Annotated in this window: 52 protein-coding genes (2 of these 52 running past the window's edge); 20 read left to right on the forward strand and 32 right to left on the reverse strand. The window is 73.2% G+C overall.

Annotated elements, in window-relative coordinates; all coding sequences use genetic code 11:
- Positions 1 to 1,816, forward strand: the 3' portion of a protein-coding gene (locus HN013_RS03165) for a RecQ family ATP-dependent DNA helicase (protein ID WP_171162666.1). The gene continues 350 nt to the left of window position 1, outside the view; the window shows 1,816 of its 2,166 coding nt (coding positions 351–2,166); its start codon lies beyond the left edge, outside the window; its stop codon occupies positions 1,814 to 1,816.
- Between the two features lie 216 nt (positions 1,817 to 2,032).
- A complete protein-coding gene (locus HN013_RS03170; protein WP_171162668.1) occupies positions 2,033 to 2,611 on the forward strand; it encodes a hypothetical protein in 579 nt (192 codons plus the stop codon).
- A gap of 72 nt (positions 2,612 to 2,683) precedes the next feature.
- On the opposite strand, the gene HN013_RS03175 is transcribed toward HN013_RS03170, so the two are convergent.
- The 5 genes from HN013_RS03175 to abc-f all read right to left on the reverse strand — a co-directional run bounded on the left by HN013_RS03175 (position 2,684) and on the right by abc-f (position 7,356).
- Positions 2,684 to 3,268 carry a hypothetical protein gene (locus HN013_RS03175; RefSeq protein WP_171162670.1) on the reverse strand — a complete coding sequence of 195 codons (585 nt, stop codon included), beginning with the start codon at positions 3,266 to 3,268 and terminating at the stop codon, positions 2,684 to 2,686.
- A gap of 57 nt (positions 3,269 to 3,325) precedes the next feature.
- Complete coding sequence (locus HN013_RS03180) at positions 3,326 to 4,054, reverse strand: ribonuclease HII (protein ID WP_171162672.1); 729 nt, start codon at positions 4,052 to 4,054, stop codon at positions 3,326 to 3,328.
- Between the two features lie 77 nt (positions 4,055 to 4,131).
- Entirely contained in the window at positions 4,132 to 5,028 is an 897-nt protein-coding gene (locus tag HN013_RS03185) for an ADP-ribosylglycohydrolase family protein (protein WP_171162674.1), read from the reverse strand.
- An 11-nt stretch (positions 5,029 to 5,039) separates the two neighbouring features.
- Positions 5,040 to 5,699, reverse strand: a complete 660-nt coding sequence (locus tag HN013_RS03190) for a histidine phosphatase family protein (RefSeq protein WP_171162676.1) — start codon at positions 5,697 to 5,699, stop codon at positions 5,040 to 5,042.
- Positions 5,700 to 5,733: 34 nt separating this feature from the next.
- Entirely contained in the window at positions 5,734 to 7,356 is a 1,623-nt protein-coding gene (gene abc-f, locus HN013_RS03195; protein WP_171162678.1) for a ribosomal protection-like ABC-F family protein, read from the reverse strand.
- A 94-nt stretch (positions 7,357 to 7,450) separates the two neighbouring features.
- Between abc-f and HN013_RS03200 the strand changes: the two genes are divergently transcribed.
- Entirely contained in the window at positions 7,451 to 8,125 is a 675-nt protein-coding gene (locus HN013_RS03200) for a TetR/AcrR family transcriptional regulator C-terminal ligand-binding domain-containing protein (protein ID WP_398978173.1), read from the forward strand.
- Positions 8,126 to 8,140: 15 nt separating this feature from the next.
- On the opposite strand, the gene HN013_RS03205 is transcribed toward HN013_RS03200, so the two are convergent.
- The 3 genes from HN013_RS03205 to nrdR all read right to left on the reverse strand — a co-directional run bounded on the left by HN013_RS03205 (position 8,141) and on the right by nrdR (position 12,949).
- Positions 8,141 to 8,746: a YdbC family protein gene (locus HN013_RS03205; RefSeq protein ID WP_171162682.1), complete on the reverse strand. Its 606-nt coding sequence runs from the start codon at positions 8,744 to 8,746 to the stop codon at positions 8,141 to 8,143.
- Between the two features lie 655 nt (positions 8,747 to 9,401).
- Positions 9,402 to 12,278 carry a vitamin B12-dependent ribonucleotide reductase gene (locus HN013_RS03210; protein ID WP_171162684.1) on the reverse strand — a complete coding sequence of 959 codons (2,877 nt, stop codon included), beginning with the start codon at positions 12,276 to 12,278 and terminating at the stop codon, positions 9,402 to 9,404.
- Positions 12,279 to 12,394: 116 nt separating this feature from the next.
- On the reverse strand, positions 12,395 to 12,949 hold the full coding sequence (nrdR, locus tag HN013_RS03215) for a transcriptional regulator NrdR (RefSeq protein WP_171162686.1): 555 nt from the start codon (positions 12,947 to 12,949) through the stop codon (positions 12,395 to 12,397).
- Between the two features lie 773 nt (positions 12,950 to 13,722).
- Between nrdR and lexA the strand changes: the two genes are divergently transcribed.
- Positions 13,723 to 14,508 (forward strand): transcriptional repressor LexA, encoded by a 786-nt coding sequence (lexA, locus tag HN013_RS03220; RefSeq protein WP_171162688.1) that lies wholly within the window; start codon positions 13,723 to 13,725, stop codon positions 14,506 to 14,508.
- A 228-nt stretch (positions 14,509 to 14,736) separates the two neighbouring features.
- On the opposite strand, the gene HN013_RS03225 is transcribed toward lexA, so the two are convergent.
- From HN013_RS03225 to HN013_RS03235, 3 genes are all read right to left on the reverse strand, one after another.
- Positions 14,737 to 16,749, reverse strand: a complete 2,013-nt coding sequence (locus HN013_RS03225; protein ID WP_171162689.1) for an ATP-dependent DNA helicase — start codon at positions 16,747 to 16,749, stop codon at positions 14,737 to 14,739.
- A gap of 94 nt (positions 16,750 to 16,843) precedes the next feature.
- Positions 16,844 to 18,766: an IucA/IucC family siderophore biosynthesis protein gene (locus tag HN013_RS03230; RefSeq protein WP_171162691.1), complete on the reverse strand. Its 1,923-nt coding sequence runs from the start codon at positions 18,764 to 18,766 to the stop codon at positions 16,844 to 16,846.
- A gap of 22 nt (positions 18,767 to 18,788) precedes the next feature.
- Complete coding sequence (locus tag HN013_RS03235) at positions 18,789 to 19,898, reverse strand: aminotransferase class III-fold pyridoxal phosphate-dependent enzyme (protein WP_171162693.1); 1,110 nt, start codon at positions 19,896 to 19,898, stop codon at positions 18,789 to 18,791.
- A gap of 258 nt (positions 19,899 to 20,156) precedes the next feature.
- Here HN013_RS03235 and HN013_RS03240 point away from each other — a divergent pair, with 258 nt between their 5' ends.
- Positions 20,157 to 21,374: a serine protease gene (locus tag HN013_RS03240; protein WP_171162695.1), complete on the forward strand. Its 1,218-nt coding sequence runs from the start codon at positions 20,157 to 20,159 to the stop codon at positions 21,372 to 21,374.
- A gap of 78 nt (positions 21,375 to 21,452) precedes the next feature.
- On the opposite strand, the gene hflX is transcribed toward HN013_RS03240, so the two are convergent.
- The 6 genes from hflX to miaA form a co-directional block, all read right to left on the reverse strand.
- Positions 21,453 to 22,940: a GTPase HflX gene (hflX, locus tag HN013_RS03245; protein ID WP_171162697.1), complete on the reverse strand. Its 1,488-nt coding sequence runs from the start codon at positions 22,938 to 22,940 to the stop codon at positions 21,453 to 21,455.
- 143 nt (positions 22,941 to 23,083) lie between these two features.
- Positions 23,084 to 24,556, reverse strand: coding sequence for a M1 family metallopeptidase (locus HN013_RS03250; RefSeq protein ID WP_171162699.1), 1,473 nt, complete (start codon positions 24,554 to 24,556; stop codon positions 23,084 to 23,086).
- 96 nt (positions 24,557 to 24,652) lie between these two features.
- The gene (locus HN013_RS03255; RefSeq protein ID WP_171162701.1) at positions 24,653 to 26,788 is read right to left on the reverse strand and encodes a bifunctional (p)ppGpp synthetase/guanosine-3',5'-bis(diphosphate) 3'-pyrophosphohydrolase; all 2,136 of its coding nucleotides are present in this window, start codon (positions 26,786 to 26,788) and stop codon (positions 24,653 to 24,655) included.
- 170 nt (positions 26,789 to 26,958) lie between these two features.
- Positions 26,959 to 27,843, reverse strand: coding sequence for a diaminopimelate epimerase (dapF, locus tag HN013_RS03260; protein WP_171162703.1), 885 nt, complete (start codon positions 27,841 to 27,843; stop codon positions 26,959 to 26,961).
- A 42-nt stretch (positions 27,844 to 27,885) separates the two neighbouring features.
- Positions 27,886 to 28,365: a hypothetical protein gene (locus tag HN013_RS03265; protein ID WP_171162804.1), complete on the reverse strand. Its 480-nt coding sequence runs from the start codon at positions 28,363 to 28,365 to the stop codon at positions 27,886 to 27,888.
- Between the two features lie 106 nt (positions 28,366 to 28,471).
- A complete protein-coding gene (gene miaA, locus HN013_RS03270) occupies positions 28,472 to 29,410 on the reverse strand; it encodes a tRNA (adenosine(37)-N6)-dimethylallyltransferase MiaA (RefSeq protein WP_171162705.1) in 939 nt (312 codons plus the stop codon).
- Between the two features lie 182 nt (positions 29,411 to 29,592).
- On the opposite strand from miaA, the gene HN013_RS03275 reads away from it, so the two are divergent.
- Positions 29,593 to 29,856 carry a hypothetical protein gene (locus HN013_RS03275; RefSeq protein WP_171162707.1) on the forward strand — a complete coding sequence of 88 codons (264 nt, stop codon included), beginning with the start codon at positions 29,593 to 29,595 and terminating at the stop codon, positions 29,854 to 29,856.
- A gap of 40 nt (positions 29,857 to 29,896) precedes the next feature.
- Positions 29,897 to 30,172 (forward strand): antitoxin, encoded by a 276-nt coding sequence (locus tag HN013_RS03280; protein WP_171162806.1) that lies wholly within the window; start codon positions 29,897 to 29,899, stop codon positions 30,170 to 30,172.
- Positions 30,173 to 30,260: 88 nt separating this feature from the next.
- Here the strand turns inward: HN013_RS03280 and HN013_RS03285 are convergent, their stop codons facing one another.
- Both HN013_RS03285 and miaB read right to left on the reverse strand, forming a co-directional pair.
- Complete coding sequence (locus HN013_RS03285) at positions 30,261 to 30,971, reverse strand: class III extradiol dioxygenase subunit B-like domain-containing protein (RefSeq protein WP_171162709.1); 711 nt, start codon at positions 30,969 to 30,971, stop codon at positions 30,261 to 30,263.
- 86 nt (positions 30,972 to 31,057) lie between these two features.
- Entirely contained in the window at positions 31,058 to 32,581 is a 1,524-nt protein-coding gene (gene miaB / locus HN013_RS03290; RefSeq protein WP_171162711.1) for a tRNA (N6-isopentenyl adenosine(37)-C2)-methylthiotransferase MiaB, read from the reverse strand.
- A gap of 140 nt (positions 32,582 to 32,721) precedes the next feature.
- Between miaB and HN013_RS03295 the strand changes: the two genes are divergently transcribed.
- A complete protein-coding gene (locus HN013_RS03295; protein WP_171162713.1) occupies positions 32,722 to 33,717 on the forward strand; it encodes a TAXI family TRAP transporter solute-binding subunit in 996 nt (331 codons plus the stop codon).
- A gap of 39 nt (positions 33,718 to 33,756) precedes the next feature.
- On the opposite strand, the gene HN013_RS03300 is transcribed toward HN013_RS03295, so the two are convergent.
- A complete protein-coding gene (locus tag HN013_RS03300; RefSeq protein WP_171162715.1) occupies positions 33,757 to 35,157 on the reverse strand; it encodes an ATP-binding protein in 1,401 nt (466 codons plus the stop codon).
- Positions 35,158 to 35,172: 15 nt separating this feature from the next.
- Positions 35,173 to 35,877, reverse strand: a complete 705-nt coding sequence (locus tag HN013_RS03305) for a response regulator transcription factor (protein ID WP_171162717.1) — start codon at positions 35,875 to 35,877, stop codon at positions 35,173 to 35,175.
- A 262-nt stretch (positions 35,878 to 36,139) separates the two neighbouring features.
- On the opposite strand from HN013_RS03305, the gene HN013_RS03310 reads away from it, so the two are divergent.
- From HN013_RS03310 to HN013_RS03340, 8 genes are all read left to right on the forward strand, one after another.
- On the forward strand, positions 36,140 to 36,925 hold the full coding sequence (locus HN013_RS03310) for an amino acid ABC transporter ATP-binding protein (RefSeq protein WP_171162720.1): 786 nt from the start codon (positions 36,140 to 36,142) through the stop codon (positions 36,923 to 36,925).
- A gap of 69 nt (positions 36,926 to 36,994) precedes the next feature.
- A complete protein-coding gene (locus HN013_RS03315) occupies positions 36,995 to 37,912 on the forward strand; it encodes a glutamate ABC transporter substrate-binding protein (RefSeq protein WP_171162722.1) in 918 nt (305 codons plus the stop codon).
- Between the two features lie 87 nt (positions 37,913 to 37,999).
- Entirely contained in the window at positions 38,000 to 38,650 is a 651-nt protein-coding gene (locus HN013_RS03320) for an amino acid ABC transporter permease (protein WP_171162724.1), read from the forward strand.
- Positions 38,647 to 39,522 (forward strand): amino acid ABC transporter permease, encoded by an 876-nt coding sequence (locus tag HN013_RS03325; protein WP_171162725.1) that lies wholly within the window; start codon positions 38,647 to 38,649, stop codon positions 39,520 to 39,522. The genes HN013_RS03320 and HN013_RS03325 overlap by 4 nt, the downstream gene beginning before the upstream one ends.
- 165 nt (positions 39,523 to 39,687) lie before the next feature.
- Positions 39,688 to 41,481, forward strand: coding sequence for an FAD-dependent oxidoreductase (locus tag HN013_RS03330; RefSeq protein ID WP_171162727.1), 1,794 nt, complete (start codon positions 39,688 to 39,690; stop codon positions 41,479 to 41,481).
- 47 nt (positions 41,482 to 41,528) lie between these two features.
- Positions 41,529 to 41,600 carry a putative leader peptide gene (locus HN013_RS34080; RefSeq protein WP_398978223.1) on the forward strand — a complete coding sequence of 24 codons (72 nt, stop codon included), beginning with the start codon at positions 41,529 to 41,531 and terminating at the stop codon, positions 41,598 to 41,600.
- A gap of 72 nt (positions 41,601 to 41,672) precedes the next feature.
- On the forward strand, positions 41,673 to 42,209 hold the full coding sequence (locus HN013_RS03335; protein WP_171162729.1) for a cysteine dioxygenase: 537 nt from the start codon (positions 41,673 to 41,675) through the stop codon (positions 42,207 to 42,209).
- Entirely contained in the window at positions 42,206 to 42,607 is a 402-nt protein-coding gene (locus HN013_RS03340; RefSeq protein WP_171162731.1) for a rhodanese-like domain-containing protein, read from the forward strand. Before HN013_RS03335 ends, HN013_RS03340 begins: the two co-directional genes overlap by 4 nt.
- Positions 42,608 to 42,776: 169 nt before the next feature.
- On the opposite strand, the gene recX is transcribed toward HN013_RS03340, so the two are convergent.
- Positions 42,777 to 43,424 (reverse strand): recombination regulator RecX, encoded by a 648-nt coding sequence (gene recX, locus HN013_RS03345; RefSeq protein ID WP_171162732.1) that lies wholly within the window; start codon positions 43,422 to 43,424, stop codon positions 42,777 to 42,779.
- Between the two features lie 6 nt (positions 43,425 to 43,430).
- Positions 43,431 to 44,555: a recombinase RecA gene (gene recA / locus HN013_RS03350; RefSeq protein ID WP_171162734.1), complete on the reverse strand. Its 1,125-nt coding sequence runs from the start codon at positions 44,553 to 44,555 to the stop codon at positions 43,431 to 43,433.
- Positions 44,556 to 44,866: 311 nt separating this feature from the next.
- On the opposite strand from recA, the gene HN013_RS03355 reads away from it, so the two are divergent.
- The gene (locus HN013_RS03355) at positions 44,867 to 45,391 is read left to right on the forward strand and encodes a GNAT family N-acetyltransferase (protein ID WP_171162736.1); all 525 of its coding nucleotides are present in this window, start codon (positions 44,867 to 44,869) and stop codon (positions 45,389 to 45,391) included.
- 24 nt (positions 45,392 to 45,415) lie between these two features.
- On the opposite strand, the gene HN013_RS03360 is transcribed toward HN013_RS03355, so the two are convergent.
- Entirely contained in the window at positions 45,416 to 45,610 is a 195-nt protein-coding gene (locus tag HN013_RS03360; RefSeq protein WP_171162738.1) for a DUF3046 domain-containing protein, read from the reverse strand.
- Between the two features lie 17 nt (positions 45,611 to 45,627).
- Complete coding sequence (locus tag HN013_RS03365) at positions 45,628 to 45,936, reverse strand: hypothetical protein (protein WP_171162740.1); 309 nt, start codon at positions 45,934 to 45,936, stop codon at positions 45,628 to 45,630.
- Between the two features lie 138 nt (positions 45,937 to 46,074).
- Here HN013_RS03365 and HN013_RS03370 point away from each other — a divergent pair, with 138 nt between their 5' ends.
- Entirely contained in the window at positions 46,075 to 47,028 is a 954-nt protein-coding gene (locus HN013_RS03370; protein WP_171162742.1) for a hypothetical protein, read from the forward strand.
- 46 nt (positions 47,029 to 47,074) lie between these two features.
- A complete protein-coding gene (locus HN013_RS03375; protein ID WP_171162744.1) occupies positions 47,075 to 51,814 on the forward strand; it encodes an ATP-dependent helicase in 4,740 nt (1,579 codons plus the stop codon).
- A 40-nt stretch (positions 51,815 to 51,854) separates the two neighbouring features.
- Here the strand turns inward: HN013_RS03375 and HN013_RS03380 are convergent, their stop codons facing one another.
- On the reverse strand, positions 51,855 to 52,112 hold the full coding sequence (locus HN013_RS03380; RefSeq protein ID WP_171162746.1) for a hypothetical protein: 258 nt from the start codon (positions 52,110 to 52,112) through the stop codon (positions 51,855 to 51,857).
- 67 nt (positions 52,113 to 52,179) lie between these two features.
- Complete coding sequence (locus HN013_RS03385) at positions 52,180 to 52,401, reverse strand: hypothetical protein (protein ID WP_171162747.1); 222 nt, start codon at positions 52,399 to 52,401, stop codon at positions 52,180 to 52,182.
- 491 nt (positions 52,402 to 52,892) lie between these two features.
- Between HN013_RS03385 and HN013_RS33565 the strand changes: the two genes are divergently transcribed.
- A complete protein-coding gene (locus HN013_RS33565; RefSeq protein WP_283247505.1) occupies positions 52,893 to 53,294 on the forward strand; it encodes a transglycosylase family protein in 402 nt (133 codons plus the stop codon).
- Positions 53,295 to 53,414: 120 nt separating this feature from the next.
- On the opposite strand, the gene HN013_RS03395 is transcribed toward HN013_RS33565, so the two are convergent.
- The 5 genes from HN013_RS03395 to rimO all read right to left on the reverse strand — a co-directional run.
- Positions 53,415 to 53,885, reverse strand: coding sequence for a Dps family protein (locus HN013_RS03395; RefSeq protein ID WP_171162748.1), 471 nt, complete (start codon positions 53,883 to 53,885; stop codon positions 53,415 to 53,417).
- Positions 53,886 to 54,086: 201 nt separating this feature from the next.
- Positions 54,087 to 54,470: a helix-turn-helix domain-containing protein gene (locus HN013_RS03400; protein ID WP_004955592.1), complete on the reverse strand. Its 384-nt coding sequence runs from the start codon at positions 54,468 to 54,470 to the stop codon at positions 54,087 to 54,089.
- A 94-nt stretch (positions 54,471 to 54,564) separates the two neighbouring features.
- The gene (locus HN013_RS03405) at positions 54,565 to 55,104 is read right to left on the reverse strand and encodes a CinA family protein (protein WP_171162749.1); all 540 of its coding nucleotides are present in this window, start codon (positions 55,102 to 55,104) and stop codon (positions 54,565 to 54,567) included.
- Positions 55,101 to 55,727, reverse strand: a complete 627-nt coding sequence (gene pgsA, locus HN013_RS03410; RefSeq protein WP_171162750.1) for a CDP-diacylglycerol--glycerol-3-phosphate 3-phosphatidyltransferase — start codon at positions 55,725 to 55,727, stop codon at positions 55,101 to 55,103. The genes HN013_RS03405 and pgsA overlap by 4 nt, the downstream gene beginning before the upstream one ends.
- On the reverse strand, positions 55,724 to 55,861 hold the end of the coding sequence (rimO, locus tag HN013_RS03415) for a 30S ribosomal protein S12 methylthiotransferase RimO (RefSeq protein WP_171162751.1). The gene runs 1,362 nt beyond the window's last position; the window shows 138 of its 1,500 coding nt (coding positions 1,363–1,500); its start codon lies off the right edge, out of view; its stop codon occupies positions 55,724 to 55,726. Before rimO ends, pgsA begins: the two co-directional genes overlap by 4 nt.

The raw sequence follows: 55,861 nt of genomic DNA on the forward strand, positions 1-55,861 counted from the left end.
CGCCGGTGAGGTCGACGTGCTCCTCGTGAGCCCCGAGCGGCTCAACAACCCGGATTTCCGGGACCAGGTGCTGCCCAAGCTGGCCGCAGCCACCGGTCTCCTGGTCGTCGACGAGGCCCACTGCATCTCCGACTGGGGCCACGACTTCCGGCCCGACTACCGCCGGCTGCGCACCATGCTGGCCGACCTGCCGCCCGGGGTGCCGGTGCTCGCGACCACCGCGACGGCCAACGCCCGTGTCACCGCCGACGTCGCCGAGCAGCTCGGGACGGGCGAGGGGGCCGAGCGGGCGCTGGTGCTGCGCGGGCCGCTCGACCGGGAGAGCCTGAGCCTCGGCGTCCTGCGCCTCCCGGACGCCGCCCACCGGCTGGCCTGGCTCGCCGACCACCTGGCCGAGCTGCCGGGCTCGGGCATCGTCTACACGCTGACCGTCGCCGCGGCGGAGGAGGTGACCACGTTCCTGCGCCGGCGCGGGCACACTGTCACCGCGTACACCGGCAAGACGGAGAACGCCGACCGGCAGCAGGCGGAGGAGGACCTGCTCGCCAACCGGGTCAAGGCCCTGGTCGCGACGTCCGCGCTCGGCATGGGCTTCGACAAGCCGGACCTCGGCTTCGTGGTCCACCTCGGTTCGCCCTCCTCCCCCATCGCCTACTACCAGCAGGTGGGCCGCGCCGGGCGCGGCGTCGAGCACGCGGAGGTGCTGCTGCTCCCCGGCCGGGAGGACGAGGCGATCTGGCAGTACTTCGCGTCGCTGGCGTTCCCGCCCGAGGAGCAGGTCCGCCGCACGCTGGACGTGCTGGCGGCCTCGGACCGGCCGTTGTCCCTGCCCGCCCTGGAGCCGCTGGTGGAGCTGCGCCGGTCGCGGCTGGAGACCATGCTCAAGGTCCTGGACGTGGATGGCGCCGTGCGGCGCGTGCGCGGCGGCTGGACGGCGACCGGCCGGCCCTGGTCCTACGACGCGGAGCGCTACGCCTGGGTGGCCCGGCAGCGGGCGGCGGAGCAGGAGGCCATGCGCGCGTACGCGACGACGACGGAGTGCCGGATGGAGTTCCTGCGCCGTCAGCTGGACGACGAACAGGCGGCTCCCTGCGGGCGGTGCGACAACTGCGCGGGTCCCCGGTTCACCGCGGAGGTCTCGGGTCAGGCGCTCGACGCGTCCCGGGGCGAGCTGGGGCGTCCGGGCGTGGAGGTGGAACCGCGCAGGATGTGGCCCACGGGTATGCCCGCGGTCGGTGTGGACCTCAAGGGCCGTATCCCCGCGGGCGAACAGGCCGCTCCCGGCCGGGCCCTGGGGCGGCTCTCCGACATCGGCTGGGGCAACCGGCTCCGTCCGCTGCTGGCGGCGCAGAGCCCGGACGGCACGGTTCCGGACGATGTGGCGGCGGCCGTGGTGACGGTGCTCGCGGACTGGGCCCGGGGGCCCGGCGGCTGGGCGTCGGGAGCTCCCGACGCTCCGGGCCGGCCGGTGGGCGTCGTCGTCGTGGACTCCCGCACCAGGCCGAAGCTGATCCGCTCGCTCGGTGAACACATCGCGGCGGTCGGGCGGATGCCCCTGCTGGGCTCCGTCGCCTACCGCGAGGACGCGGAGGGCCTGCGGGTGCCGCGCACCAACAGCGCGCAGCGGCTGCGGGCCCTGGACGGGGCGCTGACCGTGCCGCCGGCCCTCGCGGAGCGGCTGGCCGGGGCGCGCGGTCCGGTCCTGCTGGTGGACGACCTGGCGGACACCGGCTGGACCCTCGCGGTCGCGGCCCGGCTGCTGCGACGGGCGGGCGCGGACCAGGTGTTCCCCTTGGTGCTGGCCGTGCAGGGCTGACGCGGCGGACGTACGGGGAGGGTCGGCGGGATCCGGAATCGCACCACCCGATACCGGTCACTGGCGCCAATTGATCGTTGCCGTGTGGCGGGTGGGGCCGCGAGAATTGGACCGGCTCCCCGCTTCCGCCCGTTCGCGGCCCGCCGGGCTGCCGTCCGCTGTTCCTCGTTGCTGACGTTCTGTGGGTTCCACGGGCACGCAGGCGAAGGGAGAGTCATGGCCTACGGCTCGGTCCCGTCCCCGTCCCCGCGCGCCTCCTCCCGGCCGGGCCGCGTGCTGGAGCCCGCCGCGTGGGCGGCGGCGGGAATTCCCCTGCTGCGCAACCCCCGTGAGGTCGTCACCGGTCTGCACGCCCGGCACCTGCCGACCCCGCGCACGGCCGTGGTCGCCGTCCTCGGGCCCGACGAACGGCTGGCGGCCAGCGCTTCCTTCACCCGCCGGGCGGTCACCTCCGACGGCTGGGAGCTGCGCAACGCCCTCCTGGCACAGCTGCGCCGGGTGATCCCGCACGACCTGCGCAGACGTTCACCGGTGCGCACGGCGGTGCTGCTCTACTGCCGTGAGGGGGACGGTCGTTGGACCGAGATGGACGGTGCCTGGATGTGGGCGCTGCGCGACGCCTGTGTTCTCCACGGGCTGCGGTGCGGCGCGTACATCACCCTGACCGGGGCGGGCTGGCGGATCCTCGGCGAGGGCAGGAGCGGACGACGCCCCCGCTCCTCGGCGTGCCACCCCGGACCGACGCACGCTGGCCTTCCGGCGCCGACGGCGCTCCGGCACGCCGCGGTCCGGTGACGCGCACGCCACCGGCGCGGTGAGGGTGGCCCGCGGGGCGCCGGAACCGGCGCCACCGCGGGGGGCCACTCCTCAGACGCCCGCCGTCAGAAGGTTGTTGACCCTGGCGCTGTCGCCGCAGACGACCAGCAGGGCACCGGTGCGCGTGAGGGCCGCGGGCAGCGCCCGGGACACCTCGGCGTCGGAACCGCCGTTGACGGCGACGACCACGACGGGGCGGTGCGCGACGCGGTCGGTGCCGGCGTCCGCGTAGAAGACGTCGTCCGCGGCATCGTGCTGCGCCCAGTACGACGCCTCGCCGAACGACAGTTCGTGGGCGGCCCAGGGGTGGGCGTCCCCGGTGGTGAGCACCAGGATGTCGCCGGGGGCGCGGCCGGTGTCGAGCAGCAGGTCGACGGCCTCGTCCGCGGCGTCCAGGGCACCCTCCGCGGCGGCGGGGATCAGCTGGATCTGCGGGGCGACGGGCGGCGCGGACGCCGGCGGCGTGGGCCGGGCCGCCGGAGCCGGCACCGGACGCGCGTCGCGGGGGCCGGGCCGGGGGGCCGGACGGGGGCCAGGAACGGGGCGGGGGGTCGACGCGGCGCGGCCGGCGGCCGGGACAGCGCGGGGACCCGGGACACTCTCGTGAATCTGAGGCTCCTCGGGGATGAGAGGCATAAGTCGATGTCTATCAAACGCCGGTGCGAGTCGCATCGGCGGGTGGCACTTCTACGGTCAGAAGTCGAAGCCGAGCTGGCCGCCGGCTTCCAGGGCAGCCCCTCCGCGGCCCGCGGGGGCTTCGGGGCCTCCGGCCACGAAGCGCGGTCGCTTCAGGTGCTGCCACCGGGGCAGTGCGTCCAAGTAGGCCCACGACAACCGGTGGTGCGGTGTGGGGCCCAGCCGTTCCAGGGCCCCGCGATGCACCGGCGAGGGGTATCCCGCGTTGTCGCGGAATCCGAAGTCCTCGTGTGCCGCGCCCAGTTCGGCCATCATGGCGTCCCGCCTGACCTTGGCGATCACGGACGCCGCCGCGACGGCCACACAGGACTGGTCGCCCTTGATGACCGTGCGGACCCTCCATGGTTCGCCGAGGTAGTCGTGCTTGCCGTCGAGGATGACGGCGTCGGGCCGCACCGGAAGGCCGTCCAGGGCCCGGCGGGCCGCCAGCCGGAGCGCCGCCGTCATCCCCAGTTCGTCGATCTCCTCGGGGGAGGCGTGACCGAGGGCGTAGGCGGTGACCCACGACTCCAGCCGGCCGGCCAGCGCGTGGCGGCGCTTGGGGGTCAGCAGTTTGGAGTCGGTGAGCCCTTCCGGCGGCCGGCGGAGACCGGTGACGGCCGCGCAGGCCGTGACCGGACCGGCCCAGGCGCCCCGGCCGACCTCGTCGACGCCGGCGACGATCTTGGCTCCGGTCGTCGCCCGCAAGGAGCGTTCGACGCTGTGGGTAGGCGGTTCGTAGGGCATGGCGCCAGCAAGGGTACGCCTCGGGAGCCGCGGGCGCCGCCCCGGCCCCCTCTTCGTCCCATCTTCCGTCCGGCCGGTCAGCCGGGAGCGGCCGGCAGCCAGCCGGGCAGGGCCTCGGTGCCGCGCAGCCAGGCGGCGGGCGGGGCGCCGCGGCCGGCCGCCGCGATCACTCCGCCGACGATGGCGCACGTGGTGTCCACGTCGCCGCCCACCGCCGCCGTCGCCCAGAATCCCGCCTCGAAGGCCCCGAGATGCCGGGCCGCCGACCAGAGGGCGAACGGCACGGTGTCATGGGCGCTGGTCCGGCGGCCGCAGCCGAGCACGGCCGCGACCGTCGTCGCGTCGTCGTAGTCGAGCATGTCGCGGGCCCGGCGCAGCCCGGCCTGCACGGCGCTGCGCGGGACCAGGGCGATCACCCCGTCCAGGAGTTCCTCCCGGGTGACCGCCACCCCGTCCGCCTCCGCCGCGAGGGCGGCCGCGGCGGCGACGGCCATGGCTCCCGCCACCGCCTCGCGGTGCTGGTGCGTCGTGTACGCCGAGATCTCCGCCTGGTGCGTGGCCTGCTCCGGGTCGCCCGCGTACCAGGCGCCCAGGGGGGCGATGCGCATGGCCGCGCCGTTGCCCCAGGAGCCCTGCCCCTTGAACACCGCGGCCGCCAGCTCGCGCCAGTCACCGCCCTCCCTGATCAGCCGGAGCATCCGCCCGACGGCCGGGCCGTAGCCCCGGTCGAAGTCGTGGTGCTCCGCGAAGGACCGGGCCAGCGCGTCCTGGTCGACGCGGCCGTGCGTGGCGAGGATCGCCAGCACGGAGCAGGCCATCTCGGTGTCGTCGGTCCACTGCCAGGGGGTGGGCGGCAGTTGGCGGCGCTTGAGGGAGGGGTAGTTGGCGGGGACGAAGAACTGGGAGCCGAGGGCGTCGCCCACGGCAAGCCCGCGCAGGCTGGCGAGGGCCCGGTGGAATCGGTCAGCGGTCATCGCAGCGAACTCTAATCGGTGAAGCCGTACGATTCAGGGGTACACCAGCGCTCGAACGGCCGGTCCAGGTGATACCGCCCGTCGGCCCCCAGGAGAAGCATCCGGCTCTCGGCGTTGCCCGGGTTCGACAGGCACTCGAACTCCGCGACCGACCAGTGCAGCCATCGCATGCAGAACAGCCTCATGGTCAGTCCATGGGTCACCAGCAGGACGTTGGGCGGGTGCTCCGGGTCCTCGAAGCTGCGCCAGAGGCTCTCCAGGAAGCTGCCCACGCGGTCGTAGACATCGGCCCCGGACTCCCCCTGGGCGAACCGGTAGAAGAAGTGGCCGTAGGCGTCGCGGTACGCCTTCTGCCGGCGTACATCGTCCCGGTCCTGCCAGTTCCCCCAGTCCTGCTCGCGCAGGCGCGGCTCCTCCCGGACCCTGACCCGGCCGGGGTCGAGCCCCAGTGCGTGGAAGGTCTGGTGGGCCCGGCGGTAGGGCGAGACATAGGCCGAGATCCACTCCTCGCCGAAGAGCTCCCGCAGCCGCGCCCCCGCCTCCTCGGCCTGCCGGCGGCCCAGGGCCGTCAGGCTCAGGGCGTGGTCGGGCTCGCGCTCGTAGACGGTGTCGTCGACGTTGCCCTCCGACTCGCCGTGCCGGAGGAGGACGATGCGCCGGGGCCGTGCCATGGCGCCACCCTAGTTCGAACCCCGGTCGGCCGCGTCATCCGGTGGTGTCGCCCAGCAGCCGTCCGTCCCGTATCTCGCACTGCCGACCGGTGAAGCGACTGCGCAGCGTCCGGTCGTGGGAGACGACGACCAGCGCCCCCGGCCAGGCGGCGAGCGCCTGTTCCAGCTGCTCGACCAGGCCGAGCGCCAGGTGGTTGGTGGGCTCGTCGAGCAGCAGCAGGTCGGCGGGCCGGGCGAGCAGGCGGGCCAGGGCGAGCCTGCGGCGCTGGCCGTCCGACAGCGATCCCACCGGCACGTGCAGATCCCGTTCGCGGAAGAGGCCGTAGGACAGCAGCGCCTCGCGCTGTTCGTCGGGCGTCCCGGGCAGCCCGCGTCCGAAGGCGGCGAGCAGCCGGTCGGCGGGCCGGTCGACCCGGATCTCCTGGGAGAGGTGGGCGATCCGGCCGCGTCGGGTCACGGCGCCGGCGTCCGGCGCGGTCTCCCCCGCCAGCACCCGCAGCAGCGTGGACTTGCCGGCCCCGTTGGCACCGCTCACCAGCAGCCGGCCACCGGCCTCGATCCGGAGCGAGTCGACCCGGAGCCGGTCGCCGACCCGCACCCCGTCGAGTGTCGCCAGGAGTCCGTCCGCCCCCGCCCGCAGGGGACGGGCGGCGAAGCGCAACGGCTCCGGCGGGCGGGCGACGGGATCCGCCCGGAGTCTGCGCAATCGCTCCTCGGCGTTCCGGACCTTGCCGGCGACCGAGGACTGGACCCGGCCCCCGGCCCGGTCGTACGCCATCTTGTTGCCGTCCTTGATGGCGCGCCCCGGAGCGACGCGCCGGGCCGTGACGGAGGCCGCCTCGGCGAGCGCCTCCATCTCGGCCTGCCGGCGCTCGTACGCCTGCTCCCAGCGGCGGCGGGCCGCCATCCGTTCGGCGAGGAAACCGGCGTATCCGCCGCCGTGGCGGACGACGGTGCGCCGGTCGGCGTCGACCTCGACGACGGCGGTGGCGACGCGTTCGAGGAAGGTGCGGTCGTGCGAGACGACCACGACGGTGCCCCGATGGGCCCTGAGGGTGTCCTCCAGCCATGTGAGGGCCGCGCCGTCGAGGTGGTTGGTCGGTTCGTCGAGCAGCATCACCTCGGGCGCCGCGGCGAGCAGGCAGGCCAGACCGAGGCGGGCCTGCTCACCGCCGGACAGGGTGTCCAGTCTCCGTTCACGGCCGGTCCGGGCGAGTCCGAGAGCGTGCAGGGCCTTGTCGACGCGGGCGTCCGCCTCGTAGCCGCCGCGGGCCTCGAACGTGGTGAGCAGCCGCCCGTACTCGTCCATCGCCTCCGCGTCCCCGGAGCCCAGGACGGGTTCCAGCTCGCGCAGCCTGCATTCGGTCGCGCGCAGTTCGGCCAGCGCCTCGTCGACGGCGTCGGCCACGGTGCCGCCGGGCGGCAGCCGGGGGGTCTGGGGGAGGTGGCCGATTCCTCCGTCGGCGTCGGCCACCACCGTGCCCTCGTCGGGCGGTTCGACACCCGCGAGCAGACGCAGGAGAGTGGATTTCCCCGCTCCGTTCTCGCCCACCAGCCCGATACGCTCCCCCGGCCGCACGGCCAGGGAGACCCCGTCGAGCAGCGGCCGGTCCCCACGGGACACGGACACCTCGCGCAAGGACAGTTGGGTTGACATCCGGACCTCCCCCTTCGACGATCGAACCGTCAAACGCAACCTGCGTCGCGTTACGATGAAGCATGGCACACCTCGACCGCTAACACAACTGGAGTTGCAATTGTCTTCGGATGCCGACCCGCCCCGGACCCCTGGCACCGTCCGGCCCGGCGGCCGCACCGCACGGACCCGCGCCGCCGTCCGGGACGCCGTCCTCGCGGGACTGGTCGACCACGGCTACCCGGGCCTCACCGTCGAATACGTCGCCGAGCACTCGGGCGTCCACAAGACGACGCTCTACCGGCGCTGGGGCGGCGTCGAAGGGCTGGTGGCCGACGCCCTCGACCTGGCCGGCGAGGACACCTGGACCCCGCCCGACACGGGATCCCTGCACGGGGACCTCAAGGCCCTCGCCCATGAGGTCCTCGACACCTTCGGCGATCCGTCGGCAGCGGCGGCCCCGGCCGCGTTCATCGCCGCCGCGTTCCAGTCGGACCGTGCCGCACGGGCCCTCCGGGCCTTCTACGACGAGCGCTTCCGGCGCTGCGCACCCCTCGTCGCCCGGGCCGTCGAACGCGGCGAGGTCCCCGAGGACACCGACCCGGGCACCCTCGCGCGAGCGGTCAGCGCCCCCCTGTTCTTCCGGCTGTTCATCACCCGCGAACCCCTCGACCGGGCCGTCGCGGACCAGGCGGCCGCGCTCGCCCTGGCCGCCGCCCGGGCGGGCGCCTGCACGGCCCTCACCTCCGAAGAAACCGGCCCGACGACCGAAGAAGCGGAGGTGAACTGAGCGAAGCCGCGCCCCTCACACGACCCAGGAGGGCTCCACCCCGACGACGTCCCCGTCGATCGCCTCCACGTCCGCCTCCAGCTGGGCCCGCAGCGCCAGCCGCTCCACGCGTTCCGCGCGGTATTTGCCGTGCTCGGCCTCGGAGTTCCACATCGAAAGGACCAGGAATTCCGGGCCGGGCGCTTCGCCCATCATGCCGCGCACCATCCCGGGCGAACCCGCCATCGCGGGATTCCACACCTTTTCCTGCGTCGTCCGGAAGTGCTCCTCACGGTCCTCCCGGACGCGGCAATGCGCGATCCGCACCACGTCCGCATCCGTGAACTGGGGGCTGAAACCCACCTTGACGTCCAGACAGTGCTCGAACAACCGCACACGGATGTCTCGGTACGTACCGGCCTGAGCGGCCGCCAACCGGTCGTGCGAGCGCGCCATGAAGGAGTCGTAGAACGCCCTGCTCTCCCAGAAGTTGAAGATATGCACCACATCGGGGCGCCCCCTGCTCCACCCGCCTCCCTGCGCCCGGAAGCCCGGCTCCCCCAGCAACCCCGCCCACTTCCGCTGCGCCCGGTCGAAGCCGCGGCGGTCCACCACGGTGCAGCGAATCCACTTGATCAGCACCGGGTCATCGTACGGGGCGGACAGTGGCCCGCATCACGCCGCGGAGGAGCGCGCCGGGACGGCCGGCGCGCCGCCCCGGCACCCGACCACGCCCCACCGCGCGGCTCCGGCCCCCGGGGCAACTCCCCTCCCGTTACTCACCGTTCATCGACGGCGCCACCGGAGCGCATCGCCGAACCCCGCCCGGCCCGCCGCCGTTCTTCGCACCCCCGGATCCGCCTGCTGCACCACGGCCCATAGACGCGCGGGGAACATGAATGCGCCGATATCAAGAGGCCGCCACCCCCCAGCGGACAGGAATGCACTCCGCGTCACGGAGGAGCGCGCGACGCCTTCCGGACGCGCGGCCATACACGCAAGGCACAATTCTCGGAGCGCTTTCCCCGCGGACTCCCGCGCTCCGCAGCGTCTGCCGGCAATTCCGCGCGACCGAATCCAAAAGACCCACGACCGAGCTTCTTCCGTGGCCACGGCCCCGTACCCGCAAGCCCGACGGGAAGCTGTCGGACGGGATTCCACGCCGCCCGGCCACCGACGCGCCGGAGGGCGCCGACCAGTGGTCGACGCCCTCCGGGAACGGCGGCTCAATTCACGCGCGAGCCGCGTCCGACGTGATTCCGCCCGATGTCCGGAACCCGATACCCGCTACCCGATATCAGCTGCAACCGCTGGTCGAGCCGCAGCCCTCGCAGAGGTAGCAGCTGCCCGCGCGGCGCATCTTGGTGCCGCAGGAGAAGCACAGCGGGGCGTCGGCGTTCAGGCCGAGCTGCATCTCCACCAGTTCGGTGGAGTTGTGCGCCTGCTTCGGGGCCGGGACGGCGGCCGCGGGCCGGTCCTGGACCTCGGGCCGCTGCGCCTCGGTGGTCTGCCGGGGGGCGGACTGTGCGAGACCCTCGACGTCCATGTCCTCGTCGGACGGCTCGTAGGAGCCGGTGTCGAGGTGGCGCTGGCGCTCCTCGGCCGAGTGGATGCCGAGCGCCGAGCGGGTCTCGAAGGGCAGGAAGTCGAGCGCCAGGCGGCGGAAGATGTAGTCGACGATCGACTGCGCCATCCGCACGTCCGGGTCGTCCGTCATACCGGCCGGCTCGAAGCGCATGTTGGTGAACTTCGAGACATAGGTCTCCAGCGGCACGCCGTACTGGAGGCCCACGGAGACGGCGATGGAGAAGGCGTCCATCATGCCCGCGAGGGTCGAGCCCTGCTTGGACATCTTGAGGAAGACCTCACCGAGGCCGTCGTCCGGGTAGGAGTTGGCCGTCATGTAGCCCTCGGCGCCGCCCACCGTGAAGGAGGTGGTGATCCCCGGGCGGCCCTTCGGCAGCCGCTTGCGGACCGGACGGTACTCGACGACCTTCTCCGCTGCGGCGGGGGCGGTCTCCTCGGTCTTCGCCTCCTCCTTCTTCTTGGCGGAGAGCGGCTGGCCGACCTTGCAGTTGTCGCGGTAGATCGCGAGGGCCTTCAGACCCGTCTTCCAGCCCTCGAAGTAGACCTCCTCGACCTCCTCGACGGTGGCCGACTCGGGCAGGTTGACCGTCTTGGAGATCGCGCCGGAGAGGAACGGCTGCGCGGCGGCCATCATGCGCACATGGCCCATGGCGGAGATCGCGCGCTCGCCCATGGCGCAGTCGAAGACCTCGTAGTGCTCGGCCTTCAGGCCCGGGGCGTCGATCACGTTGCCGTGCTCGGCGATGTGGGCGACGATCGCCTCGACCTGCTCGGGCTGGTAGCCCAGACGCTTGAGGGCCTTGGGGACCGTGTTGTTCACGATCTGCATCGAGCCACCGCCGACGAGCTTCTTGAACTTGACCAGGGCCAGGTCCGGCTCGACGCCCGTGGTGTCGCAGTCCATCATCAGGCCGATGGTGCCGGTGGGGGCCAGCACGGACGCCTGGGCGTTGCGGAAGCCGTTCTTCTCGCCGAGACGGATCACGTCCTGCCACGCCTCGGTCGCCGCCGCCCAGACGGGGCTGTCCAGGTCGTCCATGCGCTTGGCGACCATGTTGGCGTCGGCGTGCTGCTTCATGACGCGCCGGTGGGCGTCGGCGTTGCGGGCGTAGCCGTCGTACGGGCCGACGACCGCGGCCAGCTCGGCGGAGCGGCGGTAGGACGTGCCGGTCATCAGCGAGGTGATGGCGCCGGCCAGGGCGCGGCCGCCGTCGCTGTCGTAGGCGTGGCCGGTGGCCATCAGCAGGGCGCCGAGGTTGGCGTAGCCGATGCCCAGCTGGCGGAAGGCGCGGGTGGTCTCGCCGATCTTCTCGGTCGGGAAGTCGGCGAAGCAGATGGAGATGTCCATCGCCGTGATGACCAGCTCGACGACCTTGGCGAAGCGCTCGGCGTCGAACGACTGGTTCCCCTGGTCGTCGTCGCGGAGGAACTTCATCAGGTTCAGCGAGGCGAGGTTGCACGAGGAGTTGTCCAGGTGCATGTACTCGCTGCACGGGTTGGACGCGGTGATCCGGCCCGACTCCGGCGAGGTGTGCCAGTGGTTGATGGTGTCGTCGTACTGGATGCCCGGGTCGGCGCAGGCCCAGGCGGCCTCGGCCATCTTGCGGAACAGCGCCTTGGCGTCGACCTCCTCGATGACCTCACCGGTGAGGCGCGAGCGCAGACCGAACTTCGACGCGGTCTCGACGGCCTTCATGAACTCGTCGTTGACGCGGACGGAGTTGTTGGCGTTCTGGTACTGGACGGAGGTGATGTCGTCGCCGCCCAGGTCCATGTCGAACCCGGCGTCGCGCAGGGCGCGGACCTTCTCCTCCTCCTTCACCTTGGTCTCGATGAAGGCCTCGACGTCCGGGTGGTCGACGTCGAGGACGACCATCTTGGCCGCGCGGCGGGTGGCTCCGCCGGACTTGATGGTGCCGGCGGAGGCGTCGGCGCCGCGCATGAACGACACCGGGCCGGAGGCGTTGCCGCCGGAGGAGAGGAGCTCCTTGGAGGAGCGGATGCGGGAGAGGTTGAGGCCGGCGCCCGAGCCGCCCTTGAAAATCATCCCCTCTTCCTTGTACCAGTCGAGGATCGACTCCATGGAGTCGTCGACGGAGAGGATGAAGCAGGCCGAGACCTGCTGCGGCTGGGCGGTGCCGACGTTGAACCAGACCGGCGAGTTGAAGCTGAAGACCTGGTGGAGCAGGGCGTAGGTGAGCTCGTGCTCGAAGATCTCGGCGTCCGCCGGGGAGGCGAAGTACCCGTGCTCCTCACCGGCCTTGCGGTAGGTCCGCACGACGCGGTCGATGAGCTGCTTGAGGCTCGCCTCGCGCTCGGGGGAGCCGACCGCGCCCCGGAAGTACTTGCTCGTGACGATGTTGACCGCGTTCACCGACCAGAAGTCGGGGAACTCCACGCCGCGCTGCTCGAAGTTGATGGAGCCGTCGCGCCAGTTGGTCATGACGACGTCACGACGCTCCCAGACCACCTCGTCATAGGGGTGCACGCCGGGGGTGGTGTGGATGCGTTCGATGCGCAGACCCTTGCCGCCCTTGTTCCCCTTGGAGCGGGAACCTCGTGCCGGGCCGCTCGTCGTCTCTGTCATGCCGCCTCCCTCTACCGGGCAAAAACGCCCTTGTGCGCACATTTCTTCCATGGCGCGATGTGTGTCGTTCGCCCGGGTGCGCGGGAGCGCACCGGGCAGGTCTCGTATGACGCCGCTCAGTCGGCGGCGGTGGCGGGCGCGGGGACGTCGAGGTCCCCGCCGCGGCCGCCGGTGTCCTTCGCGGGGCCGTCCCGGCCCTCCTGGCCGGCGCCGTCGGGGGCGCCGGGGATGCTGCCGCGCAGTTCGGCGACGGCGGCCTCGAAGTCCTCGAGCGAGTCGAACGCCTGGTACACGGACGCGAACCGCAGATAGGCCACGAGGTCGAGGTCCTTGAGCGGGCCGAGTATGGCGAGCCCGACGTCGTGCGTGGTGAGCTCGGCGCTGCCGGTGGCACGCACGGCTTCCTCGACCCGTTGGCCGAGCTTGGCCAGGGCGTCCTCGGTGACGGGGCGGCCCTGGCACGCCTTCCGCACACCGGAGATCACCTTGGTGCGGCTGAAGGGCTCGGTGACCCCGCTCCGCTTGATCACCATCAGGGACGCGGTCTCCACCGTCGTGAACCGGCGGGAGCAGTCGGGGCACTGACGGCGCCTGCGGATCGAGCAACCGTCGTCCGTGGTCCGGCTGTCGACGACCCTGCTGTCGGGGTGCCTGCAGAAGGGGCAGTGCACGGCTCTCCACCTTCTTTCACCCTCGACGAGAATCCCCGGGAGCCCCCGGGACGTGCACGATCCACGGCTCCGGCGGGCCCTTGAACAGGGCCCCCGCGAAGCAGTCCCCAGCATAGGCGATGGCCACGGGTGGGGATGACCGGGATCGGTCGCCGACCACAACTTGTGGGCGGCTGCCGCAATCAAACCACTAGATCTGGTGTCCGGTGGCCAAGCGGGCCCAGCGCGTGTCGCACGGCGGCCCGTCGGTGCGGACGGTCTCCGAGCCGGCGGGAGCGCCGGGGAGAGGCGCCCGGGAGGCCGTCGAACGGCTGCCGCGGGGCCGACGACGAGGGTACGCGAGCGGCGCGACGGCGGACCCACAGGGGCGCGGACGACACCGCGGATGACACACTGGTGCCACCGCGCACCACACGACAGGCGCAGCCCCGGAACCGATCCCCGCCACCCGGCGTTCCCGGCACCCCGGACACGGGCCCGGCGTACGGTCGGCGCCACCGGCCCGCGGATTGCGGCCGGTCCCGCGAATTGCGGGAATTACCGGGAGGGCCGGAAGGCGCCGGAGCGGATCCGGGGGAACGGGCCGCACCCGGGAATTCCCGGAAGCGGGCCCGCCGGAGCCGGTGACGGGCTGAATTGATCTTCGCTCGTACACCCTCACGTCTGATCAAGTCAGCGAATCAGCGATATTTCACTCGAACGTGTGTTTGGCGCAACCTTTCGAAAGCAACTACCGTTGTCCAGCTAGGGAGAACATTTCGAGAGGGGCCGACGTGACCACCACCGCAAACAGCGCCACCATCACCGCCCAGGACCGCTCCCAGAACCGACTCGACCAGACACACCCGATGAACGACACCACCATGAACAGCGAGGGCCAGAAGCCGGCCCGCTCGCTCCCCGGACGGCCACCCGGAATCCGCGCGGACAGCTCCGGCCTCACGGACCGGCAGCGGCGCGTCATCGAGGTCATCCGGGACTCCGTGCAGCGCCGCGGCTACCCACCGTCCATGCGCGAGATCGGCCAGGCGGTGGGGCTCTCCAGCACCTCCTCGGTCGCGCACCAGCTCATGGCGCTGGAGCGCAAGGGTTTCCTCCGGAGGGACCCGCACCGGCCCCGCGCCTACGAGGTGCGCGGCTCGGACCAGCCCAGCTCCCAGCCCACCGACACCACCGGCAAGCCCGCCGCCTCGTACGTCCCGCTGGTCGGCCGGATCGCGGCCGGTGGTCCGATCCTCGCGGAGGAGTCGGTCGAGGACGTCTTCCCGCTCCCCCGGCAGCTGGTGGGCGACGGTGAGCTGTTCGTCCTCAAGGTGGTCGGCGATTCCATGATCGAGGCTGCCATCTGCGACGGAGACTGGGTGACGGTCCGCCGTCAGCCGGTCGCGGAGAACGGTGACATCGTGGCCGCGATGCTTGACGGAGAGGCGACGGTCAAGCGCTTCCGGCGCGAGGACGGGCATGTGTGGCTGCTGCCGCACAACGCCGCCTACCAGCCGATTCCCGGCGACGAGGCGACCATCCTCGGCAAGGTCGTCGCCGTGCTGCGGCGGGTCTGAGCGCACCGAGACCGGGCCCCGGAATCACTGCGCCGGTTCCGGGGCTCTCCCTTGCCCTGACGGGACCGGCGCCATGACGGGGACGGACGGCTCAGGTCACCGGACAGCCCCCGAACCCCGGGGCCGGGGGTGGTTATCCGGCCGTCCCCCCGCCCATTCCCCGCACGGCTCCGCCGAACGAATCCGGCCCGGTTTCCCGGCCCCTGGATTGCGATCGGAAATGCCGCCTCAGCGATTCTCCGCCTTCGCGGCCGCGTCGATGGCGGCCAGCGAGCGGCGCACCTGATTGCGGTCCGTCGTGTACCAGAAATTCGGCAGGGAAGCGCGCAGGAACGACCCGTAGCGCGCCGTCTCCAGCCGCGGGTCGAGCACCGCCACCACTCCCCGGTCGCCCGAGGCCCGCACCAGACGGCCGGCGCCCTGCGCCATCAGCAGGGCGGCATGGGTCGCGGCGACGGCCATGAAGCCGTTGCCGCCCGCCTGCTCCACCGCCCGCTGCCGGGCGCTCATCAGCGGATCGTCGGGGCGCGGGAAGGGCACCCGGTCCATGACGACCAGCTGGCAGCCGGGCCCGGGTACGTCGACGCCCTGCCACAGCGAGAGGGTGCCGAACAGGCAGGTGGCGGCATCACCGGAGAAGGTCTTGATCAGTTCGCCGAGCGTGTCCTCGCCCTGGAGCAGGATCGGCATGTCGAGCCGCCCGCGCAGCTCCTCGGCCGCGGCCTGCGCGGCCCGCATCGACGAGAAGAGCCCGAGCGTCCGTCCGCCCGCGGCCTCGATGAGCTCGGCCAGCTCGTCCAGCATGTCCGCCCGGCCGCCCTCCCGGCCAGGCTGGGAGAGGTGCCGGGCGACGTAGAGGATGCCCTGCTTCGGATAGTCGAAGGGCGACCCGACGTCCACGCCCTTCCACTCCGGCAGGTCCTCCCCCGTCACGCCCTCCGGCGCGAGGCCCAGTGAGGCGCCGACCCCGTTGAAGTCCCCGCCGAGCTTGAGCGTCGCCGAGGTGAGCACCACGGAACGCTCGTTGAAGAGCTTCTCCCGCAGCAGGCCGGAGACCGACATCGGCGCCACCCGCAGCGAGGCGCCGAAGCGGTCGTGCCGCTCGTACCAGACGACGTCGTACTCGGAGCCCTCCACGATGCGCTCGGCGACGCCGTGGACGGTCTCCACCGCGGCGAGCGCCTGCTTGCGGACGGCGTCCTCGTCCTGGACGGACTTGTCCCGGGTGTTCCCGAGCGCCGAGATGACCGTGCGGGCCGCGTCCCGGAGGGACATCAGGACGAATCCGAGGTCTTCGGGGATCTCCTCCAGACGGCCGGGCAGGGCCAGCTCCATCAGCCGCTCGAAGTCCTCGGCCGCCGTCTGGAGGGCGTCGGCCACCTTCTCGTCGACCAGCTTGGCCGCGCGCCGGACGGCGCGGTTGACCTGCCCGGGGGTGAGTTCGCCGGTGGCCACGCCGGTGACCCGGGAGACCAGTTCGTGGGCCTCGTCGACGATCAGCACCTCGTGCTGCGGCAGGACCGGGGCGCCCTCGATGGCGTCGATGGCCAGCAGCGCGTGGTTGGTGACGACGACCTCGGCGAGCTTGGCCCGCTCCCGCGCCGCCTCCGCGAAGCACTCGGCGCCGTAGGCGCACTTCGAGGCGGACAGACACTCCCGCGAGGTGACGGAGACCTGGGACCAGGCACGGTCCGAGACGCCCGGGGTCAGGTCGTCCCGGTCGCCGGTCCCGGTCTCGTCGGACCAGTCGCGCAGGCGGAGCAGGTCCTTGCCGAGCTTGCTGGTGGGGGCCGCCGCCTCGAACGGATCGAAGAGCCCGTCCTCTTCCTCCTGCGGCACGCCCTCGTGCAGCCGGTGCAGACACAGGTAGTTCGACCGGCCCTTGAGCATGGCGAACTCCGGGCGCCTGCGCAGCAGCGGGTGCAGGGCCTCGACCGTCCGCGGCAGGTCCCGCTCGACGAGCTGGCACTGGAGGGCGAGGGTCGCGGTGGCGATCACGACCCGCTCGCCGTGCGCCAGGGCGGGCACGAGGTAGCCGAGGGACTTGCCGGTGCCGGTGCCCGCCTGGACCAGCAGGTGCGAGGTGCCGTCGATGGCTTCGGCGACGGCCTCGGCCATGGCGACCTGACCGGGGCGCTCGGTGCCGCCGACCGCGGTGACGGCCGCGTGCAGGAGGTCGGTGAGGTCCGGCCGGGACACGGACGAGGCGGGGGACGCGGTGGGCGCGGGGGTGGCAGTCATAGCCCTTCCACCCTACGGGGCGGCACCGACACCGCGGGCCCCCTCCGCGACAACCGCCCCGGAGGATGACGTCGCGCCCGGCCGGTGTCCGGGGTCATGGGGCGGGCGCGGCAAGGGGGTTGGCGAGGGTGACGTACGGGGGGCGGGTGCCGTCCCCGGCCAGTTCGCCCAGCAGGTGCGCCGGGCAGCGCAGGGTGGGGGCGTCCAGGAGCCGGCCGGGCAGGGAGGAGCGTGGGGCGTCCGGCCCGGAGGCGGCGTGGGCGAGGAACCGGCGGAAGGCGGCCAGCAGGATCCGCTCGTCGGCGAGCCGCTGGGACCCGAACGCGCCGATCAGACCGAGGACGTTGTCGCATCCGAGGTGGTGGGCGAAGCGCTCGTCGGCCGTTCCGTCCGGGAGGAAGGTCCCGTCGCCGTCCTCGGCGGCGATCCCCGGGAGCCGTCCGGTGAGCGCGTCCCGTGCCGACTCCCGGAATCCGGCGTGCTGGCCGCCGCGGTACCGGCCGCCGACCGGCCAGCCGTCGCGGTCCAGGAGGACGAGGGTGTTCTGCTGGTGCGCGGCCAGCACGACGCCGGCCTCGCCGTCGAGCCAGAGGAGCGGGCGCACGACGGCCTCCAGGTAGCGGAGGAACCATTCGACGCAGATCAGGGCGGTCGGACGGCCCGTGCGCCGGGCGAGCCGGCCGACGGTGTCGGCGAGGCGGGAGGAGACGGCCGGGTGCCCGGCGGGCGCCGTCCGGCCCGGCCAGGGCCGGAGCGAGGTGAGGCCGGCGAGACAGACGGCGTCGTCGCCGGGGCCGAAGGGGTTGTGCCGGAGGACGGCGGCCAGGCCCTGCACCGGACCCCCGTCCGGGGTGTCGACCGCGAGCCAGGCGGGGTCCCGGACCACGTCGAAGCCCAGGCCGCCGGGGCAGGCGGCGCGCCACCGCTCGGCGAGGCCGCCGCGGAGCAGCCGGTGCAGGGCGACGCCGCGGCGCAGCTCCGCCCGGCCGAGCTCCCGGCCGGAGCCGGTGAGGCGCAGCCCGAGGGAGAGCTTCAGCATGACCGGCGCGTCCGGCCGGTGGACGGTGCGGACCGACGACGTCGGGTACCAGGGCTCGCCGTGCGCCCCCAGGTCCAGGACCGTCCCGGTGTCGAGGAGCCGGGCGACCGCGGGCCGGCAGCGGATCTCGCGCGCCTGCCAGGGGTGGAGCGGCAGCGGCACGGTGTCCGGCGGGAGGCGGAGTCCGTCCGGCAGGAACCGGGCGGCCAGGGCGGCGGCGTCGACGGGCCGGCCGCGTTCGGTCCACGCCGAGTCGGCGGCCAGGGCGGACCGGTGGACGGCCAGCCAGTGCAGGGGGAAGCTGCCGCGGCACTCGGGGGCGTAGAGCGGGGACTCGGCGTCGGTGAACCCCTCGCGGCTCAGGGGAGCGGGATGCCAGGGGTGCCCGAGGAACGAGGACTGCTCACCGTGCAGGAAGAGCGCCTCCCCGTCGGGGTCGGCGGGCCGGGCGCGCCGCTCCTCGATGAACGCGGCCGTCCGGCGCACCGAGTCGGCGACGCGTCCGGCCAGGGAGGCGACGCCGGGGGCGCACGGGCGGCCCCCGGCGTGCGCGGCCTCGCGGCCGAGGAGGGCGGCCAGGGTGACGGCGTCCAGGGCGGGCGCGCCGTCCGGGGCGTCCATGAGCGTGGGCGCGCCGAAGCGGTGCCGGCCGGTGGGCGACCAGTACCGGACGGGCACGTGGAGCACGTTCCCGTCGGTGGCGAGCGGCAGTTGCAGGCAGTTGCCCGGCGGGCGGTCGAGGTCGTGCTCCCGTACCCAGCAGCGCAGCAGGGCGTCGACCGCCGCGCTGTCCGCGGCGGCTCCGGGGTCGGGGTGGTCGAGAGGGTCGGGATGGTCGAGGAGGTCGGCCGGGGCGCCCCGGCCGGCGGAAGCCGGGGCGGGGAGGACGGCCCGGAGGGCCCCGCCGGGACCGGCGGGCCGGGGGACGGCCGGTGCGTCGTGGGTGCGGGACGCGAGGGGTGCGTGGGGTGCGTTCATACGAGTGCGGCGGGCCGGGCCGTCAGGCCGGGGCCGCGCCTGCCTCCTTCCGCGTGCTGACGGGCTTCCGTGGAGCGGCGGCGATCCGGGGAACGGTGGCCGGCCACGGGCCGGCGGCGAGCCGGGGACCGCGCCGGGACACCTCGGCGACCGCGTCGGTGAACCGGTCGAGCACCGCTTCCGCCTGCTCGTCGGTGAGGGTGAGGGGCGGCAGGAGGCGCACGAGGCCGGGCCGGCCGCCGTCCCCGCCGACCAGGAGGCCGCGCCGCAGGCACGCCCGGCGGACGGCGTCGGCCACGGCGGCGTCGGCGCATCCGACGCCCAGCAGCAGGCCGCGGCCGTGCACGCCGGTGATCCCGGCACAGTCGCGGACGGCCCGTCGCAGCCGGGCGAGCATCCGCGCGCCCAGGGCTCCGGCCCGTGCGGCCAGGCCGTTCTCCCGGACGTACCGCAGGGTCGCCGCGCCCGCCGCCATGGCCAGCCGGTTGCCGCGGACGCCGCCCGGGGGGACGGCGGTTCCGGGCGCGTCGTCGCCGTGGACGACGAGGGCGAGCGGCAGGCCGCCGCCGACCGCCCCGCCCAGGACCAGCGCGTCCGGGACGACGCCGCTCCGCTCCACGGCCCAGAACGTCCCCGTCCGCCCCAGGCCGGTGCGCGTCTCGTCGGCGATCAGGGGAACGGACCGGGCGGCGGCGCGGTCGCGCGTCCATTCCTCACCGTCGGCGGCTTCGAAGTCCCGCGCTACCTCGAAAAGATCCCCCGCGCCGCCGACGAGGTCACGGGCGGCGGCCAGGGCGGCCGTCCGGGTCGGCGCGCAGAACCGGAAGCGGGCCCGGTGGGCGAGGCGCCCGGGCAAGGTGGCCCGCAGTTCGTCGGCGAAGACCTCGGCGGGCGGGACACCGCGGGCGAGGGCGGAGCGGACGGCTTCCCGCACCACCGGGTGGTGGTGGCCGAGGACCAGCGTCCCCGCGCCGGGGAAGCAGTCGAGGTAGCGGCGGCCGTCGGCGCCGTCGACCGTCAGCCCCCGGGCGCGCACCGGAACGATGGGCAGCGGGCAGGCGTGCGCGCGGGCCGGCGGCGGCCGTCGTGTGCCGTCGCGTGAGAGCACTGCCGATGGCTGGGTCAAGGCCACGACCTGTGTCCTCCTCCTGTTGAACGCCGGACGTCCCCCGTACGTACCAACGACGGCGGGCCGTGGGGAACACGGGCGGCGGACGAGATCGTGCGGTGAGCGCCACACTCCGACCGGCGTGCCACCCCCGACCGGCCCCCGCGGCGTCGGCGTAGGGTGTCCCTGCCCCGTCGCCGGGGCGGTGCATGACAAGTCCGTCCGTGTCCCACGGGGGACCGTGCACCCGCACACGTGTCACCGATCGGGGGAGAACACTCCATGCCATCCCAACGCCCGTCCGTCGCCCGCCGTCGGGGGTCGCGCGTCCTGGCCGCGGCCGCCCTCGCGTCCGTGCTGGCGCTCACCACCGCCTGCGGTCCTTCCGACGACGAGGCCTCAGGCGGCGACAAGCCCAGTGCGTCCGCGAGCAGTTCGGGGAATTCGGGGCTGGAGGGCCTCAAGCTGCCCAAGGGGCTGACCCTTCAGGACCTGGAGAAGTGGAAGGGGGGTGCCTGGAAGAAGTGGGACAAGGACCGGTGGCTGCGGGAGGCCCGGGACTTCATCAACCCCATCATCGAGGGCCACTGGAAGCCCGATTCGATGAAGGACGCCCGATCCAGTGACAAGACCGTCAAGGACACGCCGGGCACTCCCCCGGGCGGCTCGGCCCAGGGCGATCAGGGCGTCACCGACCCCGAGCCGCGGCCGGTCCGGGCGCGCGAGGTGAAGAAGCCGTACCACCGGTTCGCGCCGCCGGTCGGCAAGGTCTTCTTCGACAGCCCCCAGGGGCACATGGTCTGCTCGGCGACGGTCGTCAAGGACCCGGCACACCCGGGCAAGTCCAACCTGGTGTGGACCGCGGGCCACTGCGTGCACGCCGGCCAGAAGGGCGGCTGGTACCGCAACATCGCCTTCGTGCCGTCCTACAACGACCAGGGCCTGCCCGCCTCGCGGGTCAACACCGCGCCGGTGCAGCAGGTCGCGCCGTACGGCATGTGGTGGGCGGACTGGGCGCAGACCTCCACCCAGTGGATCACCCAGGGAGCCTCCAGCGGTGGCGCGGGCGCTCCGTACGATTTCGCCGTCCTGCACGTGAAGCCGGAGAAGAGCTCGGGCAAGTCGCTGGAGGAGACCGTCGGCAGCGCGCTGGCCGTGGACTTCGACAGCCCGCAGGTGAAGTCCATTTCCTCGATGGGCGCCTGGGGCTACCCGGCCGCGCCGCCCTTCGACGGACAGCGGATGTACGACTGCATCGACCGTCCGGGCCGGCTCTCGCTGGACAGCACCCAGCCGACGATGTACCGCATCGGCTGCACGATGACGGGCGGCTCCTCGGGCGGCGGCTGGTTCCGTGCCGGTCCCGGCGGCAAGGCGGTGCTGGTGTCCAACACCTCTGTCGGCCCGTCCGACAGCCGCTGGCTGGCCGGGCCGCACCTGGGCCCGGAGGCCAAGGGCATCTACCAGGCGATCAGCCGGAAGTTCGCGTCCGCCCGCTGACGCGACGCACCGCAGGCTGACGCACCGCACGGAAAAGGGCCCGTCCCCCTCGGGGGCGGGCCCTTTCGCGGTGCCGGGTCAGGCGGCCGGGACGAACGGCCGCAGCTCGGCGGCCAGTTCCTCGTGCACCCGGGCCTTGACCAGGGTGCCCTCGGCGGTGTGCTCCTCGGAGAGGATCTCGCCCTCGGCGTGGATCCGCGCGGTCAGCGACCCCCGCGTGTACGGCACGAGCGCCTCGACCTCGACCGCGGGGCGCGGCAGCCGCTCGTCGATCAGGGCGAGCAGCTCGTCGATGCCCTCGCCGGTGCGCGCGGACACCGCGAGGGAGTTCCGCTCGATGCGCAGCAGCCGCTGGAGGACGAGCGGGTCGGCCGCGTCCGCCTTGTTGATCACGACGATCTCGGGCACGTCGACCGCGCCGACGTCCCGGATCACCTCGCGCACCGCCGCCAGCTGCTCCTCCGGCGCCGGGTGCGAGCCGTCCACCACGTGCAGGATCAGGTCGGAGTCGCCGACCTCCTCCATGGTGGACCGGAACGCCTCGACGAGGTGGTGCGGCAGGTGACGGACGAATCCGACGGTGTCGGCGAGGGTGTAGAGCCGCCCGCTGGGCGTCTCGGCCCGCCGTACGGTCGGGTCGAGGGTGGCGAACAGGGCGTTCTCCACCAGCACGCCCGCGCCGGTGAGGCGGTTGAGCAGCGAGGACTTGCCGGCGTTGGTGTAACCGGCGATGGCGACCGAGGGGACCTTGTTGCGGCGGCGCTCCTGGCGCTTGATGTCGCGCCCGGTCTTCATCTCCGCAATCTCCCGGCGCATCTTCGCCATCTTCTCGCGGATCCGCCGCCGGTCGGTCTCGATCTTGGTCTCACCGGGACCACGCGTCGCCATACCGCCGCCGCTGGAACCGGAACCACCGCCACCCATCTGCCGGGAGAGCGACTGGCCCCAGCCGCGCAGCCGGGGCAGCATGTACTGCATCTGGGCGAGCGAGACCTGGGCCTTGCCCTCACGGGACTTGGCGTGCTGGGCGAAGATGTCGAGGATCAGGGCGGTGCGGTCGACCACCTTGACCTTGACGACGTCCTCCAGGTGGATGAGCTGGCCGGGGCTGAGCTCACCGTCGCAGACGACGGTGTCGGCGCCCGACTCCAGGACGATGTCCCGCAGCTCCTGGGCCTTGCCGGAACCGATGTACGTCGCCGGGTCCGGCTTGTCGCGGCGCTGGACCACGCCGTCGAGGACGAGGGCGCCCGCGGTCTCCGCGAGCGCGGCGAGCTCCGCCAGGGAGTTCTCGGCGTCCTGCACCGTGCCGGACGTCCAGACGCCGACCAGCACCACACGCTCCAGGCGCAGCTGCCGGTACTCGACCTCGGTGACGTCCTCCAGCTCGGTGGACAGACCGGCGACCCGGCGCAGGGCCGCGCGCTCGGAGCGGTCGTACTGGTGCCCGTCCCGCTCCCCGTCGATCTCTTGGCTCCAGGCGACGTCCTCTTCCATCAGGGCGTCGGCCCGAAGGCTCTCCGGAAGGCTCTGCCGGTCCTGGGGAAGGGAAGAAGTGGAGGTCATGTGATCCTTTGCTTCGTCGGACGGTGCTCGCGCACCCTGCGCCCCGGGCGGGGCTCTCATGTCGACAACGCCGGACGGCCTCCGGTGATTCCCGGGGCCGGCGCCCGCCGACCCGTCGATGGTCCCATGCCCCGCGCGGGGCGTCACGCGGGTTTCCTGGTGACCTTCCAGTCCGGATGGCCGGGCATGGGCGGGGTCGTGGGGTCGTGGAGCCAGGCGTGCAGGAACGCCGAGAGGTCCTGGTGGGCGACCTTGGAGGCGAGCGCCGTGAAGTCGGCGGTGGAGACCGTGGCGTCGGCGTACCGCTCGACCCATACGCGCTCCAGCCGGTCGAAGGCGCGCGCGCCGATCTTCTGCCGGAGGGCGTAGAGGACCAGGGCGCTGCCGTCGTAGACGACGGGCCGGAAGATGCTGACCTTCTTCCCGGGGGCCGGCGCCCTGAGGTCCGCGGGCGGCCCTCCGTCGGCGCGCATGAGGTCGGAGAACTCGTATGCCCGGCGCATCCGGTCGACGAGCTTCCGCCCGCCCTTCAGCTCGGCGTACTGCGCCTCGTACCAGGTGGCGTGGCCCTCGTTGAGCCAGACGTCGGTCCAGGCGCGCGGGGTGACGCTGTCGCCGAACCACTGGTGCGCCAGCTCGTGGACCATCACCGACTCGATGTACCAGGCCGGGAAGGAGCGCTTGGTGAACAGGTCGTGCTCGAAGAGGGAGAGCGTCTGGGTCTCCAGCTCGAATCCGGTCGTCGCCTCGGCGATGAGCACGCCGTAGTTCTCGAACGGGTACCGGCCGATCCGCCCCTCCAGCCAGGTCACCTGCTCCGCCGTCCTCGCCGTCCAGGGCGCCAGCCGCTCCCGCTCGCCGGCCGGCACCACGCTGCGCAGCCGGAGGCCGTGCGGGCCGGTGGCCTCGACCAGGACGGAGCGGCCGATGGAGACCTGGGCCAGCTCGGTGGCCATGGGGTGGCGGGTGCGGTACGTCCAGGTGGTGACGGCGCCCCGGGTGCGGCGGCCGGTGGCGACACCGTTGGCGACCACCATGAGCCCCTTGGGCGCGCGGACCCGGAAGGTGAAGTCCGCCTTCTCGGAGGGGTGGTCGCTGCCGGGGAAGACGCGGTGCGCCGCGTCCGCCTGGTTGGCCATGACCAGTCCGTCCTTGGTGGTGACCCAGCCGCCGTCCTTGGTGCCCCGGGGGTCACTGGTGTGGCGGACGGTGACCGTGAAGGGAGTGCCGCGCGGCACGGGACGGGCGGGAGTGACGACGAGGTCCTCCCCGGCCGGGACGAACTCGGCCCGCGCCCCGTTCACCTCGACCGAACGCACCGTGCCCCGGGTGAAGTCGAGGTTGAACCGCTCCAGCCGCTCCGTGGCCCGTGCGTCGATGGTGGTCACGGCGTCCAGAGGGGCGTCGTTGCGGTGGTAGTCGAGCGCGATGTCGTAGTCGGTGACGTGGTAGCCGGGGTTGCCCAGGTACGGGAAGAGCCGGTCGCCGATCCCGAGCGGGGCGGGGGGCTGCGCCGCGGCGGTCAGGAGCAGCAGGGGCACGGTGGCGGCGAGGGCGGTACGGCGGCGGACGCGCCGTCGGCGCTGCGGGGGGCGTGCCCCGGGAGAGTGCGGCATGCGTCCACCGCTATCAGCGCACCGGCTCCCGCGGTACGCGGCGCGCGCGGTCCCACCCGTACGGGCGGTCCTTCAGAGAGGCGTGCGCCCCTGTGGTCACAACGGCGCGGCGACCGGCCAGCCCGCGCGCCCGACGTCGTACACGCCGGGGACCCGCCGCATGGCACGCATCAGCTCCGGCAGGTGGGCCGCGTCGGGCAGCTGGAGCGTGTAGGTGTGGCGGACGCGCTGTTCGTACGGCGGTTCGACGGCCGCCGAGATGACGGCGACGCCCTCCGCCGCGATGACCTCCGTGAGGTCGGCGAGCAGGTGCGGCCGGCTGAAGGACTCGGCCCGCAGGGTGACCCGGAAGTCCCCCGGCCCCGAGCCGTCCGGGCGGCGCCACTGCACGGTGATCCGCCGCCGCCCCGCGGTGGTCATCCGGGCCACCGCCGGACACTGGGCGCGGTGCACGGTCACGGCGCCGCCGCGCACGGCGAAGCCGGTGACCTCGTCCGGCGGCACCGGGGTGCAGCAGCCCGCCAGGCGCACACCGGCGTCCGCCAGTCCCGCCTCGTCGCAGACGACCGCGACCGGGCCGCGGGCGGTGGGCGCCGGGCCCCGGGCGCCGGGCCGGGCGGCGGGGGGCAGTGGCAGCGCGGGCGGCGCTCCGGTGTCGGGCTCGGGGGCGGGCGCCGGGTGGGTGGCGAACCAGCGGCCGATGGCGATGCGGGCCGCGGCCGTCCGGGCGTGCTCCCGCCAGTCGGGGGACGGCCCGGAGGCGGTGTCCGGCGACATCAGCAGCTGGAGGGTGTCACCGTCGCGCAGGACGGTGCCGAGGGTGACCAGCCGTCCGTTGACCCGGGCGCCGATGCAGGTGTGGCCGCCCTGCCCGTACTGCGCGTAGGCGGCGTCGACGCAGCTGGAGCCGGCCGGGAGGCCGATGGTGCCGCCGTCGGCGCGGAAGACGGTGATCTCCCGGTCCTGGGCCAGCTCGTCGCGGAGCGAGGTCCAGAAGGTGTCCGGGTCGGGGGCGGCGCGCTGCCACTCCAGCAGCCGGGAGAGCCAGCCGGGACGGGTGGGGTCGGCACGCTCCCCCTCCGCCGCGTCGGGGGCCTCGGCGGCCGCGTACGGATTGCCGAGGGCGATCACGCCCGCCTCGGCGACCCGGTGCATCTGGTGGGTGCGGATGAGGACTTCGGCCACCTGGCCGGTCTCGCCGGCGATCGCGGTGTGCAGCGACTGGTAGAGGTTGAACTTGGGGACGGCGATGAAGTCCTTGAACTCCGAGATGAACGGCGTGAAGCAGGTGTGCAGCTCGCCGAGGACCGCGTAGCAGTCCGCGTCCTCCGCGACGAGGACGAGCAGCCGTCCCAGGTCCGAGCCCGTCAGCTCCCCGCGCTTGAGCCGCACCCGGTGCACGGAGACGAAATGCCGCGGTCTGACGTGGACTTCGGCCGTGACACCGGCCTCCCGGAGGACGGACCGCACCCGTGCCGCCGTGGCCTGCAGGGGATCGGGGCGGCCGGTGTGGGCGCGGACGGCGTCGCGGGTGCGGGCGTACTCCTCGGGGTGGAGGATGGCGAAGACCAGGTCCTCCAGTTCGGCCTTGAGCACCTGGACGCCCAGCCGTTCGGCGAGCGGGATGAGGACGTCCCGGGTCACCTTGGCGATCCGGGCCTGTTTCTCCGGCCGCATCACCCCGAGGGTGCGCATGTTGTGCAGCCGGTCGGCGAGCTTGATGGACATCACGCGGACGTCGTTGCCGGTGGCCACGAGCATCTTGCGGAAGGTCTCGGGCTCGGCCGCCGCGCCGTAGTCGACCTTCTCCAGCTTGGTGACGCCGTCGACCAGGAAGCGCACCTCCTCGCCGAACAGCTCCCCGACCTGATCGAGGGTCACTTCCGTGTCCTCGACGGTGTCGTGCAGCAGCGAGGCCGTCAAGGTGGTGGTCTCGGCGCCGAGTTCGGCCAGGATCAGCGTGACGGCGAGCGGGTGGGTGATGAACGGGCCGCCGCTCTTGCGCGTCTGGCCGCGGTGCGAGGACTCGGCGAACACATAGGCCCGGCGCAGGATGTCCAGGTCGGCGCCGGGGTGGTGGGCCCGGTGCGTCTTGGCCACGTGTTCCAGGGCGTCGGGGAACCTGTCCCGGGCCCCCGAGCCGCCGAGGGCCGCGCGGCCCAGCCGTCTCAGGTCGATCCGGGGGCCGCGCCTGCGGCGGGGAGGACGTTCGTTCGTGGCCTCTGCGCTCATGGGCACCTCCGGCAGCGTCGACCGGCGGTCGGCTCACGCCTCCGGGCCGGTGCTTGATGCTACCGACCCCATCACGCACCGCTCACCCCCTCTTGCCCAGAGTGAACCGGATCACCCATTCGAGCGAGGCGCACGGCCGGAAACCCGACGGACGGGCGGCCTTCGGCCCGTCAGGAGGCCGTGAGCCAGGAGCTGTCGAAGCGGCCCTCGGCGACGATCACCGCGGGTCCGGTCATCTCTACCGTGCCGTCCGGGCGCTCCCCGATCACCAGCCGGCCGCCGGGGACGTCCACGGTGTACGTGACGGGGCGGCCGTCGACGGCCGGGTCCGTCCCGTCGCGGCGGGCCGCCGCGACCATCACCGCGCAGGCGCCCGTGCCGCAGGAACGGGTCTCCCCGGAGCCGCGCTCATGGACCCGCAGGGCGACGTGCCGGGGGCCCCGGGGGACGACGAACTCCACGTTGACGCCGTCCGGGTAGGTCCCCGCCGGGCCGACGGCGGGGGCGTCGTGAAGGGTGCCGGCGTCGGCGAGGTCGTCGACGAAGGCGACGGCGTGCGGGTTGCCCATGTTGATGTTGCGGGCGGGCCAGGTGCGGTCCCCGACCGTGACGGTCACCTCGCCCGGGTGCAGCACGGCCCGGCCCATGTCGACGGTGACGTCCCCCGGCTCGCCGTCGGGGCCCGCCTTGGCGATGTGCGCGTGCCGGACGCCGGCCCGGGTCGCGACGGCCAGGTCGCCCTCGCCGGCCAGCCCGGCCCGCTGGAGGTAGCGGGCGAAGACGCGGACGCCGTTGCCGCACATCTCGCCGATGCTGCCGTCGCTGTTGCGGTAGTCCATGAACCACTCGGCCTCGCCGGCCATCGCGCGGGCCTCGGGGTCCGCCGCCGAGCGGACCACCCGCAGCACCCCGTCACCGCCGAGGCCGGCCCGCCGGTCGCACAGCCGGGCGACGGCGGCCGGGGAGAGCTCGATCCGGCCGTCGTGGTCCGGGATGATCACGAAGTCGTTCTCGGTGCCGTGCCCCTTGAGGAAGGCGGTCTGCGCGGTGCTCATGGTCCGATGGTACGGCGGGCGGCCCCGGCACCTCCCGGCGGCTCAGCGCAGCCGCGCCACGCGCCAGACGGCCAGCACGGTGACCAGGACGACGAGGGCGGTGTACGCGGCCACGTACCGCCAGTCGGGACGGCGCCCGGAGCCGCGCGGCGGCAGGCCGGGCCAGGTGTAGCCGACGCGGCGGGCCGCCATCACACCCCAGCCGGCGGCGCAGCTGCAGATCAGCAGGCCGAGCATGGCGACGACCGGACCGCCGTCGCCGACCTCGAAGGCGAGCGGGAAGGCGAACATCAGCGAACCGGTCACGGCCAGCACCACGATCGGTGCCAGCTGCCAGACGCGGAGCCGGCGCGGGGGCCGCAGCTCGCGGAAGGACTCCCCGGTCGGGGTGGTCCCGGGGACGGGCGCGTCGGTGTCGTCCGGACCGTCCGGGGTCAGGGATCCGGGCTCTCCCGCGGCCGCCGCCGGGAGGTGCCCCCCGCGGGGCGGCTGCTGCGGTCTGTCACGAGGGCCGGCCTCCATCGCCACGCGCCCTCCCAACCGGACTTCACGGCTCGATCGAAGACTGATGATGGCACGGTCCGACCGGGCCGGATGACACGTGGCGCGTCCCGATGCCATCACGTGATCAGGCTGTGACCGCTCGTTCGACCAACCTCAGCGCCAGCCCCGGAAGTTCCGCGCGCCGGTCGGCGGCGCCGCTGAGCCAGTGGACGCGGGAGTCGCGCCGGAACCAGGAGTCCTGGCGGCGCGCGAAGCGCTTGGTCGCGCGCACGGTCTCGGCGCGCGCCTCCTGCTCGGTGCACTCGCCGGCGAGGAAGGCGAGCACCTGCTGGTACCCGAGCGCGCGCGACGCCGTGCGCCCCTCGCGCAGGCCCGCACGCTCCAGCTCGCGGACCTCGTCCACGAGCCCCGCCTCCCACATGCGGTCCACGCGCGTGGTGATCCGCTCATCGAGTTCGGGCCGTTCCACGTCGACGCCGATCTGCACGGTGTCGTAGACGGCCGTCTCCCCGGGGAGGTGGGCGGTGAAGGGCTTACCGGTGATCTCGATGACCTCCAGGGCCCGGACGATGCGCCGGCCGTTGCCGGGCAGGATGGCGCGCGCGGCATCCGGGTCGGCGGCGGCCAGCCGGGCGTGCAGGGCGCCCGGGCCGAGCTCGTCGAGCTCGCCCTCCAGACGGGCGCGGACGGCCGGGTCGGTGCCGGGGAACTCCAGGGCGTCGATGGCTCCCTTGATGTACAGACCGGAGCCGCCGACGAGCACGGGGGTCCGGCCCTCGGCCAGCAGCCGGTCGATCTCGGCGCGGGCCAGGCGCTGGTACTCGGCGACGCTCGCCGCCTCGGTGACGTCCCAGATGTCGAGCAGGCGGTGGGGTACCCCCTGCCGCTCCTCGGTCGTCAGCTTGGCCGTGCCGATGTCCATGCCGCGGTAGAGCTGCATGGAGTCGGCGTTGACGACTTCGCCGTCCAGGTGCCGCGCGAGCGCGACGCCGAGGTCCGACTTGCCGGCCGCGGTGGGACCGACGACGGCGATGACCTGCGGTGCGGGGGCTGCTTTTCTCACCCCACCAGTCTCGCAAACACCGGGCCGCCCCTCGAACGAGCGACGTGACGCGACGCTCCCGGCCTCGTTGCCTGTTGCGAGGTTCCGACCGCCGGTTCACGGGCCGGAGCCCGCGAGCGGCGCAATGGGACGCTCCGGGCGACCCGGGATTTCGCTCACACCAGTAAGGTAATGGAGTAGATATGGGCGTGTTTTCATGGCTTCGCCGTAAGCCGTCGCAGGCGTCAACGGAGGAGGCTGCGGCGGCCACTCCGACGGCGGAACCGGGCGACGCCGGCGGAACGGCGGAAGCCGCCGCGCCGGAGGGGGCCGGGGAAGCGGAGGGGGTCGACGGTTCCGCCGAGGGCGGCGCGGCCGCCGACGGGGGCGAGGGAGTCGAGATTCCCAAGCAGCAGTCCGCGGACGAGGCGGCGGACAGCGAGGCCGGCGAGGGCGCCCGCAAGTAGTGCGCGGATTCCGCGCGGAAGGAAACGAGGGTAGGTGCCCATGGGCCTGTTCGACGATCTCAAGGCCAAGCTCGGTCCGGTGAAGGACAAGGTCGGCGGCCTCGTGCAGCAGCACGGGGACAAGATCGGACAGGGGCTGGACAAGGCCGCGCGGGTGGTCGACGCGAAGACGGACGGCAAGTACAGCAGCCAGATCCGCACCGGCACGGGCAAGGCCAAGGAAGCGCTCGTCCGGCTGGCCGACTCCGACGGCGCCGGGGATGCCAAGGGCTCCGCGGGCGGCAAGGACGGCGGCGCGGGCTCCGGCACCTCCTGAGCGGTTTCCGGACGGCGGACGGCCGGGGAGCGCGGCGCTCCCCGGCCGTCCGCCGTCCGTCGGCTCTCCCCTCCCGTGGGTGGGCGGGTCAGGACCACGCCGCGACGTGGTACCCCACCCCGTACGGCGCCTCGTCGTACAGCAGTTGGCCGCGCAGGCCCGCGCCCTCCCCAGCGCCCGCGAGGACCTGCCAGGCGGGCCGTCCGGCGGCCTTCAGGTCGGCCGCGAGAGTGCGGTCGAGGGCCGCGAGCGCGGCGGTGTCGGCGGAGCCCAGGGCGGCCGCGGAGGCCGCGTCGAAGGCTTCCGCCCGCTCGTCGAGGTAGCCGGGCGCCTTGAGCGTGCGGCAGGCACTGCCGTCGCCCGTCACCAGCAGCGCGGTCCGGCCCCCGGCCGCGGCCAGCTCGCGCCCGGCGGCCAGGCAGCGGGCGGTGCCGAGCGACTCGGCCACGCCGAGGCCGGTCACCGGCGCGGCCGACCATTCCGTGCGCTCCAGCAGCCAGGCGGCGACGGCCAGGGACAGCGGCAGGGGGCGCGCGTCCGCGCCGTCCCCCCGGCCCAGCCGGACGTCGAGGTCCACGCCGAAGCCGCGGAACGAGCCGCGGGCGCCCTCGGGATACGGGCCCTCGCCCGCCGGGGTGGTGGGCCCGACCACGACGAGGCGGTCGGGCCGGGCGGCGGCCACCACGGCCACGGCGTCCAGGCAGGCGGCCCGCAGCGGGTCCAGCTCGGGGGCGGCCCCGGCGGCGACCTCGGGCACGAGCAGCGGCGGGCAGGGGCACACGGCGGCGGCGACGAGCATGCCGGAACCCTAACAAGGCGCTGTGCGGCGTCAGGGCGGGTCGGTGCGGTCCCGGCTCGGCGGGGTCGCCACCGGCTGTCCGCTCCCTAGTCGCAGCCGCAGCCCGCGGCGGCCGGCGCCGGCGTCGGTGCGGGCGCTCCGATGGACGGGATGCCGAGCATCACGCCCTTCGGCTTCTCCGCCGCGGCGGCGTTGCGCTTCTCCCAGGCGTCACCGGCGCGCGTGCGGCGCACGCCCTTGGCGGCGCCTTCGGCCAGCAGGTGGTGCGGGGCGGCGTAGGTGATCTCGACGGTGACCACGTCGCCCGGGCGGACCGGCTCGTCCGGCTTGCTGAAGTGGACGAGGCGGTTGTCGGGGGCGCGGCCGGAGAGCCGCCGGGTGGCGTCGTCCTTGCGGCCCTCGCCCTCGGCGACCAGGATCTCCAGGGTCCGGCCGACCTGCTTCTTGTTCTCCTCCCAGGAGATCTGCTCCTGGAGGGCGACCAGGCGCTCGTAGCGGGCCTGCACGACCTCCTTGGGGATCTGCCCCTCCATCGTCGCGGCCGGCGTCCCGGGGCGCTTGGAGTACTGGAAGGTGAACGCCTGGGCGAAGCGGGCCTCGCGGACCACATGCATGGTCTGCTCGAAGTCCTCCTCGGTCTCGCCCGGGAAGCCCACGATGATGTCGGTGGAGATGGCGGCGTCCGGCATGGCGGCGCGCACCTTGTCGATGATGCCGAGGAAGCGCTCCTGGCGGTACGAGCGGCGCATCGCCTTCAGGACGGTGTCCGAGCCCGACTGGAGCGGCATGTGCAGCTGGGGCATCACATTGGGCGTCCCGGCCATCGCGGCGATCACGTCGTCCGTGAAGTCGCGCGGGTGCGGCGAGGTGAAGCGCACCCGCTCCAGGCCCTCGATCTTCCCGCAGGCGCGCAGCAGCTTGGAGAACGCCTCGCGGTCGCCGATGTCGGAACCGTAGGCGTTCACGTTCTGCCCGAGCAGGGTGATCTCGCTGACGCCCTCGGCCACCAGCGCCTCGACCTCGGCCAGGATGTCGCCGGGACGGCGGTCCTTCTCCTTGCCGCGCAGCGCGGGGACGATGCAGAAGGTGCACGTGTTGTTGCAGCCGACGGAGATCGAGACCCACGCCGCGTACGCGCTCTCGCGCCGGGTCGGCAGCGTGGACGGGAACGCCTCCAGCGACTCGGCGATCTCGACCTGCGCCTCCTCCTGGACGCGGGCGCGCTCCAGCAGGACGGGCAGCTTGCCGATGTTGTGCGTGCCGAAGACGACGTCCACCCACGGCGCCTTCTTCACGATGGTGTCGCGGTCCTTCTGCGCCAGGCAGCCGCCGACGGCGATCTGCATGCCCGGGCGCCTGGTCTTCATCGGCGCCAGCCGGCCGAGGTTGCCGTACAGCTTGTTGTCGGCGTTCTCCCGGACGGCGCAGGTGTTGAAGACGATGACGTCGGCATCGCCCTCGGCCGTGCCCTCGGGGGCGCGGACGTAGCCGGCGCCCTCCAGGAGGCCGGAGAGCCGCTCGGAGTCGTGGACGTTCATCTGGCACCCGTAAGTACGGATCATGTAGCTCTTGGTCGCGTCCACGTCATGGCTCCGGTCGATGCTGGTCATCCCACAAGGGTAAGGGGAAGCTCGGACAGCCCTTCCGACCTGGGCGTCGGCCGGGTGACCGGTCCCGTCCGGCCTCCCGGCCGCGGCCCGTCCGTCGCACGGGCCTGGCACCGCCCGGCCCCGGCTGGCAGGATCCGCCCATGGCACCCCGCATCCTCCCCGGCAGGCGCCGCGCCGTATGGGCGGGTGCCGTGGCCGCCGCCCTGCTCGCCCTGCTGACCTGGTCGCTGGGCGCGCCGCCGGACGAGCCGGTGCCCGGCGGGCGGGTGTCGATCGCCACGGGGGTGCCGACCGGGGTCTACGCCAAGTACGGGGCGCTGCTCAAGGAGGATCTGGGCCGGGACCTGCCGGCGCTGGACGTGCGCCTGCGGCTCAGCACGGGCTCGCTGGACAACCTGCGGCAGCTCGCGGCGGGCGACGCGGACTTCGCGATCGCGACCGCCGACGCGGCCGCCGCCTATGTCGACACCGCGCGCCCGGGGAGCGCGCGGCTGCGTGCCTGCGCCCGTCTGTACGACGACTACATGCAGCTGGTGGTGCGCAGGGACGCCCCCACCCAGTCGGTGCGGGACCTCAAGGGGCTCAAGGTCGGCGTGGGAGCCGAGGGGTCCGGGGTGCAGTTGATCACCAAGAGGCTGCTCAAGGCCGCGAAGCTGGACTTCTCCAAGGACATCACTCCTGTCCAGGTCGGCATCGACGTCATGCCGCGCCTTCTTGAGAAGGGCGACATCGACGCCTTCTTCTGGTCCGGCGGCCTGCCGACCAACGCCCTCCAGTCACTGAGCCACCGGATGCCCGTACGGCTAGTCCAGCTCGGCGACATGATCGGCCCGCTGCACGCCCTGGGGCCCGAAACGCGGTTCTACCGCGCCGCGGTGATGCCGGTGGACGCCTATCCCACGATGGGGGCCACCGAGGTGGTGAAGACCATCGCGGTCGCGAATCTGCTCATCACCACCGAGGGCGTGGACGCGAACCTCACCGAGGGCGTGACCCGCACGGTGATAGGGAGCCGCGACAGCATCGGCCAGGAGGTGCACGCGGCCCAGCTGGTGGACCTGCGCACGGCGGTCTTCACCGATCCCCTGCCGCTGCACGACGGGGCCCGCCGGTACTACGTGTCGGTCAAGCCCTGAGCACCGGCCGGGCCCCGGCCGGCCCGGCCCGGTCCGCGCTCAGGGCCGCTCGCGCGGTACGTCGATGGTCACCCGCAGCCCGTGCGGCTCGTTCCGCGCGTACGCGATGCCGGCGCCGCCCGCGGTGAGGAGGGCGCGCGAGATGGACAGGCCGAGGCCCGACCCGGAGACGTTCTGGTGCCGGCCGCTGCGCCAGAAGCGGTCGCCGACGCGGGTGAGCTCCTCCTCCGTCAGGCCGGGCCCCTCGTCGGCCACGGTGACGAGCACCCGGTCGCCGGCGACCTCCAGGGAGACCTCGACCCGGGCGTCCTCCGGGGTGAACTTGAGCGCGTTGTCCACGACCGCGTCGAGCGCGCTGGACAGGGCGATCGGGTCGGCCCAGCCCGTCGTGGCCGCCGGCCCGGTGTAGGAGAGGGCGACCCGCTCGCGGTCGGCCACCGGCGACCAGGAGCCAACCCGGTCGGCGACGAGATCCGCGATGTCGGTCAACTGGAGTTCGGTCGCGGCGTGTTCGGCCAGCGCGAGGTCGAGGAGGTCGTCCAGCACCCGGGCCAGCCGCTTGCCCTCGGTGCGCACCGAGGCGATCTCCTCGTGCCCGTCGGGCAGGTCCAGGGCGAGCAGCTCGATGCGCAGGAGCAGGGCGGCGAGCGGATTGCGCAGCTGATGCGAGGCGTCGGCGACGAAGGCCCGCTGCTGCTCCAGGACCTCCTCGACGTTGTCCGCCATCTCGTTGAACGACCGGGCCAGGCGCCGGAGTTCCGGCGGACCGCTGTCGACCACCACCCGGGAGTTCATCCGGCCCGTGGCCATGCCGTGCGCGGCGGCGTCCAGGGTCCGTACGGGCCGCAGCACCCAGCCGGTGAGCCGGAACGCGGCGGCGACGGCGACCAGCATCGCCGCCGTCTCCCCCGCCAGGATCAGCAGCCACTTGTGCAGGATCCAGGAGCGCAGCGCGCCGGTGGGCGAGTCGGTGACGACGACCGCGACGACGTCGCCGTCCCGGATGACGGGCGAGGCCACGGTGAGCCGGCGGTCGTCCCAGGGCCAGACCTGCTCGGGGTCATGGCTGCGGCGGCCCGCCAGGGCCTCCTGGAACGCCTGCCGGCCCTCTCCGTCGGGGGGCACTCCCCAGCCGTCCGGCGCGGCGGCCATGGCGGTGCCGTCCCGGTAGAAGACGCCGGCCCGTATGTCGTACAGGTCCTCGTAGCGGATGAGTTCGGCCCGCAGGGTGAGCAGCCGCTCGTCCGCCTCGGCGGGCGTCTCGAACGGCCGGGTGGCGACGTACTGGGCGAGGGAGGCGAACCGGGCGGTGTCGTCGATCCGGTCGACCACCAGGCGCTGCTGCTGGACGTTGGCCAGGCCCGCGCCGAGCGGGAGGCCGAGGGCGATCAGCACTCCGGCCATGAGGATGATGAGCAGGGGAAGGAGTCGGGCGCGCACGGGCGGATACAACCGTTACGCGGCGGGGACGACGATTTTGTACCCGACGCCCCTGACCGTCTCGATGAGGGCGGGCATGCGCAGTTTGGCCCGGAGCGAGGCGATATGCACCTCCAGGGTCCGGCCCGTCCCCTCCCAACTGGTGCGCCACACCTCACTGATGATCTGTTCCCGGCGGAACACCACGCCCGGCCGCTGCGCGAGCAGCGCCAGGAGGTCGAACTCCTTGCGGGTGAGCGGGACGGCCAGGCCGTCCACCGAGACGCGGCGGTTGGGCAGTTCGATGGTCAGGGAGCCCAGACACAGGGTCCGCCCGGGCGGGCCCTCCCGCTTCGGCCCGCGGCTCCCGCCCGGCGGGGTGCGCCGGGCGACGGCGTGGATCCGGGCCAGCAGCTCCCCGGTGTCGTACGGCTTGACGACGTAGTCGTCGGCCCCCAGGTTCAGGCCGTGGATCTTGGAGCGGGTGTCGGCCCGCGCGGTCACCATGATGACGGGGGTGGCGGTGCGCTTGCGAATCTTGCCGCAGACCTCGAAGCCGTCCTGGTCGGGCAGCCCGAGGTCGAGCAGGACCACGCCGAACGGCGCTCCGTCGCCGGGGAGCAGGGCCTGCAGGGCCTCCTCGCCGCTGCGGGCGTGCGTGACGGCGAAGCCGTGCCGGGCCAGCACGGCCGAAAGGGCCGCGGCGACGTGGTCGTCGTCCTCCACCAGCAGCAGTCTCATCGTCCTCCGTCCGCGTCGGCCCGCCTCGTGCGGCAACACCGCATCCACGCCGATGGACGCGGCGCGCGTCAAGGGGGTGCGCCCCGGCAGGCGGCTTCCGTTATGCAGCCGGTACGCCCCGGGCGCGCTTCACGCCCCCCTCACCGACCGTGTCCGGCCGCGGCCGGATCGTTATGCTCAATTTCAGCTCAGATGTAATGACGCTGGTCGGGACGGCTCACTAGTGTCCTCTCATTCGAGGAGGACGGAGCGAGGAACGCCGATGAGCGAAGCACCGGTGACCAAGGACGCCAAGGACGCGACTTCCGCGACCGACGCGCTGGTCGTCCTGGACAAGGTCAACAAGCACTTCGGGCAGTTGCATGTGCTCCAGGACATCGACCTCACGATCGACCGGGGCGAAGTGGTCGTCGTCATCGGCCCGTCCGGTTCCGGGAAGTCGACCCTGTGCCGGACGATCAACCGGCTGGAGACCACGGACTCCGGCTCGATCACGATCGACGGCCGGCCGCTGCCCCAGGAGGGCAGGGAGCTGGCGAGGCTGCGCGCGGACGTGGGAATGGTCTTCCAGTCCTTCAACCTGTTCGCGCACAAGACCGTCCTGGACAATGTGACGCTGGGCCAGATCAAGGTCCGCAAGAAGGACCGGAAGTCGGCCGAGGACACCGCGCGTTCCCTGCTGGAACGGGTGGGGCTGCTGGCCCACGCGGAGAAGTACCCGGCTCAGCTCTCGGGCGGTCAGCAGCAGCGGGTGGCCATCGCCCGGGCGCTGGCCATGGATCCCAAGGTGATGCTCTTCGACGAGCCGACCTCGGCCCTGGACCCGGAGATGATCAACGAGGTGCTGGAAGTGATGCAGCAGCTCGCCCGGGACGGCATGACGATGGTCGTCGTCACCCACGAGATGGGCTTCGCCCGCTCCGCCGCCAACCGCGTGGTCTTCATGGCCGACGGCCGCATCGTCGAGGAAGCGCGGCCGGACCAGTTCTTCAGCAACCCGCGCAGCGACCGGGCGAAGGACTTCCTCTCCAAGATCCTGCACCACTGAGCACTACCCCTTTCCCTTCACCCCCACACCCTTCCCCGTCATCTCCCGCAGACCCTAAGGACGTTCACCATGAAGCTCCTCAAGACCGCCGCAGCGGCCGCCGTCGTGGTGGCGCTGACCGCATCCGTCACCGCCTGCGGGAAGGACAGGGAGGACGACAAGAAGGACACCGCCGCGGGCGGTTCCTCGGCGCCGCCGCCCCCGACCTACAAGGTCAACAGCGCGGCCGACGTGAAGGGTTCGCCCGTCTTCGAAAAGATCAAGGGCAAGACGATCACCATCGGCACCAAGGCCGACCAGCCCTTCCTCGGCTTCGAGAACCCCAGCGACAAGAAGCGGTCCGGCTTCGACGTGGAGATCGCCCGGATGATCGCGGCCGATCTCGGCTTCGACGAGGCCCACATCAAGTTCAAGACGGTGCCCTCGGAGGCCCGGGAGATCCAGATCGCCAACGGCGGCGTCGACCTGTACGTCGGCACGTACACGATCAACGACGAGCGCAAGAAGCAGATCGACTTCGGCGGCCCGTACTACATCGCCGGGCAGGACCTGCTGGTCAAGAAGGACAGCGACATCAAGGGCCCGGACGACATCAAGGGCAAGACGGTCTGTTCCGCCACCGGCGCCACCCCGCTCAAGCGGATCAAGGAAGCCAAGTACGGGGCCAAGGAGGTCAAGGCCCAGCAGGGTTACCAGCTCTGTGTGCAGGAGCTGATCAGCGGCACGGTGGACGCGGTCACCACCGACGACTCGATCCTCAAGGGCTACGCCGCCCAGAACAAGGGCGCGCTGAAGGTCGTCGAGAAGCCGTTCTCCAAGGAGCCGTACGGCGTCGGCCTCAAGAAGGGCGACAAGGCCCTGCGCGACGCGGTCAACAACGCCCTGGAAGCACACATGAAGAACGGCGACTGGAAGAAGGCGTACGACGCGACTCTGGGCCAGTCGGGCGCGGCCGCCCAGGAGCCGCCCGCCGTCGACCGCTACTGACCACCACTCCCGACCGGGGTGCCCTCGGATCCCGCACCGGGGTCCGGGGGCCCGGCGACTACCGCCACGCGATTCCGGAGAAGTGACTTGAACGTTCTGTCGGACCACTTCGCGGAGTTCCGCGAAGGCTTCCTCAACACCGTCGAACTGACGGCGCTGAGCGCACTGCTGGCCCTGGTACTGGGCATCCTGATAGCCGCCTTCCGGGTCTCTCCGGTTCCCGCGCTGCGTGTCTTCGGCACGACGTGGGTGACGCTGCTGCGCAACACCCCGCTCGTGCTGCTCTTCCTGGCCGTCACCCTGGGGCTGCCGGCCCTGGGCCTCAAGGGCTGGGACTCGTTCTGGCTCGCCGTGCTGGCCCTCGGCTGCTACACCTCGGCGTTCATCTGCGAGGCCATCCGCTCCGGGATCAACACGGTGCCGATGGGGCAGGCGGAGGCGGCCCGTTCGATCGGGATGACCTTCAACCAGACCCTGGGCCAGGTCGTCCTGCCCCAGGCCCTCCGGACCGCGATACCCCCGATCGGCAGCCTGATGATCGCCCTCGCCAAGAACACCGCCATCGCCTCGGGCTTCAATGTGATGGACCTGAGCGCCCTGCAGAAGCAGCTGAACGCCGATGAGGGCTACGACATCTACGTGATCTTCTTCTGGATCGCGCTCTGCTACCTCATCGTCACCTTCGCGATCAGCGGCCTGTTCCGGCTGCTGGAGAACCGGATGGCGGTGGCCCGATGAGCACCAGCGTTCTCTTCGACGCCCCCGGCCCCAAGGCCCGGGTCCGCAACCGCCTCTACGGCGCCGTCTCGGCCCTCGCGATCGTCGGTCTTCTCGCCTTCGTCGTGTACCGGCTGGACAAGACCGGGCAGTTCCAGCACAGCCTGTGGGACACCTACCAGTACACCGACACGCAGGAACGCATCCTCGAGGGCCTGCTGACGACGCTCAAGACGTTCGCCATCGCCGCGGTCCTCTCGCTCGCGCTCGGCACACTGCTGGCCACCGGGCGGCTCTCCGACCACCGGCCGGTGCGCTGGGCGGCCACCGTGGTCGTGGAATTCTTCCGCGCCATGCCGCTGCTCATCATGATCTTCCTGATGTCCGCGGCCGTCTTCACCACCGAGCCCATGTGGGCCCTCATCATCGGCCTGACCCTCTACAACGGGTCGGTCCAGGCGGAGATCTTCCGGTCCGGCATCAAGGCCCTCCCCAAGGGCCAGAGCGAGGCCGCCTACGCCATCGGGCTGCGCAAGACCCAGGTGATGACGGGCATCCTCGTCCCGCAGGCTGTCCGCTCGATGCTGCCCTCGATCATCAGCCAGCTGGTGGTGACGCTCAAGGACACCGCGCTCGGCTTCATCATCCTCTACGAGGAACTGCTCTTCGTGGGCAAGAAGTTCGCGTCGCAGCAGGACCCGGTGGGCGGTGTCTACCCGTTCATCCCGATGATCATCATCTTCGGCTCGATCTACATCCTGCTCTGCCTGGCCCTGTCCGGCATCGCGAACTGGATCGAACGGCGCACGAAGCGCTCGCGCAAGGGCGCCCCTCCCGCTCCCCCCGCGGCCGTGAACCTCGGGAACGCCGCTCCGGGAGGTCCCGCCGCCTGACCGGGTGGTGCCCCGGTGACTCACGACGCCCCCGGTCCGCCCGCGGACCGGGGGGCGTACGCCACCGGCGCGCCGCCGGGGGATCGCTGATCACTTGACGCAAGCACCGGCAATGGGTTGCATACGTTCTGTGATCGCGCTCCGTCTCCTCACCCTCCCCGCGCCGTGGACCCGGTGACCGTCGTCGGGGCCGGCCCCGTCGGCCTCGCGCTCGCCCTGGCCCTCTCCCGCCACGAGGTGCCCGTCGTCGTCCTCGACGAGAGACCGGCCGACGACGCGGACCACGACGAGCGGCGGCTCGCCCGGACCGCCGTGCTGCGGCCGGACACCGCCGCGATGCTGGAGCGGCTCGGCTGCACCACCGCGGAGGGCGCCCGCTGGACCGGCTGGCGCACCCTGCGGCGGCGGTCGACGGTGGCCCGGGTGGCCTTCGCCGGGCCCGACCCCGGCAAGGAGGACGAACTCCTCCCCGAGGAGCGCGCCTTCCGCTCCGACGAACGGGACGACGCCGAGGACGCGCCGCCCGCCGAACCGCACGAGGGCCCCGGCGAGCTCCCGCCCCTGCATCTGCCGCTGCACGCGCTGACCCGGGAGCTGCGCGCGGCCCTGGCCGGGCACGAGGGCGTACGCATCGTCCCCGGCAGCCGGGTGACGATGCTCCGGCAGGACGCCGACGGGGTCACCGTGCATACCCAGGGGGACCACGGGTCCACCTGGCGGGCCCGTTACCTGGTCGGCTGTGACGGCGCCCGTTCGACCGTGCGCAAGCTGCTCGGCGCACGGTTCCCCGGACGTACGGCCGTCGAGCGGTACGCCGTCGCCGCACTGCGCACCGAGCTGCCGTGGCCGGGCGAGGCCGTGCTCCAGCGATCCCCGCTGCGCGGCGTCGAGGTGACGACCCGTCCGCTGCCGGACGGGGTCTGGCGGCTCGACTGGCTGCTGCCGCCGGAGGGCGGACTGGTCACCCCCGAGGCCCTGTTGGGCCACATCCACGACACGCTGGGAGCGTGGTGCGGGGAGGTGCCGCCGTACGAACTGCTGGACACCGGCGTGTACGCCGTGCACCACCGTCTCGCGCGCAACTGGCGCAGCGGGCGCGCCTTCCTCGCCGGGGACGCCGCCCACCTGCTGGGCGCCTTCGGGACCCAGGGCATCGACGAGGGCCTGCGGGACGCCGCCAACCTGGCCTGGAAGCTCGCCCTGGCCTGGCACCACGGCGCCTCCGAGGCGCTGCTCGACAGCTACCAGGAGGAGCGCAGGGAGGCGGTCGGCTGTCTGCTGCGGGCCGCCGACAAGGCGCTGCCGGGGATCCGGGGCGGAAGCGGCTGGCGCACGGTCCGGCGCACGGTCGTCCCGGGCGCGGTGCGCGGCCATGACACGCTGTTGACGGAGGGTCATCTGGGGCGCGGGGCACTGGCCGGGCCCGTCCTGTACGGCCGCACCCCCCTGGCGCCTGCGGCGGCGCCCGTGAGCTCCGTGCCGGTGGGCACCCCGGTCGGCGCCATGGTGGCGGACGTGCCGGTGACCGCGCCGGACGGGTCGGCCGTCCGGCTGCACGACCGGTTCGACGGCGATCTGCTGGTGGTGCTGGTCGCCCCCGGCACCGGGGTCTGGGAGCGCCGGCACTGGCTGGGGGCGGGGCTGATGCCCCGGCTCGCCGCCGCCGTCGGCGGACTGCCCATGCGGGCCGAACTGCTGGTCGCCGAGGGCTATCCCGGGGCGGCGGCGCACACCGTCCTCGTGGTGCGGCCGGACGGCTTCCTGGTGGCCGCCCTCTCGGGTGTCCGGGCCGCCGAGCTGTACGCCTGCGCGGACGCGACCCGCGGCGGCACCCCGGAGCCGGGGAGGGCGACGGGAACGGATCTCGTCAAGGAGGCGCCCGACGACGGCGCCGGGAGCGAAGCGGTCCCCGCGAAGGAGTCCGACGATGCCTCCCGTGAGGCTTCGGCCAAGCGTTGACCGGGCCGTGCCGTCATGGTTGACTCCGGAGCGTGACTGACAGCGGCGTGCGCTTCTGGCGGAGGGTCCATGTGGACCTGCTCCGCTACGCGGGCTGTGTCTGTCGTCCGTCCTGCTGATCCGCCGCCTCCGCGCGCCGCTCGCCTTCCGTGCCGGTGCGCTCCTTCCGCGATCTTCCAGGACGGTTCCCCTTGTCTCTTCCTGTCCACACGGGCGCGCCCGCGCCGCGGTCCGGCGGCCCCTCCGCCGCCGAACTCCTCGCCTACGCCCAGGAGACGGCCGCCGACACGGCCCTCGTCTCCTCGCTCCCGCTCGATCCCGAGGGCCGCACCTGGATCCGGCTGGAGGGGCCTGGCGGCAGTCAGGCGTGGCTGATCGGCTGGCCGCCGGGCGCCGGCACCGGCTGGCACGACCACGGCGGCTCGCACGGGGCCTTCGTCACCGCCGCGGGCAGCCTGACCGAGCAGTCGCTCGCGGCCCGGCTGCCCACCGAGGGCTGGACGGTGCTGGAACTGGCCGACGGCATCGACCGTGAACGCACGCTCGCCGAGCGGGAGGGCCGGGCGTTCGGACCGCACCACGTACACCAGGTGTTCAACCCGGCGGAGGGGCGGCACGCGGTGTCCGTGCACGCCTACTACCCGCCGTTGCCGATGATGCGACGGTACGGCAGGAGCGGGCGGGTGCTGCGGCTGGAGCAGGTCGAGTGGCCGGAGGAGTGGGCATGAGGGTCGAGGAACTGCTCGCCGCCGCCCGGGCGGGACTGGACCGGCTGACCCCGGCCGAGGCCGCCGAGGCGCAGGCGGGCGGCGGGCTGCTGGTCGACATCCGCTACGCCGCCCTGCGGGAGCGGGACGGGACGGTTCCCGGGGCGCTGGTCGTGGAGCGCAACGAGCTGGAGTGGCGGCTGGATCCCGCCTGCGAGCACCGCGCTCCGGAGGCCACCGGCCACGGTCTGCGGGTGGTGGTGTTCTGCGACGAGGGGTACGCGTCGTCGCTGGCCGCCGTCTCGCTGCGGCAGTTGGGGCTGCACCGGGCCACCGATCTGGCGGGCGGCTTCCAGGCATGGCGGGCGGCGGGGCTGCCGGTGGTACGTCAGGAGTTGCTGCTCCCGGACGACGCCTGACGCGGCCGGGGGCGGGCGCGGAGGCGTGGGGGCCACCCGGTGGTGGCTGCTGCGGCCTCCTCGCACCTGAGGACGCCGCACGCGGCGCGGCGACCGGCGAACCGGGGGCTGCCTCCTCAAGTCCCGTCAGCTTCAGTCGAGTTCCGTCGGCCTCCCTCCGGGCCGCGCCTCAGTCCTCCGGCAGGTACCCCTCGAACAGCTCCGAGTCCTCGCCCTCTTCCGCGCCTTCCTCCTCCAGGGCCCGCCGCACGACCCGGAGGGCGAGGCCCTCGGAGTACCCCTTGCGGGCGAGCATGCCGACGAGCCGGCGCAGCCGCTTCTCCCGGTCCATGCCCCGGGTGACGCGCAGTTTGCGCTCGACCAGGGCGCGGGCCGTGTCCTCCTCCTGGTCGGCGTCGAGCCGGCCGACGGCCTCCTCGATCACCGACGAGGCCACTCCCTTGGTGCGCAGCTCGCGCGCCAGGGCCCGGCGGGCCAGCCCGCGGCCGTGGTGCCGGGACTCCACCCACGCCCCGGCGAACGCGGCGTCGTCGATGAGCCCCACCTCCTCGAAGCGGGACAGCACCTCCTCGGCCACCTCGTCGGGGATGCCCCGCTTGGCGAGTGCCTCCGCGAGCTGGCCGCGGGTGCGCGGGGATCCGGTGAGCAGGCGCAGACAGATCGCCCGCGCCTGCTCCTCCGGCGGCAGTGGCGCCCCGCCTCCGGCCCTCGACGAGGGTGGAGCGCCACTGCCCGTACGGTCGCCGCGGTCGCCGCCGTCGGCACGGCCGGCACGGTGCTCAACGGGCTGTTCGGGCCAGTCGCTTCGCCGTGTCATGGGCGGCTAGCCCTTGGCCGTGGCCTTGGCCGCCTTCCCCGTGGCCTTGGCCGCCGGAGCCGGCACGGTCTTGGCGGGCCCGTCGGCCGCGGCAACCGCCGCGTCCCCGCCGGGCTCGGCGCCCGGGGCCTCGGGCTTCACGCCCACGCCCAGCTTCTCCTTGATCTTCTTCTCGATCTCGTTGGCGAGGTCGGGGTTGTCCTTGAGGAAGTTGCGGGCGTTCTCCTTGCCCTGGCCGAGCTGGTCGCCCTCGTACGTGTACCAGGCGCCGGCCTTGCGCACGAAGCCGTGCTCCACGCCCATGTCGATCAGGCCGCCCTCGCGGCTGATGCCCTGGCCGTAGAGGATGTCGAACTCGGCCTGCTTGAAGGGCGGCGCGACCTTGTTCTTGACGACCTTGCAGCGGGTGCGGTTGCCGACCGCCTCCGTGCCGTCCTTCAGCGTCTCGATGCGGCGGATGTCGATACGCACCGAGGCGTAGAACTTGAGCGCCCGGCCACCGGTCGTGGTCTCCGGGGAGCCGAACATCACGCCGATCTTCTCGCGGAGCTGGTTGATGAAGATCGCGGTGGTCTTGGACTGGTTCAGCGCGCTGGTGATCTTCCGGAGCGCCTGGCTCATCAGCCGGGCCTGGAGGCCCACGTGCGAGTCGCCCATCTCGCCCTCGATCTCCGCACGCGGCACCAGGGCCGCCACGGAGTCGATGACGATCAGGTCGAGCGCGCCGGAGCGCACCAGCATGTCGACGATCTCCAGGGCCTGCTCGCCGTTGTCCGGCTGGGACAGGATCAGGTTGTCGATGTCGACGCCGAGCTTCTTGGCGTACTCCGGGTCGAGCGCGTGCTCCGCGTCGACGAAGGCCACCGTGCCGCCGGCCCGCTGCGCGTTGGCCACCGCGTGCAGGGTGAGGGTCGTCTTGCCGGAGGACTCCGGACCGTAGACCTCCACCACGCGGCCGCGCGGCAGCCCGCCGACGCCGAGCGCGACGTCGAGAGCGGTCGACCCGGTGGGAATGACCTCGATGGGCTCGTTGGGACGCTCACCGAGGCGCATCACGGCGCCCTTGCCGAATTGCCGTTCGATTTGCGCGAGAGCGGCGTCGAGCGCCTTCTCGCGGTCCGTGCCTGCCATGGGTTCCACCCGGTTCGTTTGAGTCGATCGCTTCACGTCCACGACGCTAGCGCCTGCCACTGACAACGGGCCCGGGCGCCGCGCTGACCTGGGGAAACACCATTTCCCGGCAGGCCCGGACCACCCATGAGAATGGATGCTCGATTTTTGTGTCAAGCGCGCCACGCGCCGTCCGGCACCCGCTGCGGACACAGGGCGCCAGTGTGTCAGGGACGGCCGCGCCACCACCGCAAGGGCCCCGTCGCCTTCCGCCACCGTCGGTCCCATGAAAACGGCTGGGCCCCGGCGAGCCCGACGGGCATCATGACGAGATGCCCGAGCTGATCGATCCGACCGTCCGCCTGCGGGCGTCGTTCCTGGCGGTGGTGAGCGAATTCCACGCGGACCGCGACTGTCCGACTCCGTGGTTCGTCAACGACGTCGATCCGGCGGCCCTGACCGACGCCGCGGCCTTCGCCTCCTACGTGACGCGCGTGCTGAGCGAACGGGACGAAGCGACCAGGAAAGCGGATTGGTTCGTACCGATGACGACACTGTGGTGGACCGAGGGCGACCGGATGCTGGGCAGGCCGGCCATCCGTCACCGGCTGACTCCGGCCCTGGAGCAAACCGGCGGCCACATCGGCTACGACGTCCGGCCCGGCGCGCGCCGCGCGGGACACGCGACCGCGATGCTCGCCGCGGCCCTGCCGGTCGCCCGGTCGCTCGGCATCACGCAGGCGCTCTTGATCTGTGACGAGACGAACATCGCGTCCCGGCGCGTGATCGAGGCCAACGGGGGCCGGTTCATCGACGCGGTGGGCGCGAAGCGCCGCTACTGGGTGCCGACGTCCTGAGGACGCGCCCCGGCCGGTGCCGGGTCAGCGTCGGTCGGCGGGGACCTCCATCGCCCGGCACACCCCGCGCCACACGTCCTTGGCGTTCCAGCCCGCGTCGAGCGCCTGGTGCACCGTCCTGCCGCCCAGTTCGGACATCACGTGATCGCGTGCGAAGGAGTCGGCGTAAGCCGCTCCGAAGTGGTCCGCCATTCGCTGCCAGAAGTCTGTCAACCGCATGTACGCAGGGTAAGGCGTCAGACGCCGGACCCCGGCACGGCGGCCGGCCCGGGGCCGCCCTCCGGTTCCGCCCCGGCGGGGGACAGCGCCCGCCGCCTCCGCATCAGCACCGCGTGCTGGACGCCCAGGGTCACTCCGAAGCCGAGCAGGAACGCGTTGCCGTTGAAGGGCTCGTCGAAGAGGGCGTACTCCACCCCCGTCAGCGCGAACCGGGAGCCGATGGTCAGCAGCCACAGCCGCAGCGTCGTGGAGTCGCCCCTGCGCCGCACGACCCCGTCCCGGTCCCGCCACATCGGACTTCCAAGATCACCGATTTCAGGCGGCACCCAGGACGGGGTACGAGGAAGGTCCGCGGAGCCGCCGGACACCGCCCGTCAACCGCGTGCGTCCCTCCGGCCGCCCCTGCGGGTGCAGCCGGGCACGAGCCGCTGACCGGCGGCGATTTCGGCCCTACGGTCTGTTCCATGGCACCGTCCGGAGCATCCCCCGCAGCCCGCGCCGAAGACTTCATCTGGCTGACCGCCCGCGTTCTCGAACAGCGCAGATTCGCCTACCACTTCCGCGACGGCACCCCCGACGCCGTCGAGGCGGCCCTCGCCGCCTACCGGGGGGACGACGGCGGCTACGGACACGCCCTGGACCCCGACCTCCGCGGCCCGGTGAGCCAGCCGCACCACACCGCGCACGCCCTGCGCGTCCTGGACGAGATCGGCCGCTGCGGGGACCGCCGCGCCGAGGCCGTCTGCCGGTTCCTGACCGCCGTCTCCACCCCGGACGGTGCCCTGCCCGCGCTGCACCCCGGGTCCAACGGCTGGCCGACCGCCCCCTGGCACCCCACCGCCGGGGGCCGCGCCACCGGGGGCTCCCTGCTGACCACCGGCCCGGTGGTGGGGCTGCTGCACCGCAACGCCGTGTGGCACGCCTGGCTGTTCAGGGCCACGGACTTCTGCTGGACCGCGATCGACGCGCTGGTACTCGGCGGCCGTCCGCACCCCTACGAGATCGAGGCGGCCGTCGCCTTCCTCGACGGCGTCCCGGACCGCAAGCGGGCGGAGGCCGCCGCCGACCGGCTCGGCCGGGTGGTCCGGGAGCAGCGGCTGGCCGTCCTGGACCCGGAGCGGCCCGGCGGGGGTTCCGGGGCCCCCGGGGGCGAGATCCGGCCCCCGGCGCACTTCCCGCACGACTTCGTGCGGCGCCCCGACTCCCGGGCCCGTCCCTGGTTCACCGACGCCGAGCTCGAACGGTCGCTGGACCACCTCGCCGCCGCCCAGCAGGAGGACGGGGGCTGGCCGCTGCGGCGCCGTGCCTGGGCGCCCGGTACCGCCCTGGAAGGCCGCCCGCTGGCCACCATCGAGGCGCTCCTGACCCTGCGCGCCCACGGCCGCGGCGACCCCCCGCCGCCCAGAGATCGGCTCTGACCTGCGCTTCCGGGGCATTGTCAGTAGCCGGGTGCACGATGGGGGCATGACGGACGACTCGGCCACGCCCCCGGCGGGGCACCCGGCCCTCGGCGGTTTCTCCCCCGCGACCCGCTCCTGGTTCACGGGGGCCTTCAGTGCGCCCACCGCCGCCCAGGCCGGTGCCTGGCGGGCCATCTCCGAGGGTTCGGACGTGCTGGTCGTCGCCCCCACGGGCTCCGGCAAGACGCTGGCGGCCTTCCTCGCCTCGCTGGACCGGCTGGCGAGCACCCCGCCACCGGCCGAGCGCTCCAAGCGCTGCCGCGTCCTGTACATCTCCCCGCTCAAGGCCCTCGCGGTCGACGTCGAGCGCAACCTGCGCAGCCCCCTCACCGGCATCCGTCAGGAGGCCGTCCGGCTCGGGCGGCCCGAGCCGGACATCCGGGTCGGCATCCGCTCCGGCGACACCCCGGCCGCCGAACGGCGCGCCCTGGTCACCCGGCCGCCGGACATCCTGATCACCACCCCCGAGTCGCTGTTCCTGATGCTCACCTCCGCCGCGCGGGAAGCGCTCACGGGGGTGGAGACGGTCATCCTCGACGAGGTGCACGCCGTCGCCGGGACCAAGCGCGGCGCCCATCTCGCCCTGTCCCTGGAGCGGCTCGACGTCCTGCTCCCCCGTCCCGCGCGGCGCATCGGCCTGTCGGCCACCGTGCGCCCGGTGGAGGAGGTCGCCCGCTATCTGTCGCCGCAGCGCAAGGTGGAGATCGTCCAGCCGCCGTCGGGCAAGGAGTTCGACCTCTCGGTGGTCGTCCCGGTGGAGGACCTGGGCGAGCTGGGCGCGTCGCCCGTCCAGGAGGGGGACGAGCGGGAGAAACCGTCGATCTGGCCGCACGTGGAGGAGCGCATCGCCGACCTCGTCCAGGCGCACCGCTCCACGATCGTCTTCGCCAACTCCCGCCGCCTGGCCGAGCGGCTGTGCAACCGGCTCAACGAGATCGCCCACGAACGGGCCACGGGCGAGCCCCTGCCCGAGCATCACTCGCCCGCCGAGCTGATGGCCCAGTCCGGCGCTGCCCACGGCGCTCCGCCGGTCCTCGCCCGCGCGCACCACGGCTCGGTCTCCAAGGAACAGCGCGCCCTCGTCGAGGAGGACCTCAAGGCGGGCCGCCTGCCCGCCGTGGTGGCCACCTCCAGCCTGGAGCTGGGCATCGACATGGGCGCCGTCGACCTCGTCGTCCAGGTCGAGTCCCCGCCCTCGGTCGCCTCCGGCCTCCAGCGGGTCGGCCGCGCCGGGCACCAGGTCGGCGCCGTCTCCACCGGCGTGGTCTTCCCCAAGTACCGGGGCGACCTGGTCCAGGCGGCCGTCGTGACGGAGCGGATGCGCCAGGGCGCCATCGAGTCCCTCCGCGTGCCCGCCAACCCGCTGGACGTGCTGGCGCAGCAGATCGTCGCCATGACCGCCATGGACACCTGGGACGTGGACGAACTGCTGGCACTGGTGCGCCGCGCGGCCCCGTTCGCCGCGCTGCCGGAGTCCGCCTGCACCGGCGTTCTCGACATGCTCGCCGGACGCTACCCGTCCGACGCCTTCGCCGAGTTGCGGCCCCGCCTGGTCTGGGACCGGGTCGCCGGCACGGTCACCGGACGCCCAGGGGCCCAGCGCCTCGCCGTCACCTCCGGGGGCACCATCCCCGACCGCGGTCTCTTCGGTGTCTTCCTCGCCGGCGCGGACCCCAAGAAGGGCGGCGGCCGGGTCGGGGAGCTGGACGAGGAGATGGTCTACGAGTCGCGGGTGGGCGATGTGTTCACCCTCGGCACCACCTCCTGGCGGATCGAGGACATCACCCGCGACCGCGTCCTCGTCACCCCCGCCCCGGGTGTCCCCGGCCGGCTGCCCTTCTGGAAGGGCGACCAGCTGGGCCGACCGCTCGAACTGGGCCGGGAACTGGGCGCGTTCCTGCGCGAGATCGGCGGCGCACGGCCGGAGGACGCCCGGGCCCGGCTCACGGCCGCGGGCCTCGACACCTGGGCCGCCGACAACGTCCTGTCCTACCTCGACGAACAGCGCCGCGCCTGCGGTCACGTGCCCGACGACCGGACGATCGTCGTCGAGCGGTTCCGCGACGAGCTCGGCGACTGGCGGGTCGTCGTCCACTCCCCGTTCGGCGCCCAGGTGCACGCCCCCTGGGCCCTGGCCCTCGGCGCCCGCCTCGCCGAGCGGTACGGCATGGACGCCCAGGTCATGCACGCCGACGACGGGATCGTCCTGCGCCTGCCGGACGCCGACCTCCTGGGCCTCGACCTGCTCGACACCGACCCGGCCCGGCAGGGCACCGAGCACGACGACGGGCAGTCGCCCGTCGGCGCCGCCGACGTCGTCTTCGACCGGGGCGAGATCGGCGGCATCGTCACCGACCAAGTGGGCGGCTCCGCCCTGTTCGCCGCGCGCTTCCGCGAGTGCGCCGCCCGCGCCCTGCTGCTCCCGCGGCGCAACCCCGGCAAGCGCACCCCACTGTGGCAGCAGCGGCAGCGGGCGGCCCAGCTCATGGAGGTGGCGAGCGAGTTCGGGTCGTTCCCCATCGTCCTCGAAGCCGTGCGCGAATGCCTCCAGGACGTCTTCGACGTCCCCGGCCTCACCGAGCTCATGGGCGACATCGAGGCCCGCCGCGTCCGGCTCGTCGAGGTCACCACCCCCGAACCGTCACCCTTCGCCCGCTCGCTGCTCTTCGGCTACGTCGCCCAGTTCCTGTACGAGGGCGACTCCCCGCTCGCCGAGCGCCGCGCCGCCGCGCTCTCCCTCGACTCACGGCTGCTCGCCGAACTGCTGGGCCAGGCCGAACTGCGCGAACTGCTGGACGCGGACGTCCTCGCGGAGCTGGAGGGCGAGCTCCAGTGGCGCACGGAGGACCGCCGGATCAAGGACGTCGAGGGCGTGGCCGACGCGCTGCGCGTCCTCGGCCCCCTCACCGACGACGAGCTGACCGAACGGGGCGCCGAGCCGGGCTGGGCCGCGCAACTGGCCGACGCGCGCCGCGCCCTGCGCGTCCGGATCGCCGGCCGCGACCACTGGGCCGCCGTCGAGGACGCCGGCCGGCTGCGCGACGCCCTGGGCACCGCCCTCCCGGTGGGCGTGCCGGAAGCGTTCACCGAGCCCGTGAAGGACCCGCTGGGCGATCTCCTCGCCCGCTACGCCCGTACCCACGGCCCGTTCACCTCGGACCGGGCCGCCGCCCGCTTCGGCCTGGGCACCGCGGTCACCGACGGCGCCCTCCACCGCCTCGCGGCCGGCGGCCGGGTCGTCCAGGGCGAGTTCCACCCCGCGGGCATCGGCCAGGAGTGGTGCGACGCCACCGTGCTCCGCAGGCTGCGCCGCCGCTCCCTGGCCGCCCTGCGCCAGGAGCTGGAGCCGGTCCCGCCCGCGGCGCTCGCCGCCTTCCTCCCCCAGTGGCAGCACATCGGCGGCCACGAACTGCGCGGCGTCGACGGACTGCTGCGCGCCGTCGAGCAGTTGCAGGGCGCGCCCGTGCCCGCGTCCGCGCTGGAGAAGCTCGTCCTGCCCGCCCGGGTGTCCGAATACTCCCCCGCGATGCTCGACGAACTCACCGCCGCCGGCGAGGTCGTGTGGGCCGGCGCCGGCGCGCTCCCCGGCAAGGACGGCTGGGTCTCCCTGCTGCCGGCCGACACGGCGCCGCTGTTGCTGCCCGAGCCCCATCCGCTGGAGCTGACGCCCCTGCACCTGACGGTCCTCGAAGCGCTCTCCGGCGGATACGGCCTGTTCTTCCGTCAGATCGCGGACCGGGTCCGGGCCGTGCACCCGGAGCCCGACGGTTCGCCGGTCGGCGACGCGCGGCTGGCCGACGTCGTCTGGGACCTCGCCTGGTCGGGCCGGCTCACCAACGACACGCTCGGACCCCTGCGCGCGCTGCTCGGTTCGGGCCGCACGGCAGGAGCCACGGCGCACCGGGCCAAACGGGCGGTGCCGCGCGGGCGTTACGGCTCGCTCGCCGCCCGGACCGCCCTGGCCGCGGCGGGCCGTCCCACCGCCTCCCGCGGCGGCCCGCCGACCGTCGCCGGCCGCTGGTCCCTGCTGCCGGAGCCCGAGGGCGACACCACCCACCGGGCCCACGCCCTGGCCCGCACCCTCCTCGACCGGCACGGCGTGGTCACCCGCGGCGCCGTCGCCGCCGAAGGGGTGGCGGGCGGATTCTCCGCCGCCTACCGGGTGCTCTCCGCCTTCGAGGACAGCGGACAGGCCCGCCGCGGCTACGTCGTCGAGGGCCTGGGCGCCGCCCAGTTCGCGATGGACGGGGCGATCGACCGGCTGCGCGCGGTGAGTACCGCGCGCGAACGCGCCGAGGGCGCCGGCCCGGACCCCTTCCCGAAGGCGCCCGGCCGTCCGTCGCGCCGCCGCGCGGTGGTCCTGGCCGCCGCCGACCCGGCGAACGCCTATGGAGCGGCCCTCCCCTGGCCCGACCCGCCGGCCGGCGCCACGCACAAGCCGGGCCGCAAGGCGGGGGCGCTCGTGGTGCTCCTCGACGGCGCGCTCGCCCTCTATATGGAACGCGGCGGGAAGACCCTCCTCGCCTGGCCCCGGACGGAAGGACCGGAGACGGCGGACGCCGACGACGCCGGGCTGCGGGAGGCGGCGGAAGCCCTGGCCGGCGCCGCCCGGGCGGGCGCCCTCGGCACCATCACGGTCGAGCGCGTCAACGGAGTCGCGGCCCTGGGCTCGCCCCTCGGCACCCTCCTGGAGTCGGCGGGCTTCCACGCGACGCCCAAGGGGATGCGACTGCGCGCGCCGTAGGGCAGGGCAACGTCGCGGGTCGTCGGCGCGAGCCGCGTCATTAGCCCGTACGGGTGACCTCGGCTCCCTCCTGGTCCGGGTCACCGTCCCGCGGCCGCCGCTGCCTCCGGGTCCATGGCACACAGTGCACCGGCAGCAGGCTCAGTCCCCATCCCCCGGTGACGACCAGCCCCTCCACGGAGCCGGCCCGCGCCGGCTCGGCGACCAGCCGGCACACCGCCCACCACCACACCCCGCCCATCGCGAAGGGCAGCAGCCGGGCGAGCGGTCTGCGCCGCCGGATGTCGCGCCAGAGCATGCCGCCTCCTTCGGCGGGACGCCGGAACCGGCGTCCTCGCGACGGAGTGCCCACCGGGCGCCGTCCGTCAGCCGGACGCTTCTCCGTCCTCACCGCGCAGCCGTGCCAGCTCTCCTTCGAGCTCCGCGATCCTGCGGTCGCGCCGGTGCAGTTCGACGATCACCCGCTGCTCGCCCTCGCGCGCGCCCTCCTGGAAGACGCTGCGCACAAACGCCCCGGCAGATCGCTGATCGAGCTCCGAGACCATCATGAGCTCGTTCGTGAACCGGATCACCGGGTGCTCGTCCATGCCCCCAGGAGACCGCGCCGGCCCCCGGGCCGCCACCCGGGCCGGCGGCTCGGGCGTGGGTCCGGGCCGCCACCATCTCCTGCGGCGTGTGACTTCACTGGATCCCAATGCGCAACGCGAGTAGAATCCCGCACCAGGCACACCAGATATCACACATATATTCGAGCCGACGAAACGCGCGCGCATCAGCAAGCAAGACCCTGACGCTTCCTCAACAGGCCGCCGAATCTCCTGACTTCGGCCTGCCGCAGGGCTTCGCACAGCCGGACCAACCGCCCGCATCACGTAGATCGCACTCGCTCCCTCGAACAGGACGCGGCCGTCTCGCCGGCCAATCGGATCGCCCCGACTCCGCGCCCTCATGCACGCACATCGGCCACGGACAGACCCCATCGGGAACCGGTGGCGTCCTGCTGTCGACAGACCGACCGAACAGCGCGTACCAGCCCGCCCAGGCACAGTCATGCACGCAACTACCGTAAGGATCTTGCATGTTGACTCACGAACCCCCGGCCGGAGAACCCATGGCGGGAAGCACGCCTCGGTACCGCGGCCGGAGCCGCGTCAAGCACCGTGTACGCCTTGCGGTGGTCGCCGGCGCGGTCACCGCGTTGTCGCTCACCGGCGTCGCGACCGCGAGTTCCGCCTCGGCCGCGAGCTCCGCCACCTGGCAAAGGGTCGCCCAGTGCGAGACGGGCGGCAACTGGTCCATGAACTCGGGCAACGGCCATTACGGTGGTCTGCAGTTCACGCTCAGCGTGTGGCGGGGCTACGGCGGCACCGGCATGCCGCACCGCAATTCCAAGTCCCAGCAGATCCGCATCGCTGAGAAGGTGCTCCGGAGCCAGGGGCCCGGTGTGTGGCCCGTGTGCGGCAGGCGCGCGGGCCTGTAGCGCAAGCGGCGGGAACCCCGGGCCCCGCAACCGGACGAGTGAAGCGATCGCGGTCTGCCGCAAGGCCTTGAAGGAGCCCGCGCGCAGGTCGGAGGGGAGTCGAGCCCTCGGCCGACCCGCTCAGGCGTTCTCCGCCTGGAACATCCAATGGTGCTTCTCCAGCTCGCCCGTGAGCCCGATGAGAAGGTCCTGGGTGACCGGGTCCGGCTCATCGGTGGCGCGGACGCGCTCCCGCATCCGGGTGATGACGGAGCCGAGCGCCTCCACCAGCAGTCGCACCGCGTCCACGTCCTTGTTCCAGCCGCCGCCGACCGTGTCGATGCCGCTGGTCCTGGCGACCGTCTCGGCCCGGCCGTCCGGGGCGATGCCCAGCGCGGAGGCGCGTTCGGCGACGGTGTCGGCGTGCTGGCGGGCGGTGGCGACCACCTCGTCGAGCTGGAGGTGGACCGAGCGGAAGCGCGGGCCCACGATCGTCCAGTGGACCTGCTTGGCCACGAGCGAGAGGTCCACGAGGTCCACCAGGGCACCCTGCAGGGCGTCCCCGACGATCTTGCGGTCCTGCTCGGACAGGGGGCTCTTCACGACAGACATGGGCATCTCCTTCACCCTCGGCGTCGGTTTCGCTTTCCTCCGTTGCACCTACCATCGCACAGCGACTCGAAACGGGCTGAAGGAGAAAGAAGCAGGTCCGGGCAGCGCATGGCAAGCGGAGAACAGCGGACAGCGGCCGAGCACGCAGCGGTCCCCACGGGTCTGCGAAGACCCGCGGGGACCGGGAGAAGACGGAGTGCGTCAGGCCGCGACGACGTCGACGGCTTCCGCGGGCGCCTTGATGGTCACGCGCTCGCCCGGAACCCCGGTCACGGACGTCACGGACACGGGGTTGAACATCGGCCGCATCGGCGCGGGTACCGGCTCGCTCGCCGCCGCCGACTGCGCCAGCTCGGCGAGCGACAGCTCGTCGCTCACCTCACGCATGACCTCGGACATCCTGACGTCCAGAGCGTCGCAGATTGCGGAGAGAAGCTCGGAGGACGCCTCTTTCTGCCCCCGCTCGACCTCGGAGAGGTAACCGAGCGAGACCCGGGCGGATGAGGAGACCTCGCGCAGAGTGCGGCCCTGGCGTTGGCGCTGCCGACGCAGCACGTCACCGAGCAGGCGACGGAGCAGAATCATCGGTGGCTCCCTCCTTGGACCGCGAATCCGGATCCTTCACGCCCCACCGTACCGCCTCGGGGTGCGGCCGTGCGGGGAGCTATGTCGTGTTCACTCAGGGCTGCAAACATCCATTCCCCCCCTTGTGTTCCGTATCCTTTGCCCCCGCGTTCCCCGTCAATTCGTCCAGCAGCAGGGCGAGGACCGCCCGGACCGTTTCTGTCCGGATCGGCTCCCTGCCGCCGTCGAGCGCGAGCTCCCGCACCGCGCACGTCCCGTCCGGGCCGGCCGCGGCGACGAAGACCGTGCCCACGGGCTTGCCGTCCTGGGGGTCGGGTCCCGCGACCCCGGTGGTGGCGAGACCCCAGTCCGCCGCCAGCAGCGCGCGGACGCCCCCGGCCATCTGCCGGGCGACCTCCGGGTCCACCGCTCCCCGCTCGGCCAGCAGCCGGGCGTCGACGCCCAGCACGTCACGCTTGACGTCGGTGGCGTACGCGGTGACCGCGCCGCGGACGGCCCGGGACGCGCCCGGGACCGCGGTCAGCGCGGCGGCGACCAGGCCGCCGGTCAGGGACTCGGCGACGGCCAGCGTCCGGCCCCGGGCCACCAGCGCGGCCAGCGCCTCCTCCGCGTCCCGCCGGATCCCGGCGCTCACCGCCCGGACCCCGCGGCCCGGGCGTTCCTGCGCAGCACGATCGCCTGCCGCACATAGTCCAGACCGGTGAGGACCGTCAAGACCACGGCCACGGCCATCACCCAGAAGCGGGCCGTGGCCAGCGGTCCCACCAGGGCGAGGATGTACATCCCCACCGCCACCCCCTGGGCGAGGGTCTTCATCTTGCCGCCGCGGCTGGCCGGGATCACCCCGTGCCTGATCACCCAGAACCGCATCAGCGTGATGCCGATCTCACGGGCCAGGATCACGCCCGTGACCCACCAGGGCAGGTCGTCCAGGGCCGAGAGACAGATCAGGGCCGCGCCCATGATCGCCTTGTCGGCGATCGGGTCGGCGATCTTGCCGAAGTCGGTGACCAGGTTGTACGTCCGCGCCAGATGCCCGTCGAACAGATCGGTGATCATGGCGATGGCGAACGCGGCCCAGGCGAAGGAGCGCCAGGCCGGGTCGTACCCACCGTTGTGGAGCATCAACAGCACGAAGCCGGGCACGAGGAACAGGCGTCCCATGGTCAGGATGTTGGCGATGTTCCACAGCCTGACCGGCCGCACGCCCGGCGCCGGGGCGGGGCGGCCCGCGGCCGATGCCGGGACTCCGCTCATCTGCCCGCCTCCTCGGTACACCTGCCGTCTCCGACGGGCTCGGCGACGAGGTCGACCCCCTCGCCGGCCACCACCTTGGCCTCGACCATACGGCCGGGCACCGGCAGGCTGTCCAGGCCGTCGGTGATCAACCT

The organism is Streptomyces sp. I05A-00742 (assembly GCF_013055795.1).
Lineage (GTDB): Bacteria > Actinomycetota > Actinomycetes > Streptomycetales > Streptomycetaceae > Streptomyces.

Excerpts from the sequence above, each read along its gene's own strand:
- HN013_RS03170 (WP_171162668.1), top strand. The coding sequence starts at position 2,033 with ATGGCCTACGGCTCGGTCCCGTCCCCGTCCCCGCGCGCCTCCTCCCGG.
- HN013_RS03175 (WP_171162670.1), bottom strand. The coding sequence starts at position 3,268 with ATGCCTCTCATCCCCGAGGAGCCTCAGATTCACGAGAGTGTCCCGGGT.
- HN013_RS03180 (WP_171162672.1), bottom strand. The coding sequence starts at position 4,054 with ATGCCCTACGAACCGCCTACCCACAGCGTCGAACGCTCCTTGCGGGCG.
- HN013_RS03185 (WP_171162674.1), bottom strand. The coding sequence starts at position 5,028 with ATGACCGCTGACCGATTCCACCGGGCCCTCGCCAGCCTGCGCGGGCTT.
- HN013_RS03190 (WP_171162676.1), bottom strand. The coding sequence starts at position 5,699 with ATGGCACGGCCCCGGCGCATCGTCCTCCTCCGGCACGGCGAGTCGGAG.
- abc-f (WP_171162678.1), bottom strand. The coding sequence starts at position 7,356 with ATGTCAACCCAACTGTCCTTGCGCGAGGTGTCCGTGTCCCGTGGGGAC.
- HN013_RS03210 (WP_171162684.1), bottom strand. The coding sequence starts at position 12,278 with ATGACAGAGACGACGAGCGGCCCGGCACGAGGTTCCCGCTCCAAGGGG.
- HN013_RS03225 (WP_171162689.1), bottom strand. The coding sequence starts at position 16,749 with ATGACTGCCACCCCCGCGCCCACCGCGTCCCCCGCCTCGTCCGTGTCC.
- HN013_RS03230 (WP_171162691.1), bottom strand. The coding sequence starts at position 18,766 with ATGAACGCACCCCACGCACCCCTCGCGTCCCGCACCCACGACGCACCG.
- HN013_RS03240 (WP_171162695.1), top strand. The coding sequence starts at position 20,157 with ATGCCATCCCAACGCCCGTCCGTCGCCCGCCGTCGGGGGTCGCGCGTC.
- hflX (WP_171162697.1), bottom strand. The coding sequence starts at position 22,940 with ATGACCTCCACTTCTTCCCTTCCCCAGGACCGGCAGAGCCTTCCGGAG.
- HN013_RS03250 (WP_171162699.1), bottom strand. The coding sequence starts at position 24,556 with ATGCCGCACTCTCCCGGGGCACGCCCCCCGCAGCGCCGACGGCGCGTC.
- HN013_RS03255 (WP_171162701.1), bottom strand. The coding sequence starts at position 26,788 with ATGAGCGCAGAGGCCACGAACGAACGTCCTCCCCGCCGCAGGCGCGGC.
- dapF (WP_171162703.1), bottom strand. The coding sequence starts at position 27,843 with ATGAGCACCGCGCAGACCGCCTTCCTCAAGGGGCACGGCACCGAGAAC.
- HN013_RS03265 (WP_171162804.1), bottom strand. The coding sequence starts at position 28,365 with ATGGAGGCCGGCCCTCGTGACAGACCGCAGCAGCCGCCCCGCGGGGGG.
- HN013_RS03275 (WP_171162707.1), top strand. The coding sequence starts at position 29,593 with ATGGGCGTGTTTTCATGGCTTCGCCGTAAGCCGTCGCAGGCGTCAACG.
- HN013_RS03280 (WP_171162806.1), top strand. The coding sequence starts at position 29,897 with ATGGGCCTGTTCGACGATCTCAAGGCCAAGCTCGGTCCGGTGAAGGAC.
- HN013_RS03285 (WP_171162709.1), bottom strand. The coding sequence starts at position 30,971 with ATGCTCGTCGCCGCCGCCGTGTGCCCCTGCCCGCCGCTGCTCGTGCCC.
- miaB (WP_171162711.1), bottom strand. The coding sequence starts at position 32,581 with ATGACCAGCATCGACCGGAGCCATGACGTGGACGCGACCAAGAGCTAC.
- HN013_RS03295 (WP_171162713.1), top strand. The coding sequence starts at position 32,722 with ATGGCACCCCGCATCCTCCCCGGCAGGCGCCGCGCCGTATGGGCGGGT.
- HN013_RS03305 (WP_171162717.1), bottom strand. The coding sequence starts at position 35,877 with ATGAGACTGCTGCTGGTGGAGGACGACGACCACGTCGCCGCGGCCCTT.
- HN013_RS03310 (WP_171162720.1), top strand. The coding sequence starts at position 36,140 with ATGAGCGAAGCACCGGTGACCAAGGACGCCAAGGACGCGACTTCCGCG.
- HN013_RS03315 (WP_171162722.1), top strand. The coding sequence starts at position 36,995 with ATGAAGCTCCTCAAGACCGCCGCAGCGGCCGCCGTCGTGGTGGCGCTG.
- HN013_RS03325 (WP_171162725.1), top strand. The coding sequence starts at position 38,647 with ATGAGCACCAGCGTTCTCTTCGACGCCCCCGGCCCCAAGGCCCGGGTC.
- HN013_RS03340 (WP_171162731.1), top strand. The coding sequence starts at position 42,206 with ATGAGGGTCGAGGAACTGCTCGCCGCCGCCCGGGCGGGACTGGACCGG.
- recX (WP_171162732.1), bottom strand. The coding sequence starts at position 43,424 with ATGACACGGCGAAGCGACTGGCCCGAACAGCCCGTTGAGCACCGTGCC.
- recA (WP_171162734.1), bottom strand. The coding sequence starts at position 44,555 with ATGGCAGGCACGGACCGCGAGAAGGCGCTCGACGCCGCTCTCGCGCAA.
- HN013_RS03355 (WP_171162736.1), top strand. The coding sequence starts at position 44,867 with ATGCCCGAGCTGATCGATCCGACCGTCCGCCTGCGGGCGTCGTTCCTG.
- HN013_RS03360 (WP_171162738.1), bottom strand. The coding sequence starts at position 45,610 with ATGCGGTTGACAGACTTCTGGCAGCGAATGGCGGACCACTTCGGAGCG.
- HN013_RS03370 (WP_171162742.1), top strand. The coding sequence starts at position 46,075 with ATGGCACCGTCCGGAGCATCCCCCGCAGCCCGCGCCGAAGACTTCATC.
- HN013_RS03375 (WP_171162744.1), top strand. The coding sequence starts at position 47,075 with ATGACGGACGACTCGGCCACGCCCCCGGCGGGGCACCCGGCCCTCGGC.
- HN013_RS03380 (WP_171162746.1), bottom strand. The coding sequence starts at position 52,112 with ATGCTCTGGCGCGACATCCGGCGGCGCAGACCGCTCGCCCGGCTGCTG.
- HN013_RS03385 (WP_171162747.1), bottom strand. The coding sequence starts at position 52,401 with ATGGACGAGCACCCGGTGATCCGGTTCACGAACGAGCTCATGATGGTC.
- HN013_RS33565 (WP_283247505.1), top strand. The coding sequence starts at position 52,893 with ATGTTGACTCACGAACCCCCGGCCGGAGAACCCATGGCGGGAAGCACG.
- HN013_RS03395 (WP_171162748.1), bottom strand. The coding sequence starts at position 53,885 with ATGTCTGTCGTGAAGAGCCCCCTGTCCGAGCAGGACCGCAAGATCGTC.
- HN013_RS03400 (WP_004955592.1), bottom strand. The coding sequence starts at position 54,470 with ATGATTCTGCTCCGTCGCCTGCTCGGTGACGTGCTGCGTCGGCAGCGC.
- pgsA (WP_171162750.1), bottom strand. The coding sequence starts at position 55,727 with ATGAGCGGAGTCCCGGCATCGGCCGCGGGCCGCCCCGCCCCGGCGCCG.